Raw genomic sequence first — 43,189 nt, forward strand, 5'->3', positions numbered from 1 at the left:
GCAGCTATTAGAGCTCTTCAGACTGCAGGTCTTGAAATCACGATGATTAAAGATATCACGCCGATACCGCACAATGGATGCAGACCGCCTAAGCGCAGAAGAGTCTAATAGAGGGGAGGAAAACGATTATGGCAGTAAACAGAGATCCTATTTTGAAGAGATGCAGATCCCTTCAGATCGATCCAAGTCACTTGGGTATTTTTAAGGAGTCAAAGAGAGCTCCTCAGAAAAGCATGAAAAAAATGAGCGAATACGGCCTTCAGCTTCGCGAGAAGCAGAGAGCAAAATTCGTTTACGGAGTTCAGGAAAAACAGTTCAGAAATACATTTGAAAAAGCATCAAAGAAAAAGGGTATCACAGGTGAAAACCTTTTGATTATGCTGGAGAAGAGACTGGACAATGTAGTTTACAGAATGGGACTTTCATTGACCAGAAGAGAAGCAAGACAGCTGGTTGTTCACGGTCACTTCACGGTAAATGGTAAAAAAGTGAACATTCCTTCCTATCAGGTAAAGGCGGGAGATGTGATCAAAGTTAAGGAAAAGAGCGTAAGCTCACCTAAGTTCCAGGAGATCAAGGATATGACTGTAGGAATTCCTCAGTGGCTCACTGTTGACAGAGAAAAGCTGCAGGGAACAGTTCTCGCTGATCCTACAAGAGAACAGATAGACACGCCAATAGAAGAACACTTAATCGTCGAATTGTATTCCAAGTAATCCATTGACTGACCGTTACAGTTTTGGAATGAAAAGGAGGGTTTTGAGTGATAGAAATCGAAAAACCAACAATCGAATGTATATTTTCAGACGAAGATTCCAATTATGGAAAATTCGTAGTAGAGCCTCTTGAGAGAGGCTATGGCACTACCCTTGGAAACAGCCTGAGAAGAATTCTTTTGAGTTCACTTCCGGGCGTTGCCGTTACTTCGGTCAAGATCGATGGTATTCTTCATGAGTTTTCTACCATTCCGGGAGTAAAAGAGGATGTTACTGAAATTATTCTCAATCTCAAAAAGCTTGCAATAAAGCTTAGCGGTGAAAATACAAAGAGAGTTCTCATCAATGCTATAGGACCTAAAGAAGTGACCGCTGCGGATATTCTGGGGGATTCAGATGTGGAAATCTTTAATCAGGATCTTCATATCGCTACGCTTGAAGAGAATGCAACGCTCATAATGGAGATTAATCTGGCAAGGGGAAGAGGATATGTTCCCGCTGATATGAATAAGGATGAGAATACACCTATATCAGTAATACCTACAGACTCGATTTACACACCTGTAAAGAAGGTAAACTTCACGGTGGAGAATACGAGAGTGGGACAGGTGACCGACTATGATAAGTTGATCCTTGAAATCTGGACAGATGGTTCTATAACCCCAAGTGAAGGAGTGTCGATAGGCGCAAAGATTATGCAGGAGCATTTAAGTCTGTTTGTGGAACTTACCGATTCTACCGAAAGCATGGAAATCATGGTTGAAAAGGAAGAAAATCAGAAAGAAAAGGCACTTGAAATGACTATCGAGGAGCTGGAACTTTCAGTTCGTTCTTTCAACTGCCTCAAGAGAGCGGCAATCAATACTGTAGAGGAACTTACTCACAGAAGCGAAGAAGACATGATGAAGGTTAGAAACTTGGGTAAAAAGTCATTGGATGAGGTTAAACATAAACTTGAAGAATTAGATCTAAGCCTCAGACAGAGTGACGAATAAGATAAAATAATATAGGAGGATACAGCGATGCCAGGATATAGAAAATTAGGCAGATCTTCAGCTCACAGAAAAGCGATGTTGAGAAATCTGGTAACTGATCTTTTTAGAGAAGGCAGAATAACAACTACCGATACCAGAGCTAAAGAAGCCAGAAGACAGGCAGAAAAAATGATAACACTTGCTAAGCGTGGAGATCTCCACGCCAGAAGACAGGTGTTGGCATATGTATACGACGAAACTGTAGTAGCTAAACTGTTTGATGAAATCGCACCGAAGTACGAAGACAGACAGGGTGGATACACAAGAATCCTCAAGCTTGGACCCAGACAGGGAGACAATGCTGAAATGGCATTCTTGGAATTAGTTTAGTCATATATGACAGAATAAAATTTTAAAATAACAGGATAGAGGCGCGGAGTTTATCAGTAATTTTTTCGATCTGACATAGGGAGTTGGTATATTGGATAAATGAAAGGAAACTTCGCCGAAGGAGTTTTGGTCCCCGGCCTTGGCTTCTGGGCCGCCGCAGAATATGCGGCGGACTGTCACATAAGTGGAGAGCTATCCATGGAGATCCCATAATGGATTTTCTTTACCATGGATATTGATTAATACAATGTTCATGGTATTTTTTATAAAATAATAATATTAAACGCACTAATATCTGGAGGAAAAAATGGAGAGTTTTAGAAACAGAGCGGCTCGGATAGTGATGCTTGTCACATCACTTATAATGATATGTCCGATGTTTGCTTTTGCAGAAGAGGCAGGGGCAGAGGAACCTGCTTTGTATGCTACTGCGTGGGCGATAGTTCCGCCGGTGGCAGCTATACTGCTTGCACTTATCACCAAAGAAGTATACAGTTCATTGTTTATAGGAGTAGTTATAGGAGGAGTTCTTTATGCCGGAAGTTTTGAGGGAACGCTGACACATGTTATCAGTGACGGTATAGTAGGTTCTCTGTCAGATGCATATAATGTGGGGATATTAGTATTCCTTGTTATCCTGGGAGTTATAGTCGCTCTCCTCAATAAATCAGGAGGATCGAAAGCTTTTGGCGTATGGGCCAGCAAGAGGATAAAAACGAAAACAGGAGCTCAGCTTGCTACTATAGTATTAGGAATTCTTATATTTGTAGACGACTATTTTAACTGTCTTACAGTAGGAAGCGTAATGTCTCCTTTGGCAGAAGCCAACGGAGTAAATCGTACAAAGCTTGCATATCTTATAGATGCTACAGCTGCACCTGTGTGTATCATAGCTCCGATATCATCATGGGCGGCCGCAGTGACAGGCTTTGTTGAGGGAGAGAATGGTTTTACTCTGTTCATTCAGGCAATTCCGTTTAATTTTTATGCGCTTTTGACGATAGCAATGATGTTCCTGATTGTTGGGATGAAGTTTGACTATGCAAAAATGAGAGAGTACGCTGATAAAATACAGGAACAGAAAGCTGATGATACAGAAGCACTTACAACCGATAAAGCGTCTCACAGGAAAGACGGAAAAGTTATAGATCTGGTTCTTCCTATTATCATTTTGATCATATCATGCGTTGTGGGTATGATTTATACTGGTGGATTTTTCAGCGGTACGGGCTTTGTGGAGGCTTTCTCTGGATGTGATGCATCTGTAGGATTGTCGCTTGGAAGTATATTTGCTCTTATAATCATAGTTATAGTTTATATGGCAAGGGGAGTTCTTGGATTCAAAGAGAGCATGGATTGTATTCCTGAAGGATTTAAGGCCATGGTAGCGCCTATATTGATACTTACGCTGGCATGGACGCTTAAATCCATGACAGACAGTTTAGGCCTTGCCGAGTTTGTATCAGTGGCTACAGAATCTGCTGCCGGATCATTTATGAATTTACTGCCGGCTATAATATTCGCCATAGGATGTTTTCTTGCCTTTGCATCGGGAACATCATGGGGGACGTTTGGAATACTTATTCCTATTGTTGTAGAAGTCTTCCAAGGCAATGATCCGCAACTCATGATTATTTCGATTTCAGCCTGCATGGCGGGAGCAGTATGCGGAGATCACTGTTCGCCTATTTCGGATACTACCATCATGTCAAGTGCCGGAGCCAGATGCAATCATGTAGCACATGTTACTACGCAGCTTCCGTATGCTATGACAGTAGCAGCTATTTCATTTGTTACATATATAATAGCAGGATTTACCAGAAGCGCTTGGATATCACTTCCTGCGGGACTTCTGATTCTCGTTGTCGTGCTTGTCGTTATTAAGAAGACGCAGAAACCTCTTAAGACAGAAAGCATTCAGGCATAAAGCCTTAAGAAAATCAGAAAAGTAACGATAGATAATTTTGCATAATAAAAAACTGATCTTTTTCGGTAATGTTCCGAAAGATCAGTTTTTTTCTGGTTTATCTTTCGTATACTATTTTTCCATCCAGTATGGTCATATCTGTTTTAATTGATTTGATGTTTTCTGTAGAGGTTTCCAATATATTTTCGGATAAAACTACCATATCGGCAAGTTTGCCGGGTTCAAGGCTTCCTTTGATGTTTTCTTCAAGAGAAGCATAGGCACCGTTATAAGTATACATTCTTATGGCATCCATTATACCTATGCATTGTCCGGCGCCGGCTATCATACCGCTGCATTTATCAGCTCTTGTCATGGCGCCGTATATTCCTATCATAGGGTTAGCATTGATTACGGGAGAATCTGATCCGAGCGCAGCGATGATATCGTTATCAATATATGATTTTAACGGAAACATATAGTTTACACGATCACCGTAATATTTGATGTATATTTCAGCATTTTCGTTGAAAAATCCCGGATTCGGCACAGGTACTATGCCGGCTTTTTTTATTCTTTTCAGCAGATTTTCATCGATGATTCCGCAGTGTTCTATTCTATGTCTGCAAGGTCGGGGATTTTGATCCATTGCCCGCTCTATAGAAGTAAGTATGACATTCACTGCTGCATCTCCTACTGCATGGGCTGATACATTGAATCCGGCATTATGCGCTTTGATGATAATGTCGTCTGATTCTTCCTGCGTATATAATTGAATTCCCTTTAAATGGGGATTATGACTGTATGGCTTTGTAGTAGCACAAGAAGGTCCACTGGTACTTCCGTCTATCAGTATTTTAACGTGACCCAGTCTGAAAGCTTCATTGCCAAGACCGCCTTTGATACCTGTAGCTATGAATTTATTTATCCATTCTATAGTTTTTGTTTTGCCGTAGGCATGATAGAGCAGATTGTACATACGCACTTTTATCAGACCTTTTTCGCACGCTTCCTGATAAAGTCCGATAGTTTCTTCACCGTAGAAACTGCCATCGTGCATGCTTGTAATTCCGTAGCTCAAGAGAATATCATTAGCGGCTTTGAAAGACATCATGTATTCTTCTTTTGTATATATTACCTTATCCCACATATAAGTACAGGCAGTTTCTTTAAGAAGTCCTGTCATTCGTCCGTTTTCGTCTATGACTACTTCTCCGGGGGAAAACATTTCGGGACCGGTTATTCCTCCGGCTTTGAGAGCAAGCGTGTTATAGACGCCCATATGAAGGCAGCACCTTGTCAGTTGTACAGGATGGTCAGGGGCAGCTTCATCAAGATCATCTCTCGTAGGATGTCTGCCTTCTGCAAGTTTACTTTGTTCATATCCAGTTGCTTTGATCCAACTTCCCTTAGGGGTTTTTAAGGCAGCTTGATGTATTTTTTCCTGTATATCTTTTATAGTGGATACGTTATTACTGTTGCAGTCTATGATTACAGCAGCATTTTGCCCTGTCATTCCAAGATGCATATGAGAATCTATAAAACCCGGCAGAAGAGCGCGGCCGTTAAGATCTATGACTTTTGTATTATTGTCATGCCACTTCTCTACTTCGTAGTTATCTCCTATATATACTATCTTGTTATTTTTTATAGCTATTGCTTCGCATATCGAATTATGTTTATCAACAGTTATCACAATACCATTCTTTAGTATTATATCTGCATACATTGAAAGCGATCTGTTCATTGAATCCCTCCTTAAACTTCCTCATAAAGCTGATCCATAATGTAATCGGGGAAAAATTTACGTAATGTCTCCTCTGAAGCAGGCTTTGTAAATAAACTTACTACAATGAAAACCGGAAGATTTACTAAGAGGCCCCATATACCTGCGTGTACATAAAGTGGATTGGGCCACACTATGTTAAAAAGTGCCACGACCAACACGCCTGCCGCTAATCCGGCTATAGCCCCTGTTTTTGTGGCTCTCGGCCAGCATAGTACACCTAACATACACGGAAAAAGCTGCCCGATGAAGCCGTAACAAACCAGAAGTATGTTTACAAGCTCTCCCGGATTAGTTACTGAGAGAGGAAAGGCAATGAAAAAAATGACTATAAGAAGAAGTTTTCTTTGGAGTCGTCCTTCCTTTTCAGGGGAAAGTTTTGCAATAGGTGTTATGACATCGTGAGTGATTGTAAATGTACTCGTATGAAATTGTGGTTCGGCTGATGACTGAGATGCAGCCAGTATTCCGGCACCCAGCAGTCCTGCCATCCACCAGGGAAGCTTGTCAAGGCAATATTGCAGGGCTACTTGATCTGTTGAATCACCGCTGAATTCCGTATAAGCGAAGACACATACCAAACCTACGATCATCATAGGTATCATAACAAAATAAAATATAGGTACATATAGATATTGTCTTCTGGCAGTATCTTCATCTTTTGCTCCGGCTGCCCATACCCAGAATTGGGGCCAGAAGGAGAAGACACTTATAAGTATTGATGTAGTCCAGTATATGGGAGGAAAATTATTCATGGCACCCGGCAAAGTTAAATACTGAGGTGAAGTCTCCTGCAGCGTTTTGAATGCTTCAGTTATATTGAGATTTCCTATCGCTGTATATACGACAAAAAGCCCCACTAATATAGATAGACAGAACATCATTACACCTTGAAGCACATTTGTCCATCCGATGGCTCTGAGGCCGCTTTTATAAACATAGAAAGCTATGGCTGATACGATTATCAACTCTCCCAGCCATAATGGTATAGCGCCATGGCTCATTACGTTGAGAATATTTCCGGAGCCTATTACCTGAACCAGAGAATTGCCGATAACTGCGAAGGCGCCTACTATGCCGCATAAAATTCGCAAAAAAGGCGATTCGAATCTGGCACCGATACCTTCAGCCTGAGTTCTGTACCCGCTTTTGAGTGCGAGACGTGTAACTCTGGGAGACATAAGATAGCAAGCATATACGATGAATGCCATATAGACCACTACATAAAGACATGCTACTCCGCGGCTGTATCCCCAGCCGGGAGCCCCGAGAAAAGTATAGGAACTGACATTTCCTGCACCTGTAAGGAAAATCATGACGATAACCCCCATCGTGTTTCCTGATGAAGACCAGTTTTCCATTTTATCCATATCAAGTTTTCCTTTGGCGCTATAACCCAGTATACAGGCTGTAATCGTATAGAGAATGGTGATGATAAAGGGTCCCCATGCAGATATGAATGTCATTTAATGAACCCCCCATCTGTATGCAATATTGAGTACTATTATGACAATGATGAGAGCACCTATAGCTAACCAGAACATCAGCGGAAGTCCGAGGAAAACAATAGGCTTGTTAAATACATTTACGATAGGTGAAATTGTGAGAAGAATACTTCCCACCATGAGAATGAATATTATCCATTCTTTTGGTTTTCTGGGTCTTACTATGACCCAGTTTTTCATTTTTTTTTCTTTCATCTGTGAATCTCCCTTATAAATCAATGATATCTTTAATTTTATTTTAAAACTTTAAAAGGGAGACTTCAAATACTTTAGGAAATTATAAAAAGAAGTCACATAAATTAAGCAAAAAAATATGTCTATTTATCAGACTCGTCATCATCACATTCATCGATGTACTCCATCACATCAGATACTCCGCATTCCAAAATAGAGCATAACTGAGATACCGTATTGGTTGTGACGCTCTTTCCGTGTTTTATTGCGTAATATGTGGAACGTGAGAATCCACGTTTTGCAAGTTCATAAGAACTGACGTTTTTTTCTTGCATAGTTTTAAATAATGGTTTATAACTAATCATAGATACACCTCATGAGTTTATTATAACCGTATACTCGGAAATTAAACATGTACGAAAATACACACATATATTCCGAATGAATTCTCACTGGTCGGTATCTATGTATTCCATGACATCGGAAACCGAACAGTCCAGTATCTTGCATAATTGATTTATGGTGTTGGTACTGACACTGTTTCCTTTTTGAATGGAATAATAAGTGGCTTTTGAAAAGCCGTTTTTGAAAAGAGCATAAGAAGACATGTTCTTTTCAGACATGGTTTTGAATAGTGGAGCATAGCTAATCATAATTGTTTCCCTTTCCATGTAGCTTTTAAATAATTGTAAACTTATGCTCGGATATTGAAAATGTATGAATATTCGAGTATAATGAGATATCCGCGGCATTTGCATTATATAGGGAAATTTTCCGGAAAAGAGGAGAGATAATGTCAGAACTAAAGGGACTGTTTGAAAAGATAAAAATCGAAAATCTGATGGCATTTTTGATTTACGGTACGGATTCTGGAGGAGAAATGGTAGATAATTATGACCGCAAGATCGAAGAGTCCTACGACGATATATTGCTGGAGCTGGAACGTAAGTACCCGGAGCTTGACAGGAATGATGATGAGCTTCTCAACATAATAACGGATTTTGCGGCGATACATGACTATGTGTATTTTGAGTCGGGGGTGATGGCTGGATTCCAGCTGTATAAGAATATGGATCAGGGATATAAGAAGCACTCTGATGGAGATATGGAGAGTATTTTAAATATTTCTGAGAGAAAAAAGAAACCGGATATAGAGAAAACGTATCGTGATAAGACAGATGAAAAGGTAAGCGGTTTAGATAAGGAAAATTTCACCTCAGAACAGTGGGAGATGATAGAAGACGTGTTGTTTATGAAAACGGAAAAAGGAGCGGAATACGGCAAAGCTGCGTATCACAGGGGGTTTTCCGATGCTTTGAAATTTATGAGGGATATGTTTAAAACAATGTGATATCAAGGCGGGGGAAACGGATATAATTAATTCTTGAATATTATTCTTAATATGTGTATAATTATAAGGTAGTGTAAATAATACGAAAAATATGTAGAAGGAGAACTAAAGATGAAAAAAAGTATAATGGCGGTTTTGCTTGTTATGGTTCTCGCTTTTTCTCTGTCAGCATGCGGCGGCAGTGATAAGGAGAGCGGAGATACAGTAGTATACAAAGTTGGAACTGAACCTACATTCCCACCGTTTGATACTACTGATGACGAGCAGAATATCGTAGGACTTGATATGGATCTTATAAAAGCTATCGGAGAAGATCAGGGCTTTGACGTTGAGTTTGAAAATCTGTCATTTGACGGGCTTGTGCCTGCTTTGAAAGCCGGGAATATCGATATCGTCGCAGCAGGTATGAACAAAGATGATCCTGAAAGGCAGAAAGAAGTGGATTTCAGTGATGCATACTATGAATCTCAGCTATATGTTGCTGTAACAGTGGACAATGATACTATAAAAAGTATAGATGATCTTACTTCTGACATGAAGGTTGCGGCTCAGACAGGAACTACAGGAGCTGAGAAGGTAAAGGAACTTAAAGAAGAAGGCAAGATAAAGGAAGCTGTAATATTAGATGGTCTTGACACAGTTATGATGCAGCTTATCAATGGAGATGTTGCCGCTGTTATTAATGATAAACCTGTAACAGAGGCTTATATGAAGAAACAGACTGACAAGATTAAAATGGTCGGAGATGCTCTTAATGCTGAAAATTATGGATTTGCGGTACAAAAAGGTAATGATGAGCTTTTGGAAAAGATTAATGCAGGTCTTAAAAATATCAAAGAAGACGGAACATTTGATGAACTTGTAGATGAATGGTTCAATAAATAGCAAGGCTGTAAAACGGAAATTATAAAAAGGATTTTCAGTCGACCTTTGGCTGTCGGTTCAGCCAAAGGTCGTTTTTTTTATCATACAGGAGATATCATTTTTGATATTTTCAAAGCTTCAAAAAGTCTGCTGCCGAATCAGATGGCAGAACCGGCTTTTTAACTTTTAAAGGAGGCGTTAGCTTGGCGGAGTATTTGCAGGGTATAGTTGTAGCAGCGAGAGGTATCCCGGTCACCATCACCATATCGTTTGTAGCCATAATCGGAGGTTTGATAATAGGGCTCTTTGTTGCTATAGCAAAACGGTCGAAATTTAAAGTACTCAGAGGATTGGCGACAATATATGTAGATATTTTGAGAGGGACACCTTTGCTCGTTCAGGTTCTGATATTAGCTTATGGCGTTCCACAACTTATAAAATCCACTATGGGGATACAGTTTAACTGGGAGCATATGATAATAGTGGGATTCATAGCGTGCGGAGTAAACAGCTCGGCTTACATGGCAGAGATTATACGAAGCGGTCTTCAGGCTGTGGATATAGGCCAGACGGAAGCTGCGAGGTCTTTAGGGCTGAGCAGCGGACAAACTATGAGATATATAATCGTTCCTCAGGCATTCAAAATAATAGTTCCGGCGCTGGGAAACGAGTTTGTAACACTTATAAAGGAAACTTCGATTTTGTCTGTGGCCGGTATAGTTGAGATAACCAGAAGAGGCACCTTGTGGGCTTCATCTTCGTTTTTGTCATTTCAAGCTTATATAGGTGTTGCCATCGTATATCTGGTTATGACGCTTACGCTGTCAAGGTTGGTGGCATACATAGAGAGGAGGCTGGCGCAAAGTGATAGAAGTTAAAAATTTAGAAAAGTCTTTTGGAAAATTGCGTGTTCTTCGTGGAATAAGTGAAACTGTAAAGGAAAAAGAAGTTGTTTGTGTGATAGGGCCTTCGGGTTCCGGAAAAAGTACATTTCTCAGATGTCTCAATCTTCTTGAAGAACCTACAGGCGGTGAAGTTTTTATTGATGGTGAGAAGATAAATGTCCCCGGAGTAGATATTGATCAGATAAGAGAAAAACTCGGAATGGTATTTCAAAATTTTAATTTGTTTCCTCATATGACTGTTCTTGATAATGTAACGCTTGCGCCTGTTAAGGTTAAAGGTATCAGTAGATCAGCAGCTGAGAACAGTGCCAGGAGAATTCTTGAAATGGTTGGCCTGTCGGATAAGGCTGATGCATATCCAGCATCTCTTTCGGGGGGACAGAAGCAAAGAGTAGCTATAGCAAGGGCTCTGGCTATGGAACCGGAAGTTATGCTGTTCGATGAACCTACTTCAGCTCTAGATCCTGAAATGGTGGGAGAAGTACTTAATGTTATGAAAGCTCTGGCAGAAAACGGTATGACAATGGTTATTGTTACTCATGAGATGGGTTTTGCCAGAGAGGTTGCAGATAGAGTTTTATTTATAGACCAGGGAGTTATAATGGAACAAGGGACTCCTGAGGAACTTTTCAATAATCCTAAAAATGAGAGAACTCAGAGCTTTTTAAGTAAAGTTCTGTAAAGCAAAAGAAGCTGACCTGTAATAAGGGACAGCTTCTTTTTTATGTTGTAAATTATGAAGATGTTGTATACTAACCGAAATATCTCTTAAGTAGTCCCTGAAATGCTCTGCCGTGTCTTGCCTCATCCTTGGCCATTTCATGAACAGTGTCGTGGATGGCATCCAGATTTTGCTGTTTAGCTTTTGTTGCAAGCTCTTTCTTTCCGGCACAAGCGCCTGCTTCCGCATCAACTCTCATTTCAAGGTTTTTCTTAGTGGAATCGGTTACCACTTCTCCTAAGAGCTCTGCAAACTTGGCAGCGTGTTCGGCTTCTTCCCATGCCGCTTTTTCCCAATAGAGTCCGATCTCAGGATAACCCTCTCTGTGAGCTACTCGTGCCATGGCAAGATACATACCTACTTCTGAACATTCGCCGTTAAAATTATCCCTTAATCCCTGGATGATCTCCGGATCAACACCCTGCGCTACACCTACTACGTGATCATCGACGAATTCAATTTCTCCGTCTTCAACTGCATTAAATTTATCCGCAGGAACTCCGCACTGTGGACATTTCTCCGGTGGTTCAGGTCCTTCATGAGTGTAACCGCATACTGAACATACCCATTTCATATTGATCTCCTCCTTTTGATTTTTCAATTAATTATTATTTTCGTTTGCTGTTCTTGTATAATATACTATTTTGGTAAAGAATGCAATACTTTTTGCTAAAATAATGCAAAAAAAGTACACCAGCTTTACACTTTACCTAGATAGAGACGTCGTGTTATAATAACTAATAATCATGGACAGTAATAGTGTGGAAAGGTGAATACCGTGAAAATATATAAAGTGACAGCAATAATTTTACTAATGATTTTATCTGTAACAGTTTTTGCCGGATGTACGACGTTTGATAATTTTAAGGCGGCCTTTATAGATAAGCCTGAAGATAATAAGGCGACGATTCAGATCGGAGTATATGAACCTATAACTGGAGTTGACAGTCAACATGGAGAACTTGAGGTCAAGGGTATAGAACTGGCTCACGAGATGTATCCTACTGTAAACGGAAAATTTGTAGAGCTTGAATATGCGGATAACGCTTCGGATATCAATGCGGCAGAGACAGCCATTAAGGAACTGATATTGAAAAAGCCTACTGTTATATTGGGCAGTTATGGAAGCGTGTATTCTATGGTGGCCGGCGATTACATAAGAGATGCTAAGATACCGGCTATTGCTGTGACAAATACTAACCCGCTGGTTACCAGTAATAACGATTATTATTTCAGAGTTTGTTATGTGGATTCAAATCAGGGAGATATTCTTGCCAGATATGTGTTGGAGCAAAAAAAGGAAGTTACAGCCGGTGTGTTGTTGCCTGAGGGTGATGATGCGGCTATGGCCATGGCAACGGCCTTTACTGACAGAATAAAAGCCGAGACGGATAATGAAGATGCTATAACAGTATATGAAGACTATAAACCCGGGGCTAAAAATTTTGAGAAACAGTTGGAAGCTGTAGAAAAGTCAGGCGTAAAAAGTGTTCTGCTTCCGGGAGATGTCACGGACTGTGCTAATATAATAAAGCAGGCTGATAAGATGGGGATAGAGGTTATGTTTCTCGGCGATAAGGAATGGAGCGACAAGAAATTTAAATCTCTTACGAAGGGGGCCGCTACAGAGACAAATACTGCTTTTGTAAATTTTTATTCAGCAGAAGAAACAGTAAATAAAGAGGCGGAAAAGTTTTTGAAAGCTTATCATGAGAAATATGGTGAAGACAGTGTTCCTGAAGATTCGGTAGCCCTTGGATATGATGCTTATGTCATAGCCCTTGATGCTATAGATAAAGCGGATGACGATGCGACGGGTGAAGAGATAAAAGAAATTCTTAAAAGCCAAAATGAATTTCAGGGCGCATCGGGGACGATAACTTTTAATACAAGCGGAGATCCGATAAAAACTGCATATATAAGTACGTGGAAGAATGACGAGATTATTTCTTTATATACGATGGAGCCGCTATAGAAGGAATAATGAAAGAGAGTGTCATATATTGTTTAGATATGTGAATAATAAAAAAGTCAGCTTCGCCGGGTTTCCGGCGTTATTATGAACAATAAAGGAGAGTTAAAATGGAACAGAAAATTAAAGATGCTTTAGATCAAATAAGACCTTTTCTTCAGAGAGACGGCGGAGATATCGAATTTGTAGAGTATACTGACGATAATGTAGTAAAGGTAAGGCTGCAGGGACATTGTGCAGGATGCCCGGGCGCACAGATGACCATAAAGGGAGTAGTTGAAAAAATATTAAAAGAAAGTTATCCTGAAATTGCAGGAGTAGAGGCGGTACTGTAAAATATGACACTGTTAAAGAATGTCGGTGAAAAAATAAATAAAAATCAGACAGAGATGTTCATGTCTCTGTCTGATCTTATATCTATACCAAGTGTGGTATCAGATGCGTCAGGAGATAAACCTTTTGGGGAAAAAGTTCATGAGGCTTTTAAGTATATGCTTGATATGGCAGAAAAAGAAGGTTTTGGGGTCTATAATGCTGATAATTACGGCGGGCATATAGATTTCGATGGTACAGATGAAGGTATAGTTGGAGTAATAGGACATCTTGATGTTGTGCCGGAAGGCGATGGATGGGATTTTGATCCTTATGGAGGAGAGATAACAGACGGTTATATCTGCGGAAGGGGAGCTACAGATGATAAAGGACCGGTAATAGCTTCTTTTTATGCTATGAAAGCTTTGAAAGAATGTGGGTATAAACCGAAAAGGACTATACGGCTTATACTTGGGCTTGATGAGGAGACTAACTGGGATGGTATGGAGTATTATCTTAGTCATGTGCACAGTGTGCCTGATATGGGTTTTACTCCTGACGGGGATTTTCCTGCTATTCATGGCGAGATGGGTATTATCGTTTTTGATATAGTTAAAAAGTTTGACAGTTTTGGAGAAAAGGGCCTTGAGCTTAGTTCTGTTAAAGGCGGGACGGCAGCAAACTCTGTGGCAGATTTTGCGCGGGCGGTCTTGTATGACAGTTCGGGAGCAGGGTATGATAAAATAAAACAGAAGGTTGCAGAGTTTCGTGATAAAAGAGATTGCAAGATAAATTGTAAGGGAGCGGGGAAAAGTTTTGAAATAACAACACGTGGGGTATCTGCTCACGGTGCAAAACCGCAGCAGGGTAAAAATGCTATTTCTATAATGATGGAATTCCTTGGTCAGCTTAATTTTGCCAATGAGAGCATTAATGATTTTATAAATTTTTATAATAAGTGTATTGGATATGATTTTCATGGGGAACGTATAGGCTGTGGCTTTGAAGACGAACCTTCAGGTAAACTTATTTTTAATGTGGGTATGATAGAAGCTGACAGGAAAACTGCCCAGCTTACTATAAATGTGAGATATCCTGTTACTTTCAATGATAAGCAGATATATGAAGGCATCATGGCAGTTCTTGATGGTTATGATCTGGGAATAGTAAAAGGAAAGCATCAGGAGCCTATATATGTACCGGATGACGATCCGCTGGTTATTACTTTGGTGGATATCTACAGAAGATATACGGGTGATGGAAGAAAACCCTTGGTTATAGGCGGAGGAACTTATGCGAGAGCTGTGAAGAATACCATTGCTTTCGGAGCGCAGTTTCCCGGTGATCCTGATTTGATGCATCAGAAAAATGAGAAGATTTCGGTAGAGAATATGATGAAACTTACGAAGATATATGCTGAAGCTATTTACAGATTATCAGAGCTTGATTAAGAAGAAAAAGGTGATTTAGGTATAATATAGAATAAAATAAATTTTTATTCATAAATATTCAAATAAATGGAAGTGAAAAAGAGCATTAACAGGTTAAGTTGCCGCAAAACTTGACAAATGCTCTTTTTTTGTTACAATGAAATTCATATGTATATATACGTATAAAATTTATGTTGGGGGAATAGTATGAAAATAAATATCAGGGATGTATTTGAAAAAGAAGAGAAAAACGTCCGTATACATACTAACGACAGATTAGACATAGATGAAGTATTTGCTGAAGCCGTAATTGATGAAACAGATACAGAACAGAAACTTACAGTAGATATAACGGATAAGTTGGAAATTGGAGTGCAAGATGATGCGGAGGATATAAGGGATGAAGTTTGCCGTATCGCTGTATCAGAGGCTGATGCCGGCGGTGAGGAAAGATACATAGAAGAAACTTATGATGAAGAGGCTGATAATGCTGAGATTTCGATAAAGTCTGAAGAAACTAAAAAAGTTGAGATATGTGATAAGTCTTCTGATAAAATTGAGATTGCTGATGTTTCGGATATTACAGAGGAAACTATTGACGAAGCGGAAGAAAGTAATTACGAGATTGAAGGTGAAGAGAATGTATGGGTATGCACCGAAGCTGCGGAGATAGAATCGGAGCTGCCGGAAGATGAGAATGAGCTCTTATCCTGTGATACAGGAGAGGAAAATCAGGGTGAAAAAAAGTCACCTTTTTATAGGAAGTATTTATCTCAGGGATCTATAGCAGCATCGTTTTTTATACTTCTTTCTGTTGTGTTCATATATACGACAATGATACCCAGGGAAGTAAATGCTACAATAAACGGTGAAGATTTTACTTTTTCAAGTAAAGCTCATACAGTAGAGACATTTCTGGAAAAAGAGGATATAGAGTTTCATGATAAAGATTATATATCAGAGCCGCTTACAGCTTTTATACATGATGGTATGGAGATAGAGATAGATCATGCCACGGATTTTAAAGTCACGGCAGATGGTGAGACGAAATCATATAAAACTCTTACCAATACTGTAGATGAAGCTTTGAAGGAAGCCGGAGTGAAGGTAGGCGCAGAAGATATTGTCACACCTTCTATGGATTCTATGCTGACTAAAGATATGGAAATTGTCGTGCAGAGAGTTGTTATCAAAGAGGAAATTGTTGAGGAGACTGTTCCTTTTGAGACTGTGGAGAAGAATGACAGTTCTCTGGATGAAGGCAAAACTAAAGTGGTAACGGAAGGCAGTGAAGGGAAAGACAGTGTTACGTACAGCGTTACTTATATAGACGGAGTGGAATCATCACGTAAGGAAATCTCGAGAACTGCAGTAACTGCTGCTGTAGATAAAGTTATAGCGAAGGGAACGAGAATAAGTTTTGACGGTAAGTCTTACAGCCGAAAACTTGTAGTCAAAGCTTATGCCTATACCGGCGGAGGAAGAACTGCTATGGGAACCAGAGCGAGAGTCGGAGAGATCGCAGTGGATCCAAGTGTTATACCTTTGGGATCAAATGTGTATATTGAAGGAGTCGGAGCCAGACGTGCAGAGGATACAGGCGGCAATATAAAGGGAAATACCATAGATATATATATGGATACTCAGAGTCAGTGTATAAGCTGGGGAGCAAGATATGTGACCATATATATACAGTAAATTTACAGTGAAATATAAAAAGCGGTCAGATTATTTTAATCTGACTGCTTTTTTATATATGACAATAGATATAATACCTGTTGTTATCTCCGTTATGGCGAAAGCTGTCCATACTCCTGTAGGTCCGGTAAAAAAACAGAGAATATATGCGCAAGGAAGAATGATTATCACATACCTGAACAGAGATATGACAAGAGATTGAATCCCTTTGCCAAGACCCTCGAGGGCGCCTGAGGAAGTTACCGATATAGCAGATACTATAAAACCTGCGCTTATTATACGGAGAGCTGTTTTTCCATATAAAACAGTTTCTTGATTGTGAGTAAAAAGGCTCATCAGCTGTTCGGGAGCGACGAGACATACTACTGTTCCGAGGACCATTATACCGCAGCTCATACACAGAGCTGTGCTATATATTCTTTTTACTCTGTGAAATTCTCCGGCTCCGAAATTGTAACCGATAAGAGGCCGCATGCCCTGTACTATTCCGTTGGCGGGAAGATAAATAAATGTTTGCAGTTTATAGTAAACACCAAGAATAAGCACATAGCTTTGTGAATATGCTGACAGTATTGAGTTGAGGCATGAGATAAGAAGGGACGGAAGGGCCAAGTTGAGTATGGCAGGTACACCAATCCCATAGAGCCTGAGAATTATTTGCTTATCTGGAGATAAATATGGCCGCTTTATTTTAACAGGAAGCGGTCGGATTTTGTAGATTACAAGATATATAAGCAGAGTAATGACTTGCCCTATACCTGTTGCCAGCGCAGCCCCCGAGATACCCATTTCAGGAAAGATACCTATACCCCAGATCAACAGTGGGTCAAGTATGATATTGGAGATACATCCGCATAACAGACCGATCATGGTAACTTTCATTTTTCCTACAGACTGAAAAATTTTTTCAAATGAGAGTCCTGCCATGATAACTGTAGAAAAGGAAAACACTATGACGGAGTATTGTGTTCCGTATTCAATTACAGTTTCATCATTGGTAAATACATTCAGAAAAGCAGGCATGACAGCTATACTCAGTATAGTGATGGTAAAACCGTGTATTATTGCAAAGAGCAATCCTTGAGTGGCTGTGATATTGGCTTTTTCATGGTTTTCCTCTCCCAGAAATATAGAAATCACCGCACTTATTCCTACCCCGTACCCTATGGCTACAGCATTTATTAGATTTTGTACGGGATAGACAAGAGACAGAGCAGTCATAGCCTGTTCGTTGATCTGTGCTACAAAAAAGCTATCGACTATATTGTACAGAGAATTTACAAGCATTGAGATGACCATGGGCAACGCCATGGAAATAAACAGCGGTAAAATAGGTTTTTCTTTCATAAAGCTATCGTTCATGTTTTTCTCCATTTATTTTTCTGTAATTTTGTCTGATCTTTTCTGCAAATATTTCTGCGTCTTGGAAAGAATTGAATATAGCTCTGGCAGAAGAACTGTTTCCGCCTCCTTTCCCTCCGCATTCATGAGCGAATTCTTTTACAAGAAGGCTGCAATTTACGATTCCATCAGAAATGAGGATATATGATGTATCCTCTTGTGAGTAAAGAAGGATTAGATTTTTGCTTTTATTTATATATTTTTTCGCCATAATGAAAACATCATCTGTGGAAAGTTGTGGAAGTGTATATACTATTATCTCAGAGCTGGGCTCTGAAGCATGTGTCTTGCGGAGGATTTCATCCAGTTTGCCGCACTGCTCTTCTATGAAAGCTTTTTTTAAATGAAAAAGCTCATTTTTTATATCGACAGATTTTTCTTCTTGCGCTTTAAGCTTTTTGGGAAAGTCTTCTATAGAAGAAGAGTATTTATTTGAAAGATCGCTGAGGATATGGTGTTTTATATTATAATCCATTAAAGCCCTTTGTCCGGCTTCAAAATATATTCTGAACATACCCTTATATTTTTCTACTTTATATACCTTTATCAAACCTACTTGACCTGCGGTGTCAGGGTGAGTTCCGCAGCAGGCGACACAGTCTGAAACGTTTTCAGCAGAGCCTATACATACGATGGAAATGTCCTCATCAAAAGCAAGAGCCTTTCGCAAAGGCAGCTTTTCTGCATCTTTTCTGGAGTCGAATTTCAGAACAGTCACGGGCGCATCTGACCAGATGACTTTATTGGCTTCAAGTTCTGCTCTTATAGCATCTTCAAATGTTATTTCTGTTATTTCAGGCTTTTCTTCAAGAGAAATATCTATAGTCATATGATCGTGGCCCATATGGAATCCTTTGTTGACTCCTCCAAACATACTGTGAAATATTCCGGAAAGTATATGTTCTCCGCAATGCCTCTGCATATTATCAAATCTCCGTTCCCAATCTATAGAACATGATACGGCAGTCCCGGGAGTCATTATTTCGGACAGAGACTGATCCGGGGAAACTGTTTTTACAGTATGATATATATTTCCTTTATATTCTTGGACATCTGTAACAACATAACCGTTTATATGACCTGTATCACAGCTTTGACCTCCGCCCTCCGGGAAAAAAGCTGTGCTTTTCAGTGTAATGAGAAAGTCTTTGGTATTGTTTTCGGATCTTTCTACTGATGTTATAACAGTATTCCAATTTTTGATGTATCTGTTTTGCTGGTATAATTTTGTTGTTTTCATTTTATATCTACCCCCTGTGAAATAGCAAGTATATCAATAGAAGTTTATATTTCGGCGGCAAAAAAGTCAAATAAATGCTGTTAAAATTTTAAAAAGTGTTTTATAATAAATACAAGATAATTAATTTGCTGTAATAAAGGCAGCCTCGTTTTAATAAAATCCAGTAAGGATGTTTGCGAGGTGTGAGATGAAGAGCAAAGGTATTTATATTTTAGCGACGTGCGTATTGGTGTGTACAGTATTGTGCATTCCCGGCCGTAATGAAATGGCTTCATATGTATGGAAAAAAGCAGATGAGCCGGTGGTTGTTTTGGATCCGGGGCATGGAGGAATGGATGGCGGTGCACAAAGCAGCGACGGAACCAGTGAAAAAGATATTAATCTATCTATTGCAGAACAAGTGAAAAAACAGCTTGAAGGTGAGGGTGTAAAAGTAATAATGACCCGGTATAAGGATGAAGGGCTGTATGATGAATCTCAGGAAGGTACCATAAGAAGTCTTAAAACACAGGATATGAAGGAAAGAAAGCGTATAATAGATGATTCGAAGGCTGATTTGACAGTAAGCATACATCTGAACAGTTTTACGCAGGACAGCTCTGTTAAGGGAGCGCAGGTTTTTTATCCGTCTTATGGAAGTGAAGAAGCAGTTGAGGCAAGCAAGAAGGCTGCTGAAATAATCCAGAGTAAGTTTAATAATGAAATAAATACAGACAAAAAGAGAACTGAGCTTGGTAAAGGCGATGTGTTTTTGCTAAAAAATATAACCGGTCCGATAGTAATAGTCGAATGCGGTTTTTTATCTAATCCTGAAGATGCCGGAAACTTAAAAAACAAAAAATTCCAGATAAAAATCTCTGAGAATCTAAGTGATTGTATTTGTGAATATTTGAGTTCAAGATAATATGTTAAGCAGTAAAAGTGTTGAATTTTAAAGGTTTTTATTTATAGTTAAATAAAAAGAACAAAATTGTGGATAACTTTGGCTGAAAAAAGGTACTTGACAGATATAAACGTTGAAAAATGGGGGAAATATAAAAAATAATTATCCACAGCATCTTTTGGATAAAATCGTATACAATCTATAAAAAACTGTGGATAACTTCTGAAAAGCTGATATTTTAAAAGCTAATTGGTTGTTGAAAGTTGTCGAGGATAAAAAGAACATAGGTTGACATAAAACTTAATGTAAAGGTAGGAGTAAAAATGTTGAAAGAAAAAATTATTTACAAAGATGAGCTGCCGATCAATGTAGTAACTGCCAGTATCGATGAATACCCTATCCATTTTCATGATGATATGGAGGTGGTTTATGTTCTGGAAGGGAGCGTAATTCTTAGAAATGGATATTATACCTATACACTTAAGCAAGGTGATATTTTTATCCTGAATGACAGAGAGATGCACAGTTTTCAAAAGACGGAAGAAGACAATATCGTAATGATGTTTCAGATGGATCTGGCGTATTTTTCAAGATATTATGACAATCTAAAGAATAATTTTTTTGTTACAGATATAGAGGATGATAGTGATGAAAGCTTAGAGGTATTGAGGACACTGCTTGCCAAGATAATGATGGAGATACTTCAGAAAGGATATGGCTATGAACACAAAGTAATAGAGAGTACTCATAATCTCATAGCATGTCTGCTCTCAGATTTTCAGTACTTTGTCATGGAAAACGGCCGCTTTAAAAATGAACTGAAAAATAAAGGAAATAAAATCCTTGCAGGAAGACTCAACAGAATTACTGATTATATGTATGATAATTATACGAGAAAGCTGACACTCAGTGAGATTGCAGATAGAGAACACCTGAGCATTTATTATCTTTCTCATATAATAAAAGAAGCTACAGGATTGAGTTTTCAGGACTTGCTTAGTTATATAAGAGTAGAGGAGTCTGAACGACTGCTTTTGGGAACGAATAAAAAAATAGGAGCCATAGCAGAGGAAACCGGATTTTCTGCCGTGAGATATTACATAAAACATTTTGAACAGTGGTTTGGTATGCATCCTCTGGAGTACAGAAAAAAGTATATAGGAAAGATAATAAGCCGTGATATTGCTGCACAGTACACTCTCGCTACGCCTGCTCAAATAGAGAGTGCTATAAGAAAACAAGTGAAGGGTATCTATGCTGATTATGCTGACAAGCTTAAGATTAAACCTGTTATCATAGATATAGACATATATGATGATTATGCGGAAATTGAAAAGAAGCCTCCTGTGATGTCAGAAATAATGGAAAGAGATGTTAATAAAGTGCTGGCAGAGCCATATAGAAAATTCATGGAGATGAGCGAGGGGATAATAACTTCCGGAGAAAATTATATAGTTTCGACTAAATGTAAATATCCGGGGGCACTTAACAGCCTAAGTATCCTTGTGTATAATTTTGATGAAAATGCCGGCAGAAACCTCAGGAAAATCATGAATAAGGAAGATTTACTGAGAATTGTACGTAATTATGAAAACGAAATAGAGTTTTTAGTCAGATGTACAGGGCTTTCAGGTAATTTTCGAATAATAAGATATCGTCTTGAGAGAGAGCACCTGCTTGCTAAGATTAGCGGAGAGACTAATACAAAAACAAAGCGAAGTGTAAGAGATAATCTTATAAACAAGCTTTCTTCCGAGGCTAAAGTTAGTACGGGCAATTATATAAGTTCGGATGCATTAAGTGTCAGAACGATATTTGATGGTATTGGAGCAGAGCTTATACTTATTGACAGAGTATAGATATAGGATTCTAACCAGTTGTTAAAAGGGAGGTTGCTTTAGCAGGATGGAGTATATTGCATGCATATCGAATAGCTGTCACTCTTTGAGCAAAAACGCAACTTTATACGTCTTTTAGAACAAAGGTGTTGTTGAAATTTTCTGATAAAAAGGATAGTATTAATATAATACATCATATTAAAGTGAAAATTATTGTTTAGACAATATTAAAATGGAGGTAAAAAGATGAAATTACTTATCATTGGTGCAGGCGGAGTTGGTACGTCTGCAGCTAAGATTATTGCAAGACAGGGAGCAGAGGCTGATTGGGCTGAGAAGGTTGTAGTTGCTGACTATGACGTTGAGAGAGCAAAGAAAGTAGCCAACGAGATCTGCGGCGGAGGAAAGTTTGTTCCTGCACAGATCAATGCGATGGATGCTGACAGCATTAAATCAGTAGTTGCTGAGCATGACATTGATTTCGCTATGAATGCTTGTGATCCAAGAATGAATGAAACTATTTTCGATACTTGCTTAGAAGCAAAGATCGGTTATCTTGACTGTGCTATGACATTAGGTACAGAACATCCTGAGAAACCTTATGAATTAGCTAATATCAAATTAGGAGATTATCAGTTTGCTAAGCAGAAGGAATGGGAAGCTTCCGGTAAAATCGCTATATGCGGTTCAGGTGTAGAGCCGGGAATGGCTGACGTATTTGCTAAGTATGCAGATAAGCATTTATTCGATAAGATAGACAGAGTTGATGTAAGAGATGGAGATAACTATGGGAATACTGATTCAGACTTTGGTTTTTCAGTATGGACAACTATCGAGGAATGCTTGCAGCCTCCTGTAATCTGGGAAAAAGACGAAGAACATCCTGAAGGTCACTGGTATTGTACGGAACAGTTCTCAGAACCTGAGATCTTCAACTTCCCTGGCGGAATCGGCGACGTAGAAGTAGTAAATGTAGAGCACGAAGAAGTACTTCTCGTTCCAAGAGAAATTGATTGTAACAGAGTAACATTCAAGTACGGTGTTCCTGCTGAATTCAGAAGAAAATTAATGGTATTATTTGAATATGGTCTTTCAGATAAGAAAACTAAGATTAAGGTAGGAGACAGCGAGATCACTCCAAGAGATTTTGTCTGCAAAGTAATCCCTAGCCCTGTTGACGCAACAACAACAATGACAGGTAAGGGTTGCGCAGGTACTTGGGTAACCGGATGGAAAGACGGAAAGTACAGATCAGTATATCTGTATCAGATTGCTGATAATCAGGAATGCATTAAGAAGTATACTACTAACTCAGTAGTTGCGCAGACTGCAGTAGGTCCTGTAATCATGATGGAACTCATCGCAAAAGGAATCTGGAGCGATGCAGGCGCTTGGGGTCCTGAGCATTTCGATCCGGATCCGTTCGTAGAAAGATTGGCTAAGTATGAATTCCCTGCAGGAATCAAAGAAATGGATTCAGAATACGCAGACGAATTAAACGAAAAAGCTTTCTTGGATGCAGTAGGTAAATAAAAATACATAGTGAAAACTGTACAAGATCGTTTTTAAACGGTGCGGCTTCGGCTGTGCCGTTTCTTTTACAGCAGATAAAGCATGTTTATTAAAAAAACATAGCAAAGTCTATGGTTTGGAAATATGGAACAGTTCGTGAAAATTTTATGTGCCGGTTATAGGTATAGTGACAAATAAAAAATTTTGATGTAAAATGAAAAATCAATAATAATTTGATAAATAGGAGGATATGATGAAAATAACGGTTTTAATGGGAAGCCCACGTGAAGTGAATACTAATGTTATGGTTGAGGCTTTCAAAGGAGGCGCGGAAGAAGCCGGTCATGAAGTGACTGTTTTAAATGTGGGCAAGATGAAGATTGCTGGATGTCTTGCTTGTGAATATTGTCATACTAAGGGGGATGGAGAGTGTATCCAAAAGGATGATATGATTAAAATATATCCTGAGCTTGAAGAATGTGAAGCTCTTGTATTTGCCTCGCCGATATACTATTTTACTATGACGGCACAGATCCAGGCGGCTATTCAGCGTATTTATGCTATTGATCACCCTCCTGTAGCTACGAAGGCTGCATTGATGCTCAGTTCAATGTCACCGGATGTTTATGACGGCGCTATCGGAGAATATAATGGTATTTTAGATTACATGGATCTTGAGGACAGAGGAGTGATTGCTGTCTGTGATCCTGATAATGGGACTGAGGAGACTCTTGATAAATGTCGGGAGCTTGGGAGAAATATTTAGAAACAATCTTGTCCTTTAAAGACTTTTTATTGATAATGAGAAAAAATATGTATTTTTTATTTTAAATGTAATAAAGAATACATATTTTTAATTATGTAAACATAGGGAAGAGCAATAAAAAAGGGCGGAATTAACTGTATAGTAATCCGCCGTATATTTTATAACCTATATCCCGAATGCCTCGGAAGCTTCTTTTAATGCCTGAACAATCGGTAGGTTCTGAGGACATTTTTTCTCGCATTTTCTGCAGCCGATACAGTCAGAGGCATGACGGCCCTTAGCGACCCAATCGATATATTCCATTTTTGTAGAAGGGTTTTGACCATAAGTATTCCATTCATTATAGTATTCCAGAAGATCGGGAATATTAAGTTTCTGAGGACATGGCAGACAATATTCGCAACCCGTACATGAATATTTGATCAGTCTGTTATATTCATCCGATACTTTGTTGATCAGTTTTTTTTCTTCATCAGTCAATATGGTAAGATCATCAGAAGTAATTATTCTTATATTCTCCTCGAGCTGCTTCATAGAGCTCATTCCACTTAGAATAAGTGTGACTTCAGGCATCTCTGCCAGCCATTTAAAAGCCCATTCTGCAGGGCTTCTTTTTGTTTCTGCGCTGTCCCACAGCTTCTGCACAGCTGGAGGTATGGCAGATGTAAGTCTCCCTCCTTTCAGAGGTTCCATGATGATGACTCCTATACCTTTTTCTGCAGCCAGTTTCAGACCCTTGATGCCTGCTTGGATATTTTTATCCATATAGTTGAGCTGTATTTGACAAAATTCCCAAGGATAATCGTCCAAAACTTCCTCGAAGAACTCATAGGAATCATGAAAAGAGAAGCCAATGTGTTTTATTTTACCCTTTTTTTTCATTTCTTCAAGAAAAGGCATAAGTTTAAGCTTTTTTACACGCTTCCAGTTAGGAACATTTACACTGTGTACAAGGTACATATCAATGGAATCAGTATCCAGACGTTTAAGCTGTGTATTAAATATTTCTTTCATGTGATTTTCATCTTTGGCTAACCAGATAGGCATTTTATCGGCGATCAGAACTTTTTCTCTATATCCGTTCTTTAACGCTTTGCCGACGATGACTTCACTTTGTCCGCTGAGATAGGGATAGGCAGTGTCTATGTAGTTAATTCCGGAATCAATTGCTGCCCTTATGATAGACACAGCGTTGTTTTCATCAACTTTTCCGTCTTTTTCTTCAGGAAACCTCATTGCGCCCATTCCCAGAAGAGAGACTTTTTCGTTTATTTTTGCAAAGGTTCTGTATTTCATTTCTTACTCCTAAAATATTCTTCTCATAACAAGAATTCATTGAAATTACAAACTTTCATGATATTATATATCATAATTATACTTAAAAAGGAGTTGTATTTCAATGGCAAAAGAAACCGCAAAACTTGCGGATATATGTAGGGGCGTTCTTGATACTGCGAATCTCAATGATATGGCGGGACTGGCTATGGGATTGATGATAGGAGATGAGATATTTGTTGATTCCAGGGGATTCAGAAATTATATCACCGGGGATAAAATGAAACCGAACGACATTTTTCACTGTGCGTCTATATCTAAAACATTTACTTCGACAGGAATAATGAAGCTTGTAGATCAGAAAAAGCTCGATTTGCAGGATAAATTAGTCGATTTATTACCATATTTGTCAATCGCTGATAAACGATGTGAAAAAGTCAGGCTTCATCATATGTTGAGTCATATTTCGGGACTTCAGGATATCGAAGAATTGGACTGGAAATCAGCGGAAAAGGGGGAGGATTCTCTTAGGAAGCATGCTATTTCTGATGAAGTTAAAAGAGTTGTTATGAATAGTGATCCGGAAGATTTTGAATTTATGTATAGTGATCTTTCCTATGATTTGCTGGGACTGATAATACAGGAATTTTCTGGGCAGAGTTTTGAGGAATTTATTGCAGAGAATTTTTTTAAACCTGCAGGAATGGGTGATACTACGTTTCTGACTTTTGAAAGGACAGCAGGTAGTTTGGAGCTTGACAATGTAGATAAGGCCGGAATGGCTATGCCTCACAGACGGAAAGCTGACGGATCTGTCGTTCTTGAAACAGTTTATCCATATTCGAGACAGCATGCTCCCAGCTCGACTTTGACATCGAATACAGTGGATCTTTTGAGATGGGCAAGATTCAATCTTGATAAAAAAGCAGTATCTGCAGAATCTTATGATAAGATGTGGACTGAACGTGTTGACGCTCCTGACAAGGGTGCCGAAATGGGAATGGGATGGTTTATCAGAAATCAGGATGGTTTTCGCCTTATAGGACATGAAGGAGGAGATGTAGGTTTTAGAACAAGTTTCTGGCTGTGTCCTCAGCTTGATGCAGCTATGGTGATTTTGTCCAACACATCAGAGGCTCCAATTGAACCTGTAAGTGAAAATTTCTTTTCAGCTGTTGTCCAAGCATTGTGATGGTCTGACACAATATGATAAAATAGAATAGCTCATTAAAGAAAATCCGTGTCGCTGTAGCAGGCGATGGGATATATACATATGAAAGGAATTTGATTACAATGGTAAAAGAAGGATTAAAACTGAATGATCTATGTGGAGCTTTTCTCGATAAAGCTATGGAAATCTACGATGTACCAAGTGTCGCTTTGGGGGTTATGATTGGAGATGAACGATTTACCGGCGCCAGGGGATACAGGAATTTTATAACGAAAGATCCTATAGATAAAAACGATGTGTATCACTGTGCTTCCGCGTCTAAAATGATGACCGCCATGGGTATTATGAAGCTGGTAGATGAGAAAAAGATAGATCTTGATGACAGACTGGTGGATCTGCTGCCTTATTGGGAAATGGATGACAAGAGATGCAGGGATATCAAACTGTACCAGATGTTATGTCATATATCGGGGCTGCATGATGTTCCGGTAGAGGACTGGGAATGGAAATGGGGAGATAAAGTTGTAGATGCAGAGTCTCTCAGGAATTACGTAGTTTCTGATGAAGTTTTGAAAGGACGAATGCTCTGTGAACCGGGTAAGGGAGGTTTTATCTACAGCAGTATTGCATATGAGCTTTTGGGAGCCGTTATAGAAGAAGTTTCCGGCAAACTGTTTGATGAATTCATAAAGGAAAACTGCTTTAGACCTGCGGGAATGGAGAATACCACGGTTCTTACTATAGAAAGAACCGGAGGAAGTCTTGAACTTGATTATATAGATACTCTGAGAATGGCTATGCCTCATGAGAGAGATTCAGATAAAAATTTGATAATGGCGAAGTATTATCCTTACAGCAGGCAGCACGCTCCGAGCTCTACGCTTACTACCAACGTTGAGGATATGCTTAAATGGGGAAGATTCAATCTTGACAGAAAGGCGTTCTCGTCAGAAACATATGATAAGATGTGGCAAGAGTATGCGGTTGTTCCCAATAATGGAGAAAAGATGGGCTTAGGATGGTTTATGAGAGAACAGGAAGGATATCATCTGATAGGACATGAGGGAACGGACATAGGTTTCAGAGCAAGTTTCTGGATGTGTCCGGAGCTGGACATGACGATATCAGTACTTTCCAATGTCTCTGCCGCTCCGGTAAAAAGAATCAGCAAAACATTGTTTGCTGAACTTATTCATTCTTTATAAAATTGAGAAAGTCCTCAAAGTCTTCAAAATCACTTTGTATAAATTCAAAAAGAACAGGTTCTTTGAATTCATATTTTGCAGTGGTCATTAAAAAAGGAGCCAGAGGACTTGCCTTGAGTTTGTTCTCCAGATATCGTATGTCGGGAAGGCTGTATGCGGATACTATAAGCTGACCGAAATCAGTCAAAAAGTATACTCCTTTGACATCGTTGCTGAGACGGAAAACTCTTTCGTCAACATGGTCGTTGTTTTTCTTGAATGCCATAAACATTCTGCCGTTTTCGTGGGTGGACATTATGGTATCAAGATTGACCGTAAGTTCTCCTATGTTGTTATCCATATCATCGTCGGAAAGAAGAACTTCATATACAGTTATATATTCAGGCTTTGCCAGCATCATTGCAGCTTCTGCAGTGCTGATGTCAAAGCCTGAACATTTACTGAAAGAAACGACTTTCAGATTTTTTACCACTACTTTTGAAATGACTACTTCATAACTATTGTTCTGCTCTATAAGAGATTCGCAGAGATAAGAGACGGCATCGTCTTCATAAGTACGTTCAGCATCAATAACGTTTTTGCAGAAAGTAGCTTGGTGATAATTATCATATAAATCTACCGGAACACTTTTGTCGGCAAGGTAAGTCGCCCCCTGGCGGTCTCTGCCGAAGCATCTCATGAGAAAATAATTTATAACCTGATAATCAGATGTAATCTCGCTGCATATTTCATTCATGAGGGCTTTCATTTCATCGGATGTAAGCGTAGTTTCAGGCTCAGTTATAAAGCCGTATTCCCCGTAATTTGGCGGCAGGGGAAGACTGTGGATCTGATTGAATCGCTTGTAGTATGTTATAAGACCTCGGAGATGGCGTTCGGAAAGGCTTATTTTTTTTGCACCTAATCCACCTATGAGAGCTTGTTCTATATAGTTCAGTTTTTCAAAATCATTGCCTATAATACTCTTATAAGTTTCAAGACCCGCCTCTTCACAATCTATATAAAAAAATTGATGCAGATCAGAATCCGGATCTGTATCGGAAATCTTCCATCTTGCATATATTGAAAGGACACCCATTAGTCGCGTATCAGTAACATAGGCAGAGACAAAGTATTTATTCCGTTTTTCTATTGAGGAGGAAAGACCTCCTTCGATAACAGTTAATTTAGGTTTGCTCAAATTAAATACCTCATTGATTTTTTTCTGTTGCAAAAATTATGCGGTCGATACAGAAAGTATACCTTATTTGGGGAAAAATACAAGAGAAATAAAGTTAGCGCCATCTATTGACAGAGAATTTAATTGATATATAATTAATAAGGAAAATCAAATAATTCCTTATTAAGAGCGGCGGAGGGAATAGGCCCTGTGAAGCCCGGCAACCCCTGTATGTTAAAGTACAGAAGGTGCTAAATCCTACAGATATTGCGGTCTGAAAGATGAGGAAAGAAAACGGTAAACGATCTCTTTCTAATTCTGAAAGAGGTTTTTCTTTATGGAGGTAATGATGAAAAAATTATTTACATCGGAATCTGTTACGGAGGGACATCCGGATAAAATATGTGATCAAATTTCCGATGCTATAGTAGATGCTATAATGGAAAAAGACCCTATGGGAAGAGTAGCGGCTGAAACTACTGTGAATACAGGATATGCTATGATAATGGGAGAAATAAGTACAGAATGTTATATAGACATTCAGAAACTGGCCAGAGAAGTTATCTGTGATATAGGATATAATCACTGCGAGTATGGGTTTGACGGCAATGTGTGTGCTATTCTTACAGCTATAGATGAACAGTCTGCCGATATTGCCATGGGAGTCGATAAAGCTCTTGAATATAAAGAGGGGCAGCTTAATGATGAGGCGGATTTGTCTGACGAGACGGGTGCGGGCGATCAGGGAATGATGTTTGGGTTTGCGTGTAATGAAACACCTGAGCTGATGCCTATGCCTATATCTCTTGCTCACAGACTTTCCAAGAGATTGGCGGATGTCAGAAAAGATGGTATATTGACTTATTTGAGGCCTGACGGGAAGACTCAGGTAACAGTTGAATACGAAGATGATAAAGTTAAAAGGATAGATACTATAGTGATATCCACACAGCATGATCCGGATGTGGAGCTTTGCAGGATAAGAAAAGATCTGATAGAACATGTGGTAAAGCCTGTGGTGGACAGTAGCCTTCTGGATGATCAAACAAAATATTTCATAAATCCTACAGGGAGATTTGTTATCGGCGGACCTCATGGAGATTCAGGGCTAACCGGAAGGAAACTAATCGTTGATACATACGGAGGTTATGCACGTCACGGAGGAGGGGCTTTCAGCGGGAAAGATCCTACGAAAGTTGACAGATCAGCGGCATATGCTGCGAGATATGTGGCGAAGAATATGGTAGCTGCAGGGCTTGCTGATAAATGCGAGATTCAGCTGGCGTATGCGATAGGTGTAGCCAGACCTGTATCTATACTTGTCGACTCATTTGGAACAGGCAGGATCTCAGATGAAAAGCTGGCTCAGATAGTCGAAGAAAATTTTGATCTCAGACCTGCGGCGATAATCAGAGATCTGGGCCTCAGAAGACCTATATACAGGCAGGTAGCTGCTTACGGACATTTCGGAAGAACAGATATAGATTTGCCGTGGGAGAAGACCGATAAGGCAGAAATTCTCAGAAAGGCTGCTGATTTGTCAAATAAGTAAAATGATACGATGTAACCTGCATGATTGCTTTCAGCAATCAGAGATATGAAAGGAGATTTAGAAAATATGGGAGTTAAAGTCGCAAAGTTTGGAGGTTCTTCTGTAGCAGACGCTTTGCAGATAGAAAAGATACGCAAGATTATCAAAAATGATGAAGATATAAAATATGTAGTGGTATCGGCGCCGGGGAAAAGATTTTCCGAAGACAGCAAGGTGACAGATTTGTTGTATCTCTGCAAAACGCATATAGAACATAAGATTCCTTATCAGCAGATATTCCAAGTGATATGCGACAGATTCATGGCAGTGGAGGTAAATCTTGGCGTTGATGTTAATCTTTCCTATGAATTTGAAGAAATCAAAAAGAATCTTGAAGCCGGAGCCAGTGCAGATTATATAGCCAGCAGAGGTGAATATCTCAATGCTATGCTGATAGCAGCATACTTGGGATATGATTTTGTGGATTCTGCGAAAATGGTTAAATTCGATGAAAAAGGGAGATTCATGGAGGAGTTAACTGATAAAGCTATAAAGAAAGAACTTTCTAATCATGATACAGCTGTTATACCTGGATTTTACGGATCGAAGATAGACAGCACGGTGAAGACTTTCTCAAGAGGCGGTTCCGATATTACAGGAGCATTGGTGGCAAGAGCTGTTGGCGCTGATGTTTATGAGAACTGGACAGATGTATCCGGATTCCTTATGGCAGATCCGAGGATAGTGAAGAATCCTAAGCCGATTAGCACAGTTTCATATAAAGAGCTTAGGGAGCTTTCATATATGGGAGCTTCTGTGCTTCATGAAGATGCCATTTATCCGGCAAGGGTAGCAAATATTCCTATCAATATAAGGAATACAAACAGACCTGAAGATCCCGGAACTATAATAACATCCGAGCCGGCGAAGCTGGAAGAAGGACAGATAATAGCGGGAATAGCAGGCTATAAGGATTTTACTGTAATAGCCATGTATAAGAATCTAATGAGCAGTGAAAGAGGATTTATAAGAAAAATGACAGCTATCTTGGAAGATTTCGATGTACCCATCGAGCATATTCCCAGCGGCGTAGATACATTGTCTGTAGTTTTGGATAACGACGGAATAGATGGAAAGCTGGATGAGATCGTTGAAGAGTTTGAACGTCAGCTTAAGCCTGATACAATAGAGGTCTTTGAAGATATGGCGCTTATTGCTACCGTGGGACATGGGATGTCATATAGGCCGGGTGTTGCAGCAGCGTTGTTCAACGCTCTTGCAAAGGAAAAGATTAATATTAGGATGATAGATCAGGGTTCCAGTGAGATGAATATTATCGTAGGAGTAGAAAACAAGGATTTTGAAACAGCTATAAGAGCTATATATAAAGCTTTTGTATCATAATAAACGGGAGAGCCTCAGCACGGGAGATATATCCGACGCTGAGGCTTTTGCATATGAGGAGTATGGGAGTATATGTTTTTTTTGCAAACCTTTATATAATTGTTGAATTGAATTGTAAATTGTGCTGATTTGAGATAAAATGTAATATTATAGTTTGTATTAAAAGCAGGAGGTAATTATGGCATATATTTTCGATGAACCATCCAGAACATTTAATGAATATCTTTTAGTACCGGGATATTCATCAAAAGAATGCAGGGTGGATAATGTTTCTTTAAAGACACCGGTAGTCAAATTCAGAAAGGGAGAAGAATCTGCTATAAAAATGAATATACCCCTGGTATCTGCCATTATGCAGGCGGTTTCGGGAGACAGACTTGCGATAGCTCTTGCTAAGGAAGGCGGAATTTCATTTATATTTGGCTCCCAGAGCATAGAAAGTCAGTCTGAAATGGTGCGGAAGGTAAAGTCTCATAAGGCCGGATTTGTCACAAGTGACGCAAATATCAGACCGGATCAGACTTTAAGAGAACTGTTGGACCTCAAAGAGAGGACAGGGCATTCCACCACAGCAGTAACCGAGGACGGTACGGCAGAAGGAAAAATGGTAGGACTGGTGACAAGCAGAGATTATCGTATAAGCAGAATGTCTCTTGATGAGAAGGTATGTAATTTTATGACACCTTTTGAAAAGCTTATATATGCCGAGGAAGGGGTAACGCTTTCCGAAGCCAATGATATATTGTGGGATAATAAACTTAATGCACTTCCTATAATCGGTAAGAATCAGAGACTTGCATATTTTGTTTTTCGCAAGGACTATGATACACATAAGGCATATCCTGATGAGCTTCTTGACGGACATAAGAGATATATGGTGGGAGCGGGAGTAAACACCAGAGATTACAGGGAAAGGATACCTGCTCTTGTGGAAGCCGGAGCTGATGTGCTTTGTATAGACTCATCAGAAGGATTCACAGAATGGCAGAAGATGACTTTGGATTTTGTTCGTGAAAAGTATGGGGACAGTGTAAAGATAGGCGCCGGCAACGTTGTTGATAAGGAAGGATTTAACTATCTTGCAGATGCGGGAGCTGATTTTGTAAAAGTTGGTATCGGCGGCGGTTCTATATGTATAACCAGAGAGCAAAAGGGTATTGGAAGAGGACAGGCTTCAGCTGTCATAGAAGTAGCAAAGGCTAGAGATGATTATTTTAGACGTACAGGAGTATATGTTCCTATTTGTTCGGACGGAGGTATAGTTTATGATTATCATATGACTCTGGCTCTGGCTATGGGAGCTGATTTCATCATGCTTGGAAGGTATTTCTCAAGGTTTGATGAGTCGCCTACTGCAAAACTGACTATAAACGGAAGTTATGTGAAAGAATACTGGGGTGAAGGTTCTAACAGAGCAAGAAACTGGCAGCGATATGATATGGGAGGAGACAGTAAGCTCTCTTTCGAGGAGGGCGTGGACTCATATGTACCGTATGCGGGACCTCTGAGTGATAATGTAAGGCAGTCACTTCAGAAAGTAAAATCTACCATGTGCAACTGCGGGCTTCTTACTATACCTGATTTGCAGAAGAATGCAAAACTTACTGTAGTGTCAGCTACGAGTATCGTAGAGGGCGGAGCGCATGATGTTATCCTCAGAGATACTTCCGGAAACAGCAACAGATAAAGAACGGCTTTGCTGAAGCAACAGGCTAAGGCTGTGCCGATAATGAAAAATAGCCGTTATCGGCTATTTTTTCTTAGACTGCGAGGATATAATATCAAAGATATAATTTGAAAGGGAATACTATATATGAAACATGAGAAAATCATAGTTTTGGATTTCGGCGGGCAGTATAATCAGCTGATTGCCCGCCGCGTAAGGGAATGCAGCGTTTATTGTGAAGTGCATCCTTATACAATAAGTCTTGAAGATATAAAAGCTGCGAAGCCTAAAGGAATAATTTTTACAGGAGGGCCGAACAGTGTTTACGGAGATAATTCTCCACAGTATTCAAGGGAGCTTTATGATATGGGAATACCTATTCTCGGAATCTGTTATGGGGCCCAGCTCATAGCTCATCAGCTGGGCGGCAGAGTGGAAACTGCTCCTGTAAGTGAGTACGGAAGGACAGAGTTAACTATAGATGAGAAAGGCGGCCTTTTCAGGAACGTATCAGACAGGACTGTTTGCTGGATGAGCCATACTGATTATATAAGCATGCCGCCGGAAGGATTTACGGTAACTGCTCATACTGATGTGTGTCCTGTAGCGGCGATGGAAAACAGAGCAAGGAAGATATATGCTCTTCAGCTTCATCCTGAGGTGATGCATACTGAAGAAGGTTCTAAAATGTTGAGCGCCTTTGTAAAAGATGTGTGCGGATGTTCCGGAGACTGGGAGATGGGATCTTTTGCAGATGATGCCATAAAGGCTGTGAGAAGAAAGGTGGGTTCCGGAAAGGTCCTCTGCGCACTTTCCGGTGGAGTAGATTCTTCTGTTGCGGCTGTTCTTCTTTCAAAGGCAGTGGGAAAACAGTTGACATGTGTTTTTGTAGATCACGGTCTTCTGAGAAAAAATGAAGGAGATGAAGTAGAAGCTGTATTTGGACCTGAAGGAAACTACGATCTTAATTTTATCAGAGTGAATGCTCAGAAGAGATTTTATGACAGGCTTTCGGGGATCAGTGAGCCGGAGGAGAAGAGAAAAATAATAGGCGAGGAATTTATCAGAGTCTTTGAGGAACAGGCAAAAAAGATTGGAGCTGTTGATTTTCTTGTACAGGGAACGATATATCCTGATGTTATCGAGAGCGGGTTTGGAAAATCTGCTGTGATAAAATCTCATCATAATGTAGGAGGGCTTCCGGATCATGTGGAATTTAAGGAAATAATAGAACCTCTCAGGATGCTGTTTAAAGACGAGGTTAGGAAAACGGGGCTTGCATTAGGGATACCGGAATATTTGGTGTTCCGTCAGCCATTCCCCGGTCCCGGCCTTGGTGTTAGAATAGTGGGAGAAGTCACGGAAGAAAAGGTAAAAATTGTTCAAGATGCGGATGCTATTTACCGAGAGGAAATTGCGGCAGCTATGGAAGCCGGACTTATCCCTAAATCCGGACGGGAGGGAACTCTCGGACAGTATTTTGCAGCTCTTACGAATATGAGGAGTGTTGGAGTCATGGGGGACTTTAGAACATACGATTATGCTGTGGCTCTAAGAGCAGTATTTACCAGTGATTTTATGACGGCAGAGGCAGCTCAGCTTCCGTGGGAGGTTATAGGTAAGGTGACAACCAGAATCATAAATGAAGTAAAGCATGTTAACAGAGTTCTGTACGATTGTACGGGAAAGCCACCGGGGACAATAGAGTTTGAATAGCATAGCTATATACCCGTACATCGACATTTTTAAAAATGTGATATATTGTGAAATTTTACGAAACTTTTTAAAGATTTTTTGTTCAAATTTTAAGTATTTGTAGTTTAAGATAAAATTGTATTTTAGGGAGTGCATTTGTAAATGGCAATATCGAATATAAAGACTGTTATGCGGTGTGATGTTCAGAAAGTTTGGGAAGCTGTGACAACAGTTGAGGATTATGTTAAATGGCGAAGTGATTTAAGTAAAACAGAGACGATAAACGAAAAACAGTTTATTGAATATGACAAAAATGATTATCCTACTGAATTTACCGTTACTGTTTCAGTCCCATTAAGGCGTTGGGAGTTTGATATTAGCAACAGTAATATGAAGGGGCACTGGGTTGGAATTTTTTCTGCTAAGGATGGCGGGACCGAAATAGATTTTACAGAGTATGTAGAAGTTAAAAAGTGTATTATGAGGCCATTTGCAAAATCTTTTTTAAAAAAACAGCAGGTGAGGTTTTTAGCAGATTTAAAAAAATTTCTTCTTGGAAAAATTTAAAATACCGAATAGATGTATTTTTATATATTTATGTAAGATATATATCAGGAAAAGTTCTGTTTTGTTGAGCACATAAGGGGAGAACAATGAAAAATATTATCGTCATTGAAGATGATACGGATATAAATAATATAATAACAAAGGCTCTCGAGAAGGCAGGGTATAATTGTACTCAGGCGTTTTCAGGGACGGAAGCCCTGATTTATCTTGAAAGAGAAAATTATGATCTGGCAGTAATGGATTTGATGCTCCCGGGAATTGCAGGTGAGGAGCTTTTGCCTAAGATAAAGACACTGCAGAAAATTCCTGTTATGGTGGTTTCCTCAAAAGACAGTCTTGACAGTAAGGTAGGGCTTTTGACGGATGGAGCTGAGGATTATATAACTAAACCTTTTGAGATTCAGGAACTGGTGGCAAGAGCAGGAGTTCAGATACGACGTTTTTCCGAGAAAAAAGACAGAGACTCTGAACAGATGCAATACAAAAATTTGCTTCTGAAACCGTCTTTCTTTAAAGCTTACATAAATAATGAAGAGATATTTTTGACAAAGCAGGAGTTTAAGATTCTTGAACTTTTGCTCATGCATCCCGGCAGAGTGTATTCAAAGCAGGATATTTATGATTACGCATGGGAAGATGTATATATAGGAGAAGATAAAACCATTAATGTGCATATCAGTAATATACGAAAAAAGTTTAAAGAAGTTACAGAAGAAGAATATATCGAAACTGTATGGGGCATAGGTTTTAGGCTTGCCAGATAACTTTATACTTTCTTTAACTTTGCTTTGCGTTTTATTGGTGATTTCACTGTAGAATAAAGATGTGAAGCAAAGGAGGAGTTTAAATGGAATACTTACTGTGTACCAATGGTTTAACGAAACAATACGGAAGGCATAAAGCTGTTGATTCTGTGAATATTCACATCAGACAGGGAGATATATACGGATTGATCGGGCGCAATGGTGCAGGAAAAACAACAATACTGAAAATAATAAGTGGTCTGGCATCACCTACAGCAGGAGATTTTACGCTGTTTGGAAAGACAGGAAAAGATGTGAGTCCGTATATGTCCCGCATCGGGACACTGATAGAAGCTCCCGGTGTGTATCCCAATATGTCAGCAAGAGAAAATTTGAAACTTAAATGTCTGGCTATGGGAGTGAGGAAGAAAGGCTGTATAGACGACTTACTTAGGATAGTGGGACTTGAAAATACGGGCCGGAAAAAAATCAGGAATTTTTCACTTGGAATGAAACAGCGTCTGGGTATTGCTCTTGCGCTTGTAGGAGATCCGGATATCGTTATTTTAGACGAACCTATTAACGGTCTTGATCCACAGGGGATAGCTGAGATACGGGAGACTCTATCGAAACTGAATAAAGAGAAAAACATAACATTTATTATTTCGAGTCATATTCTGGAAGAATTATCAAAAATTGCAACTAATTATGGGATTATACATGACGGTGTATTGCTTCAGGAAATGACAAGAGAGGAGCTTCTTGCAAAATGCAGCGAGAGGATTGAACTAAAAACTGATGATACCGGAAGGGCTTGTACTGTCCTTGAAAGTATGGGAATCAAACGTTATAAAGTCGTGGATGCCAGCACCATTCAGATTTTTGAGCGACTGAATGACAGTGGAGATATCACTATGTCTTTAGCCGAAAATGGCGTAAAGACAATGGGGATAACTGTCAAGAATGAGGCTCTTGAAGATTATTATCTTAATTTGACTGGAGGTGCTGAATATGTTTAATTTAATAAAGATGGATACGTATCGTCTGATACATTCAAGATCTACATGGATCATTCTTATTTTTGTCATTGCGCTGGCGATTTTTAGTGCTGTTATGACAGATTCTGATATAGAATTGATGAAAAGTGATCCTGTGAATGCAGTTACAGAAGAGGAATCCGGCAGGCAGATAGGAATAGCTGTTTGGCCTGACCCTGAATGGATGACAGGAAAAATCGAGGTGGGCAGCCTGATAAGTTCAGAAATAAAAAGCGGGCTTCTTTCCATTCTCTGTGTAATATTTGCAGCTATGTTTGCTAATGCTGAACAGAAAAACGGATATATTAAGAATATCATAGGACAGTTTCCTGGCCGGGGAGTCTTGATAATTTCCAAATTTACTGCTATAGCAATTCAAGTTTTTTTTATGATAGTTGTTTTTTCACTGGTTACGGCGGCAACGGGATTTATATTATGGGGCAGTGATCTGTATATGGGATCAGTTTTATCTTTATGCAAATTCCTTGGTGTTCAGTATCTTCTCCATTTGGGATTTGCATTGCTGATCATGTTTTTATCAATACTGACTCGCAGCACAGCCTTTAGTATGACGGCAGGGATACTGATTTGTGCAGGTCTGGAGGTTCCTATATGTTCCGCTGTCAATAAGATGGTATATGATATAAACCCGGTATGGGAATTTGATATTAATAATTATCTTTTGGATGGCAATATAACTATGACAGGCATATCAGCATCTTCAGATGAAATGATGAGAAGTGTTTTGGTAGGAGCAGCATTTGCTTTTGCGGCGGTTATTCTTGCTATAACGGTGATAAAAAGACGCGATATCAGGTAGGAGGACGTATGATAATATGGGCGGCTGCCGCTACGGCTGCGGCGATTACTGCAACTGTGATATTGACCGCTTACAGACGGCAGGTCAGGAGGACATGCAGGCAGCTGACCTTTATAAACAGTAAGCAGACAAATTTGCGGATTACATCAGAATTACCTTTTCCCGAGCTGAATGAATTGACCGACGGAATAAATGAAATCGTAGATATATCCCGCAGAATACAAAAAGATTCTCAGCACAATGAGGAGAATCTGAAAGAGATTATTACTAATTTATCCCACGATATCAGAACTCCGCTTACATCTATGGACGGATATTTTCAGCTTCTTTCAAAGAGTGATAAAGAGAATGAAAGAAACCACTATATTTCAATTATACAAAACAGGATAACCAGTTTGAAAGATATGTTGGAAGAACTGTTCACCTATACAAAGCTTCAAAATGAGAATTACCGAATCGATATGGAGGTTGTTGATTTTGCGAAAATTGTATTTGATACGGTTTTTTCTTTTTATGATGAATTTGAAGGAAAAGACATGCATCCTCAGATAGATTTTTTCGAGGGACATTTGCCTGTTTCAGGAAATGCCGAGGCAATACGGCGTGTGATCCAGAATATAATAAAAAATGCGCTGGAACACGGAAGAAATAAAATAAGGCTTGCATTGTATCAAGAAGGCGAACAAAATATATTCTGCTGTGAAAACGATATGACAAATCAGGAGCAGCTTGATATGGAGCGTATCTTTTCAAGATTTTATAAAGCAGATTCTGCCAGAGGCAGTGCGTCTGCAGGTCTTGGTCTTGCAATAGCAAAAGAACTGACTGAGAGAATGAATGGAAGTATAGCAGCATTTGCAGAAGAAAATGTTTTTCGTATTGAAATACGATTTGATGTATATACGGACAAGTCCCTGGTAAAGTAGAACATGGTCTTGTCCGGTGGTTTGTAACGATGGAATACTGTTGCAGATGAGTTTTATTGTCATAAGACAGAGGCTATAAAAGATCCGGGTGTTAAACGGCAAGGAGAGCCGTATATTATTTCATATATGAAATTGAATTGGCTGCGGCAGGGAGAAAGAATATGAAAATCATAAGAATAAGAGATCACACAGATTTTATATGTGAAGGGGCGGAATGGTTTCATTGCAAATGGGGCGTATCTAAAGAAGCATATGAAGAAAGCATGAAAGAGAGTTTTGATAATGAAAGAAGTGTTCCGCAGTGGTATGTTGCTGTTGAAGGAAGGAAGATAATCGGCGGAGCGGGAGTTGTAGAAAATGATTTTCATAACCGCAAAGATCTTAAGCCCAATATATGTGCATTATATGTGGAAGAGGAGTACCGCTGTAGGGGAATCGCAGGGGAGCTTCTGGCATATATCTGTGATGATATGAACAGAATGGGTATTGCAACTTTGTATCTTATTACAGATCATACATCGTTTTATGAAAGATATGGATGGGATTTTCTCTGCATGGTTCAGGGAGAAGATGATTCTGATATGAGCAGGATGTATATTCATAATAGTTCGGCGCAGAATGTTTGAACTTGAGATTGAAGTGAAAGAATTTATTTGAGGTGATGGCATAGAGCTCTGTTATCTCAATGACAAACAGATGGGTGACAAATATACATGTACTTATGACTGTATTTGATAAAGCGCAGAGAAAGAATAGAAGCATTTTTTAGGAGTAATTAAAGTGAAGGAAATAGACGTAAAAAAGACAAGCCGTGCAGAGGCTTTTGAACTGTGGATGAGTGCACCGATGCCTATGATAACTTTTCATAAAACCTTGGATGTCACAGGGATTGTAAGATACAGTCGCCGGCATGGATACAAATTTAATATGCTGATGTGTTGGTGTATCGGAAAAGCTGCCTCATGTACAGAAGAATTTTATATACTTCCTGTGGGAGACAGGCTGATAAAATATGACAGACTGGCAATAAGTACAGTCGTTGCTGCACAAAACGGAAAAATCAGCACATGTGATATTCCATTTAATGAAGATCTGCAGGCTTTCAGTGATGATTATCTAAGGCTTTTAAAACGAGTGCAGAAGACAGGTGAAGCCTATGAGCTGGGTGATGATTTTATGGTGATAGGAACCTCGGCTCTTGTAGAGTATTGTATTGATGGCGCAGTGAATATTTATGCCGGAGTTTATAATAATCCTTTTTTGATCTGGGGGAAGTACAGAAGAAAATTCATAAGAAAAATACTTCCTATGTCGTTTCAATTTCATCATGTACAGATGGATGGTCTTCATGCAGCTGGTTTTTTGAAGCGCCTCCAAGAGGAGATGGATAAGTTTAAGGCGGCTGGAAGATGATGTGAACAAACATAAATATGCTTTAAGAACAGAAAAATATTTGCACTGAAAGAACTGCAAAGTATGAAAGTTTGAGAAACTATGATCCCCATGGAGCAAACTCTCTGATTCAGGTTATTATCTAAAAAAATCAGAGTACTGTGGTATCTTATATAAGATAATATATGTATGCACAGTGTGCGAAATGAGGTGGAAAGAAATGAAAAGAAAGAAACTCGTGTCCGGCCTCCTTTTGTTAGTTATGACAATAGGGGGGGGGTATAATACCCTTAACGGCATCAGCTGACACAGCGGACGGCTCGGATAATACAAACGGTAAATTCACACCGGGCAGGACAATAACCTATTATATGTCTCAGTCAGATAACAGCAATAAAGGATATATAGTGGATTATGCAGCAAACAACGGGCTTACCGGTTGGGGGAATACTCTTAAAGAGGACGAAGCTGTGGAATCCAAGAAAACTGTATCAGATGGAAGCGTATATTGCACTTATACTCTTGATTCCGACAGACAGATAGATTTTGGCGATGGCGAGGAAAAAGCATATACTATAACGAAAACTTATTCTAAGTCTGTTCCGGCACAGGAAATAAAGGCAGAAGGAAAGGAGACCTCTCCTAATAGCGGAAACATCGGAACTATAGGTGTAGGCGGAGGATCTCTTCAGAGATTTCTTGCATACAATACTATGCCTGACGGAAGCGGTACTTGGTACAGATACGGTCAGACTATACCTGAGGATGTTGATGAATTATATGTAAAAACAATAAGTTACATAAAGATTTTAAGCATAACTAATCTGGCTAAAGGATCATCCATATCTTTAGATATGGACGGTACCGGCGAGACCTCGAGAGAAAATCCTAAAGTGATCGGTGTCCATGCCGGAGCTATAAATGATGACAGTTCCAGCCTGAATTTGACAGCGAATTTTACTTTTGATGATACTGTTGCCCAGATGGTGTTCGGCCGTACTGATGAGATAAATAAACAGCAGAATGCTGATGGGAATGGTTATATAACTCATGTTGATCTTAATGTAAAACTTGACTCCAGACTGCATCTTAAAGGTGATGACGACAGTATCACTGTGAAATTTACGGGCGGGTTTATACCGTATGTAGATGGCAAAGTTCCTGAGCCGGATGTAGGAACGAGATGTACTTATACATTTAAAGTAAACAGGTCTGATATAGCAGATAACAGTTTTACTATAACCACGGTTTTGGATGGAGCTGAAGCGGCAGAAAATCCGGATCTTCTCTATGAAGATTTTAAGTCAATGAAACTTGAAGCAGAGGTTGATATCCCTGAAGATATGGCTGAATATGCGGCTGATCCGGGAAGTAAGGAGCCGGAGGAATCGTTTATTAAAGCAGAGGGTAATATTCATGTAGAAGCAGCCAGAACAGGCAGTGCCACAGGGACTAAGGGTGATCTTGAAGCAGATCCCATATATGCGCAGCTTCAAAATGATATTCATAAAATAGAATATGTCACTAACGGAGGCGATCTTGAGGATGGCGCTGCAGACAGCGTAATCTGCGGAAAGACATTTTCAGAGCCCGGTATAACGAGAGTAGGTTATGTGTTCAAAGGATGGTATGTTGATGAGGCCATGACAGAAGCGTATGATTTTAGCACTCCTGTTATTAAAGATGTGAAACTTTATGCTAAATGGGTTTCGGATCAGTCGCCGGGAGGGGAAACAGATAAGCCTGGAGACGGAAATCAGGAAATCAAAACAGGCGATGACAGTAATATGATATTCTGGCTGTCAGTTATGGCGGCAGCTTTATGCGGAACAGCAATTCTTATCTTTTACGGAAGGAAGAGAAGGGAGAAATAGCAGTATATAGATTAAAAATCACCGTATTTACTAAGTACGGTGATTTTTTTGTGCAAACTGCTTAGGGTACAGTTAAATAAAAATTTATGATAAAATTATATAATGACGATATATTTTTACGGAGGATTTTGAGCGATGAGTCATCTGCAGATAACAGAAATAATCGAGAATAAAAATAAATATATGGATCTGCTTTTTCTTGCTGATGAGCAGGAAACTATGATTGATAAGTATCTTCAGCGGGGGATGATGTATGGTTTGTTTGATAATGGAATAAAAGCAGTTTGTGTTGTCACCGATGAAGGTAAAGGAATACTTGAGATAAAGAATATCGCAGTTGATCCGAAAAGCCAGAGGAGCGGATACGGACGGCGGATGAT

The 43,189-nt window shown here is 39.4% G+C and carries 41 protein-coding genes, 1 pseudogene and 2 riboswitches; of the genes and pseudogenes, 32 read left to right on the top strand and 10 right to left on the bottom strand.

Going from position 1 to position 43,189, the window contains the following annotated elements; genetic code table 11:
- From rpsK to ACLR96_RS06005, 5 genes are all read left to right on the top strand, one after another.
- Positions 1 to 108: 30S ribosomal protein S11 (gene rpsK / locus ACLR96_RS05985; protein ID WP_412265439.1), on the top strand; the 108-nt coding region annotated here is incomplete at its 5' end.
- Positions 109 to 128: 20 nt separating this feature from the next.
- The gene (rpsD, locus tag ACLR96_RS05990; protein ID WP_177267692.1) at positions 129 to 716 is read left to right on the top strand and encodes a 30S ribosomal protein S4; all 588 of its coding nucleotides are present in this window, start codon (positions 129 to 131) and stop codon (positions 714 to 716) included.
- Positions 717 to 763: 47 nt separating this feature from the next.
- Positions 764 to 1,711, top strand: coding sequence for a DNA-directed RNA polymerase subunit alpha (locus ACLR96_RS05995; RefSeq protein WP_177267691.1), 948 nt, complete (start codon positions 764 to 766; stop codon positions 1,709 to 1,711).
- 27 nt (positions 1,712 to 1,738) lie between these two features.
- The gene (gene rplQ / locus ACLR96_RS06000) at positions 1,739 to 2,080 is read left to right on the top strand and encodes a 50S ribosomal protein L17 (protein WP_177267690.1); all 342 of its coding nucleotides are present in this window, start codon (positions 1,739 to 1,741) and stop codon (positions 2,078 to 2,080) included.
- A 28-nt stretch (positions 2,081 to 2,108) separates the two neighbouring features.
- Positions 2,109 to 2,283, top strand: a riboswitch (Lysine riboswitch).
- 104 nt (positions 2,284 to 2,387) lie between these two features.
- Positions 2,388 to 4,007 (top strand): Na+/H+ antiporter NhaC family protein, encoded by a 1,620-nt coding sequence (locus ACLR96_RS06005; protein WP_177267689.1) that lies wholly within the window; start codon positions 2,388 to 2,390, stop codon positions 4,005 to 4,007.
- 97 nt (positions 4,008 to 4,104) lie between these two features.
- Here the strand turns inward: ACLR96_RS06005 and ACLR96_RS06010 are convergent, their stop codons facing one another.
- The 5 genes from ACLR96_RS06010 to ACLR96_RS06030 all read right to left on the bottom strand — a co-directional run bounded on the left by ACLR96_RS06010 (position 4,105) and on the right by ACLR96_RS06030 (position 8,104).
- Positions 4,105 to 5,733: an amidohydrolase family protein gene (locus ACLR96_RS06010; protein WP_177267688.1), complete on the bottom strand. Its 1,629-nt coding sequence runs from the start codon at positions 5,731 to 5,733 to the stop codon at positions 4,105 to 4,107.
- 11 nt (positions 5,734 to 5,744) lie between these two features.
- On the bottom strand, positions 5,745 to 7,238 hold the full coding sequence (locus ACLR96_RS06015) for a sodium:solute symporter family protein (protein ID WP_177267687.1): 1,494 nt from the start codon (positions 7,236 to 7,238) through the stop codon (positions 5,745 to 5,747).
- Entirely contained in the window at positions 7,239 to 7,472 is a 234-nt protein-coding gene (locus ACLR96_RS06020; protein WP_177267686.1) for a hypothetical protein, read from the bottom strand. It abuts the gene before it with no gap.
- 122 nt (positions 7,473 to 7,594) lie between these two features.
- Entirely contained in the window at positions 7,595 to 7,816 is a 222-nt protein-coding gene (locus ACLR96_RS06025) for a helix-turn-helix domain-containing protein (RefSeq protein ID WP_177267685.1), read from the bottom strand.
- Positions 7,817 to 7,900: 84 nt separating this feature from the next.
- Positions 7,901 to 8,104, bottom strand: a complete 204-nt coding sequence (locus ACLR96_RS06030; protein WP_177267684.1) for a helix-turn-helix domain-containing protein — start codon at positions 8,102 to 8,104, stop codon at positions 7,901 to 7,903.
- A gap of 140 nt (positions 8,105 to 8,244) precedes the next feature.
- Here ACLR96_RS06030 and ACLR96_RS06035 point away from each other — a divergent pair, with 140 nt between their 5' ends.
- The 4 genes from ACLR96_RS06035 to ACLR96_RS06050 all read left to right on the top strand — a co-directional run bounded on the left by ACLR96_RS06035 (position 8,245) and on the right by ACLR96_RS06050 (position 11,253).
- Positions 8,245 to 8,802 (top strand): hypothetical protein, encoded by a 558-nt coding sequence (locus ACLR96_RS06035; RefSeq protein ID WP_177267683.1) that lies wholly within the window; start codon positions 8,245 to 8,247, stop codon positions 8,800 to 8,802.
- 111 nt (positions 8,803 to 8,913) lie between these two features.
- Positions 8,914 to 9,687 (top strand): basic amino acid ABC transporter substrate-binding protein, encoded by a 774-nt coding sequence (locus ACLR96_RS06040; protein WP_177267682.1) that lies wholly within the window; start codon positions 8,914 to 8,916, stop codon positions 9,685 to 9,687.
- A gap of 182 nt (positions 9,688 to 9,869) precedes the next feature.
- Positions 9,870 to 10,544, top strand: coding sequence for an amino acid ABC transporter permease (locus tag ACLR96_RS06045; protein WP_177267681.1), 675 nt, complete (start codon positions 9,870 to 9,872; stop codon positions 10,542 to 10,544).
- Positions 10,531 to 11,253 (top strand): ATP-binding cassette domain-containing protein, encoded by a 723-nt coding sequence (locus tag ACLR96_RS06050; protein WP_177267680.1) that lies wholly within the window; start codon positions 10,531 to 10,533, stop codon positions 11,251 to 11,253. The genes ACLR96_RS06045 and ACLR96_RS06050 overlap by 14 nt, the downstream gene beginning before the upstream one ends.
- A 70-nt stretch (positions 11,254 to 11,323) precedes the next feature.
- Here the strand turns inward: ACLR96_RS06050 and ACLR96_RS06055 are convergent, their stop codons facing one another.
- On the bottom strand, positions 11,324 to 11,866 hold the full coding sequence (locus tag ACLR96_RS06055; protein ID WP_177267679.1) for an NADH peroxidase: 543 nt from the start codon (positions 11,864 to 11,866) through the stop codon (positions 11,324 to 11,326).
- A gap of 204 nt (positions 11,867 to 12,070) precedes the next feature.
- On the opposite strand from ACLR96_RS06055, the gene ACLR96_RS06060 reads away from it, so the two are divergent.
- The 4 genes from ACLR96_RS06060 to ACLR96_RS06075 all read left to right on the top strand — a co-directional run bounded on the left by ACLR96_RS06060 (position 12,071) and on the right by ACLR96_RS06075 (position 16,704).
- Positions 12,071 to 13,267: an ABC transporter substrate-binding protein gene (locus ACLR96_RS06060; RefSeq protein WP_177267678.1), complete on the top strand. Its 1,197-nt coding sequence runs from the start codon at positions 12,071 to 12,073 to the stop codon at positions 13,265 to 13,267.
- A 107-nt stretch (positions 13,268 to 13,374) separates the two neighbouring features.
- Entirely contained in the window at positions 13,375 to 13,599 is a 225-nt protein-coding gene (locus tag ACLR96_RS06065) for a NifU family protein (protein ID WP_177267677.1), read from the top strand.
- Positions 13,600 to 13,602: 3 nt separating this feature from the next.
- Positions 13,603 to 15,027 (top strand): dipeptidase PepV, encoded by a 1,425-nt coding sequence (pepV, locus tag ACLR96_RS06070; RefSeq protein ID WP_177267676.1) that lies wholly within the window; start codon positions 13,603 to 13,605, stop codon positions 15,025 to 15,027.
- A 186-nt stretch (positions 15,028 to 15,213) separates the two neighbouring features.
- Complete coding sequence (locus ACLR96_RS06075) at positions 15,214 to 16,704, top strand: G5 domain-containing protein (RefSeq protein ID WP_177267675.1); 1,491 nt, start codon at positions 15,214 to 15,216, stop codon at positions 16,702 to 16,704.
- A gap of 30 nt (positions 16,705 to 16,734) precedes the next feature.
- On the opposite strand, the gene ACLR96_RS06080 is transcribed toward ACLR96_RS06075, so the two are convergent.
- Both ACLR96_RS06080 and ACLR96_RS06085 read right to left on the bottom strand, forming a co-directional pair.
- Positions 16,735 to 18,066, bottom strand: a complete 1,332-nt coding sequence (locus ACLR96_RS06080) for an MATE family efflux transporter (protein WP_177267674.1) — start codon at positions 18,064 to 18,066, stop codon at positions 16,735 to 16,737.
- Positions 18,056 to 19,345, bottom strand: coding sequence for an alanine--tRNA ligase-related protein (locus ACLR96_RS06085; RefSeq protein ID WP_177267673.1), 1,290 nt, complete (start codon positions 19,343 to 19,345; stop codon positions 18,056 to 18,058). The genes ACLR96_RS06080 and ACLR96_RS06085 overlap by 11 nt, the downstream gene beginning before the upstream one ends.
- Before the next feature lie 187 nt (positions 19,346 to 19,532).
- Between ACLR96_RS06085 and ACLR96_RS06090 the strand changes: the two genes are divergently transcribed.
- From ACLR96_RS06090 to ACLR96_RS06105, 4 genes are all read left to right on the top strand, one after another.
- The gene (locus ACLR96_RS06090) at positions 19,533 to 20,249 is read left to right on the top strand and encodes an N-acetylmuramoyl-L-alanine amidase (protein ID WP_177267672.1); all 717 of its coding nucleotides are present in this window, start codon (positions 19,533 to 19,535) and stop codon (positions 20,247 to 20,249) included.
- Between the two features lie 302 nt (positions 20,250 to 20,551).
- The gene (locus tag ACLR96_RS06095) at positions 20,552 to 22,087 is read left to right on the top strand and encodes an AraC family transcriptional regulator (protein WP_177267671.1); all 1,536 of its coding nucleotides are present in this window, start codon (positions 20,552 to 20,554) and stop codon (positions 22,085 to 22,087) included.
- Between the two features lie 225 nt (positions 22,088 to 22,312).
- Positions 22,313 to 23,599 carry a saccharopine dehydrogenase family protein gene (locus tag ACLR96_RS06100; protein WP_177267670.1) on the top strand — a complete coding sequence of 429 codons (1,287 nt, stop codon included), beginning with the start codon at positions 22,313 to 22,315 and terminating at the stop codon, positions 23,597 to 23,599.
- 229 nt (positions 23,600 to 23,828) lie between these two features.
- Entirely contained in the window at positions 23,829 to 24,344 is a 516-nt protein-coding gene (locus tag ACLR96_RS06105; protein WP_412265433.1) for a flavodoxin family protein, read from the top strand.
- A gap of 165 nt (positions 24,345 to 24,509) precedes the next feature.
- Here ACLR96_RS06105 and ACLR96_RS06110 read toward each other — a convergent pair whose 3' ends face one another.
- On the bottom strand, positions 24,510 to 25,640 hold the full coding sequence (locus ACLR96_RS06110; RefSeq protein ID WP_177267669.1) for an aldo/keto reductase: 1,131 nt from the start codon (positions 25,638 to 25,640) through the stop codon (positions 24,510 to 24,512).
- A gap of 103 nt (positions 25,641 to 25,743) precedes the next feature.
- Between ACLR96_RS06110 and ACLR96_RS06115 the strand changes: the two genes are divergently transcribed.
- Positions 25,744 to 26,811, top strand: a complete 1,068-nt coding sequence (locus ACLR96_RS06115) for a serine hydrolase domain-containing protein (protein WP_177267668.1) — start codon at positions 25,744 to 25,746, stop codon at positions 26,809 to 26,811.
- A gap of 101 nt (positions 26,812 to 26,912) precedes the next feature.
- Positions 26,913 to 27,995 (top strand): serine hydrolase domain-containing protein, encoded by a 1,083-nt coding sequence (locus ACLR96_RS06120; RefSeq protein WP_177267667.1) that lies wholly within the window; start codon positions 26,913 to 26,915, stop codon positions 27,993 to 27,995.
- Here the strand turns inward: ACLR96_RS06120 and ACLR96_RS06125 are convergent.
- The gene (locus ACLR96_RS06125) at positions 27,979 to 29,175 is read right to left on the bottom strand and encodes a hypothetical protein (protein WP_177267666.1); all 1,197 of its coding nucleotides are present in this window, start codon (positions 29,173 to 29,175) and stop codon (positions 27,979 to 27,981) included. The genes ACLR96_RS06120 and ACLR96_RS06125 overlap by 17 nt on opposite strands.
- Positions 29,176 to 29,331: 156 nt before the next feature.
- A riboswitch (SAM riboswitch) is annotated at positions 29,332 to 29,442 on the top strand.
- Positions 29,443 to 29,500: 58 nt separating this feature from the next.
- On the opposite strand from ACLR96_RS06125, the gene metK reads away from it, so the two are divergent.
- From metK to ACLR96_RS06190, 13 genes and pseudogenes are all read left to right on the top strand, one after another.
- Positions 29,501 to 30,706 (top strand): methionine adenosyltransferase, encoded by a 1,206-nt coding sequence (gene metK, locus ACLR96_RS06130; protein WP_177267665.1) that lies wholly within the window; start codon positions 29,501 to 29,503, stop codon positions 30,704 to 30,706.
- Between the two features lie 66 nt (positions 30,707 to 30,772).
- Entirely contained in the window at positions 30,773 to 32,089 is a 1,317-nt protein-coding gene (locus ACLR96_RS06135; protein WP_177267664.1) for an aspartate kinase, read from the top strand.
- 178 nt (positions 32,090 to 32,267) lie between these two features.
- Entirely contained in the window at positions 32,268 to 33,776 is a 1,509-nt protein-coding gene (locus tag ACLR96_RS06140; protein WP_177267663.1) for an IMP dehydrogenase, read from the top strand.
- Between the two features lie 126 nt (positions 33,777 to 33,902).
- Positions 33,903 to 35,471, top strand: coding sequence for a glutamine-hydrolyzing GMP synthase (gene guaA / locus ACLR96_RS06145; protein WP_177267662.1), 1,569 nt, complete (start codon positions 33,903 to 33,905; stop codon positions 35,469 to 35,471).
- 141 nt (positions 35,472 to 35,612) lie between these two features.
- On the top strand, positions 35,613 to 36,017 hold the full coding sequence (locus ACLR96_RS06150) for an SRPBCC family protein (protein WP_177267661.1): 405 nt from the start codon (positions 35,613 to 35,615) through the stop codon (positions 36,015 to 36,017).
- An 86-nt stretch (positions 36,018 to 36,103) separates the two neighbouring features.
- The gene (locus ACLR96_RS06155; protein WP_177267660.1) at positions 36,104 to 36,781 is read left to right on the top strand and encodes a response regulator; all 678 of its coding nucleotides are present in this window, start codon (positions 36,104 to 36,106) and stop codon (positions 36,779 to 36,781) included.
- An 83-nt stretch (positions 36,782 to 36,864) separates the two neighbouring features.
- Positions 36,865 to 37,779, top strand: coding sequence for an ATP-binding cassette domain-containing protein (locus ACLR96_RS06160; RefSeq protein ID WP_177267659.1), 915 nt, complete (start codon positions 36,865 to 36,867; stop codon positions 37,777 to 37,779).
- Positions 37,772 to 38,617 carry an ABC transporter permease gene (locus ACLR96_RS06165; RefSeq protein WP_177267658.1) on the top strand — a complete coding sequence of 282 codons (846 nt, stop codon included), beginning with the start codon at positions 37,772 to 37,774 and terminating at the stop codon, positions 38,615 to 38,617. Before ACLR96_RS06160 ends, ACLR96_RS06165 begins: the two co-directional genes overlap by 8 nt.
- 8 nt (positions 38,618 to 38,625) lie before the next feature.
- Entirely contained in the window at positions 38,626 to 39,543 is a 918-nt protein-coding gene (locus ACLR96_RS06170; RefSeq protein WP_177267657.1) for a sensor histidine kinase, read from the top strand.
- Between the two features lie 161 nt (positions 39,544 to 39,704).
- Positions 39,705 to 40,169, top strand: coding sequence for a GNAT family N-acetyltransferase (locus ACLR96_RS06175; RefSeq protein WP_177267656.1), 465 nt, complete (start codon positions 39,705 to 39,707; stop codon positions 40,167 to 40,169).
- Between the two features lie 154 nt (positions 40,170 to 40,323).
- Positions 40,324 to 40,956, top strand: coding sequence for a CatA-like O-acetyltransferase, family 2 (locus ACLR96_RS06180; protein WP_177267655.1), 633 nt, complete (start codon positions 40,324 to 40,326; stop codon positions 40,954 to 40,956).
- A 350-nt stretch (positions 40,957 to 41,306) separates the two neighbouring features.
- Positions 41,307 to 42,809: an InlB B-repeat-containing protein gene (locus tag ACLR96_RS06185; RefSeq protein ID WP_412265437.1), complete on the top strand. Its 1,503-nt coding sequence runs from the start codon at positions 41,307 to 41,309 to the stop codon at positions 42,807 to 42,809.
- Between the two features lie 144 nt (positions 42,810 to 42,953).
- Positions 42,954 to 43,189: pseudogene (locus ACLR96_RS06190) on the top strand (GNAT family N-acetyltransferase); the annotation flags it as partial.

This window comes from Lentihominibacter sp. (genome assembly GCF_046951855.1).
GTDB lineage: Bacteria > Bacillota > Clostridia > Peptostreptococcales > Anaerovoracaceae > Lentihominibacter > Lentihominibacter hominis.

Bases quoted from the DNA above. Each gene is read 5' to 3' on its own strand.
- rpsD (WP_177267692.1), top strand. From the start codon at position 129: ATGGCAGTAAACAGAGATCCTATTTTGAAGAGATGCAGATCCCTTCAG.
- rplQ (WP_177267690.1), top strand. From the start codon at position 1,739: ATGCCAGGATATAGAAAATTAGGCAGATCTTCAGCTCACAGAAAAGCG.
- ACLR96_RS06005 (WP_177267689.1), top strand. From the start codon at position 2,388: ATGGAGAGTTTTAGAAACAGAGCGGCTCGGATAGTGATGCTTGTCACA.
- ACLR96_RS06010 (WP_177267688.1), bottom strand. From the start codon at position 5,733: ATGAACAGATCGCTTTCAATGTATGCAGATATAATACTAAAGAATGGT.
- ACLR96_RS06015 (WP_177267687.1), bottom strand. From the start codon at position 7,238: ATGACATTCATATCTGCATGGGGACCCTTTATCATCACCATTCTCTAT.
- ACLR96_RS06020 (WP_177267686.1), bottom strand. From the start codon at position 7,472: ATGAAAGAAAAAAAAATGAAAAACTGGGTCATAGTAAGACCCAGAAAA.
- ACLR96_RS06025 (WP_177267685.1), bottom strand. From the start codon at position 7,816: ATGATTAGTTATAAACCATTATTTAAAACTATGCAAGAAAAAAACGTC.
- ACLR96_RS06030 (WP_177267684.1), bottom strand. From the start codon at position 8,104: ATGATTAGCTATGCTCCACTATTCAAAACCATGTCTGAAAAGAACATG.
- ACLR96_RS06035 (WP_177267683.1), top strand. From the start codon at position 8,245: ATGTCAGAACTAAAGGGACTGTTTGAAAAGATAAAAATCGAAAATCTG.
- ACLR96_RS06040 (WP_177267682.1), top strand. From the start codon at position 8,914: ATGAAAAAAAGTATAATGGCGGTTTTGCTTGTTATGGTTCTCGCTTTT.
- ACLR96_RS06055 (WP_177267679.1), bottom strand. From the start codon at position 11,866: ATGAAATGGGTATGTTCAGTATGCGGTTACACTCATGAAGGACCTGAA.
- ACLR96_RS06065 (WP_177267677.1), top strand. From the start codon at position 13,375: ATGGAACAGAAAATTAAAGATGCTTTAGATCAAATAAGACCTTTTCTT.
- pepV (WP_177267676.1), top strand. From the start codon at position 13,603: ATGACACTGTTAAAGAATGTCGGTGAAAAAATAAATAAAAATCAGACA.
- ACLR96_RS06075 (WP_177267675.1), top strand. From the start codon at position 15,214: ATGAAAATAAATATCAGGGATGTATTTGAAAAAGAAGAGAAAAACGTC.
- ACLR96_RS06080 (WP_177267674.1), bottom strand. From the start codon at position 18,066: ATGAACGATAGCTTTATGAAAGAAAAACCTATTTTACCGCTGTTTATT.
- ACLR96_RS06085 (WP_177267673.1), bottom strand. From the start codon at position 19,345: ATGAAAACAACAAAATTATACCAGCAAAACAGATACATCAAAAATTGG.
- ACLR96_RS06090 (WP_177267672.1), top strand. From the start codon at position 19,533: ATGAAGAGCAAAGGTATTTATATTTTAGCGACGTGCGTATTGGTGTGT.
- ACLR96_RS06095 (WP_177267671.1), top strand. From the start codon at position 20,552: ATGTTGAAAGAAAAAATTATTTACAAAGATGAGCTGCCGATCAATGTA.
- ACLR96_RS06100 (WP_177267670.1), top strand. From the start codon at position 22,313: ATGAAATTACTTATCATTGGTGCAGGCGGAGTTGGTACGTCTGCAGCT.
- ACLR96_RS06105 (WP_412265433.1), top strand. From the start codon at position 23,829: ATGATGAAAATAACGGTTTTAATGGGAAGCCCACGTGAAGTGAATACT.
- ACLR96_RS06110 (WP_177267669.1), bottom strand. From the start codon at position 25,640: ATGAAATACAGAACCTTTGCAAAAATAAACGAAAAAGTCTCTCTTCTG.
- ACLR96_RS06115 (WP_177267668.1), top strand. From the start codon at position 25,744: ATGGCAAAAGAAACCGCAAAACTTGCGGATATATGTAGGGGCGTTCTT.
- ACLR96_RS06120 (WP_177267667.1), top strand. From the start codon at position 26,913: ATGGTAAAAGAAGGATTAAAACTGAATGATCTATGTGGAGCTTTTCTC.
- metK (WP_177267665.1), top strand. From the start codon at position 29,501: ATGATGAAAAAATTATTTACATCGGAATCTGTTACGGAGGGACATCCG.
- ACLR96_RS06135 (WP_177267664.1), top strand. From the start codon at position 30,773: ATGGGAGTTAAAGTCGCAAAGTTTGGAGGTTCTTCTGTAGCAGACGCT.
- ACLR96_RS06140 (WP_177267663.1), top strand. From the start codon at position 32,268: ATGGCATATATTTTCGATGAACCATCCAGAACATTTAATGAATATCTT.
- guaA (WP_177267662.1), top strand. From the start codon at position 33,903: ATGAAACATGAGAAAATCATAGTTTTGGATTTCGGCGGGCAGTATAAT.
- ACLR96_RS06150 (WP_177267661.1), top strand. From the start codon at position 35,613: ATGGCAATATCGAATATAAAGACTGTTATGCGGTGTGATGTTCAGAAA.
- ACLR96_RS06155 (WP_177267660.1), top strand. From the start codon at position 36,104: ATGAAAAATATTATCGTCATTGAAGATGATACGGATATAAATAATATA.
- ACLR96_RS06160 (WP_177267659.1), top strand. From the start codon at position 36,865: ATGGAATACTTACTGTGTACCAATGGTTTAACGAAACAATACGGAAGG.
- ACLR96_RS06165 (WP_177267658.1), top strand. From the start codon at position 37,772: ATGTTTAATTTAATAAAGATGGATACGTATCGTCTGATACATTCAAGA.
- ACLR96_RS06170 (WP_177267657.1), top strand. From the start codon at position 38,626: ATGATAATATGGGCGGCTGCCGCTACGGCTGCGGCGATTACTGCAACT.
- ACLR96_RS06175 (WP_177267656.1), top strand. From the start codon at position 39,705: ATGAAAATCATAAGAATAAGAGATCACACAGATTTTATATGTGAAGGG.
- ACLR96_RS06185 (WP_412265437.1), top strand. From the start codon at position 41,307: ATGTCTCAGTCAGATAACAGCAATAAAGGATATATAGTGGATTATGCA.